Below are 57,671 nucleotides of genomic sequence, written 5' to 3'. Positions count from 1 at the left end.
AATCGAAAATTTCGTTTCTTTTGGTTCAACTACATGAAAAACCGTTTCCTGATTAATAACACGAACTCTTCCATCCAACGTTTTTCTTTTATTCGGAATTGAAATCGTCTGTCCAATCTGCAAACCGTTAATCAAAATATCTTTATTCAGACTTTCTAAATCCTGAACCGAAACATTGTATTGTCTGGCAATACTGAACAAGGATTCCTTTGCGATAACAAGATGTGTTGTTTTTGAAGAATTTGAAATTTCAGTTTTCGAAAGATTTGAACTATTTTGCGGAATAACCAATTCCTGACCCACTTGAAGTCCGCCGGCGAGAATTTCTTTATTTGCTTCCTGAAGTGCTTCTTGAGAAACATGATATTTTTTTGATAAACCGTAAAAAGTTTCCTTTTCACCAACAATGTGAGTAATTTGTTGATCTTGCTTTGGTTTTTCTGAAGAATGAACCGGAACCTTAATAATTTGATTGTCTTTGATTCCGTTTTGTGATTCGGGATTGAATTTGTAGATCTCTTCAACCGAAACCTTGTACTTTTGAGCTATAAAATAAGCGGTTTCTCCCTTTTGAATTTTGTGCTCGATAAATGAATCTTGTGCAGTTATTTTGTTAAAACACAAAATAAAGACAAGAAAAAACGTTAAAAATTCTCTCATAAATAGTAGGTTATAAAAATTAAGGCCTTACAAATGTAAGACCTTAATTTTAAAATATACTACTATTCCCACTCAATTGTTGCAGGTGGTTTTGAACTAATATCGTAAACTACACGATTCACGCCTTTTACTTTATTGATGATATCATTTGATACTTTCATCAAGAAATCGTAAGGTAAATGAACCCAGTCAGCAGTCATACCGTCTGTCGATTCTACAGCTCTAAGCGCTACTACTTTTTCGTAAGTACGCTCATCGCCCATAACCCCAACAGAGTTTACAGGAAGCAAAATTGCTCCAGCTTGCCAAACTTTATCGTATAATCCCCAAGATTTTAATCCTTCGATAAATACAGAATCTACATCTTGTAAAATTCTAACTTTCTCTGGAGTAATATCTCCCAAAATTCTGATTGATAATCCTGGTCCTGGGAAAGGGTGTCTTCCTAATAATTCAGGATCTATTCCTAATGTAGCTCCTACTCTTCGTACTTCATCTTTGAAAAGCATTCTAAGTGGTTCTACAATTTTTAATTTCATATAATCTGGTAATCCACCAACATTGTGGTGTGATTTAATAGTTGCAGATGGTCCTTTTACCGAAACAGATTCGATTACGTCTGGGTAAATAGTTCCTTGCGCCAACCATTTTACATCTTCTAACAAGTGTGATTCATCATCAAAAACCTCGATAAATACACGACCAATTGTTTTACGTTTTGTTTCTGGATCACTGATTCCGGCTAATTCGCCAAGAAAACGATCTCCAGCATCTACTCCTTTTACATTTAATCCCATTCCTTTGTATTGATCTAATACATTTTGGAATTCGTTTTTACGCAAAAGTCCGTTGTTAACGAAGATACAGTATAAGTTTTGTCCGATTGCTTTGTTTAATAAAACTGCTGCTACTGTAGAATCTACTCCTCCAGATAAACCAAGAACTACTTTATCGTTTCCTAATTTCTCTTTTAATTCTGCTACCATTTCGTCAACGAAAGCATTTGGAGTAAAGTTTTGAGGAACTTCAGCAATTTTTACTAAGAAGTTTTCCAACATCTGTTTTCCATCTGTTGAATGGTAAACTTCTGGATGGTATTGAATTGCATAAGTAGTTTCGCCTTCAATTTTGTAAGCTGCATATTCTACATCATGTGTGCTTGCAAGCTTTACAGCATTTGTTGGAAGCGCTTTGATACTATCGCTATGGCTCATCCAAACTTGGCTGTTTTCTGAAACTCCTTCAAAGAAAGTTTCGCCTTCTTTAATATAAGACAAGTTAGCTCTACCGTATTCTCTTGTGTTTGAAGCAGCAACTTCTCCACCACTAAAGTGTGCTAAATATTGTGCTCCGTAACAAACAGCAAGTAAAGGCATTTTACCTCTAATTTGCGATAAATCAGGATGCGGTGCATCTTCTCCTCTAACAGAGAAAGGGCTTCCTCCTAAAATTACGGCTTTATAACTTGATAAATCACTTGGAATGTGATTGTAAGGAAAAATTTCGCAGAATATATTTAATTCGCGAACTCTACGCGCAATAAGCTGTGTATATTGCGATCCGAAATCTAAAATAAGTACGTTGTGTTGCATGCGCAAAAGTATAGTTGTTTCTAATATGTTTATTTTCAACAAAATAAATAACACCCCTTCAAAAGCGGGACAAAAAGTGGGAAACTTTATTATCTTCTTTTATCTTAAATGTCGCAAAGGTAGTAAAAAAGAACTGAAGACTCATTAAAGTCAATTGTTTTAAAATATTTGAGAAATGCCCAAGAAATGTATTTACATGCTAATACAACATACATAAAAATATTACTTTAAAAAATCCATCTATTAAAAAAACACCTTTACATTTCTTATATATAATATATGAATTGAATCGATTTGTTTTAATTCAAAAAAAAGAAAAATATTATATGAAAAAGAAAACAAGCTTGTATATCGACTTCGCAAAGTTCGTTGTCGAGAAATACAATAAGGAAGACCAGGAAATACCTCAAGAAGAAACAGAAAAAGCAAAAAAAAACAATACCAAATTAGTTGACAACATTGATGATATTTTAAACCCTGATGATGACAATAGCACTTCAAACGAAAATGAACAAAACAATGATGAAAATATTGATGACGAAAATATTGATGATCTCTTAAAAGAGTATAAAAAACTAGAAAAAAATTATTGGAGATTAAAGAATGATAAAATTTATAAAAGACGATAAAACACTTTATGATATTGAAACTATCAAACAAATTTTAAAAGTTTCCAAATCTAAAATACAAAGAGAAATAAAAAAGCAAAAACCTGAAATTATTAGATATAAGAATTTGCATTTATATAACGAAACGACTGTATTCGAATTAATGGAAATCATTCTTACAGAAAAATTAAATAAACTAGAATGATTGATAATGATAAAATTAAAAAATGCCAGACTAATATTGAAATTGGAAACTTCAAACTAAAGTTTGAAAAAGATCCTAAAAAAAGGGAAAAATTGAGAATTAAAATACAAATTGAAGAATTAAAGATAAAGATGGAGAGACTAAATTAATCTCAATATCTATATAAAAAAGAAATCTTGTTAATAAGAACAAGATTTCTTTTTTATATTTAAGGGTATAATATCTATACTTTTCTTTTTTTAGAAACTATTTTGTGAAAAATTTCATTTCCTATTCGACAACCATTACCACAACCCCACAGCATATCAATATTTCCTAACACTTTAACATTTAACACATTATTAGGTTTAACGTTAAATTGAAGTATATAGTTGTATCCTCCTTGAGGATCTTCTTCGGTTAGAAAAAATTCTCCATTTTTTGGTTCATCGTTGTCCTCTCTAGCTATTCCTTCTCCACCACAACTACATAAATCATTTGGATTTAATCCCTCCCAAACAAAATTAAATGATTGTTTCTGTTTTGAATAGTTAGAAATTGTAAGTTTATACAAACCATCTTTACTTTTGTAAACTCCATTTAATTGAGAGAAACCTAAATTGAACACTAAAATCAATACCACAGTAATTATTTTCTTCATACTTTTTTAAATTATAATTCTACTATCTGTTTATTATGAAACTTTATATTATTTCCAATAATTAAAATGTGGAACTTCTTTTTTTAATCCATTTAATATTTGTGAATATTCACTTAGTGAAATATTTTTCACAATCCATGGCCCACCATAATTTGGACGGTCAGATTCAGCATTAGACATAGAATTAGGTTTCCAGTTTTTATCATCTAATCCATCTTTACGAGAGGGTTCAAACTTTATTGAATAAACTCCATACACAACATCATTTATATTATAATCAAAGTCAAAATTTTTCAAATCTAACACCCAATTATTGATTATTTTTCCATTTTGCATTTCCTCAAACTTACTAACATAATAACTGCTAACACCTTCGTCTTTTTCAGATAATTGACCAATATCTATACTCCATCCACTATTTTTTGCAGCATTTTCAAAGGTAAAATCGCTCATTGTAATATAAGACTTGCTCTTATCAATTTTCTTTTTAAGAATTTCTCTGTTTACCCAACCATTCTTTACCTCAACTTTTCTAATAATAGAATCGTGTTGGTCTTTTTCTATACAAGTTCCAGTATACAATTCATTTGTTCCTTTTTTTCTTATATCTTTTAATTTTCGAGGAATTCCATTCAGTAAGTTATTTTCCAAATTTAAATCTGAGCATTGACAATCATTTTTCACCAATACCTCAGTAGATATTTTCTCTTCTTCTTTGCTTTTTGATTCACTTTTGTCATTCTTACCTCCACAGGAGATTATTAAGCCTCCACTAATAATAATTAACATTAAATTGATTTTTTTCATTTTATTCTTTGATTAAGTTTTTCCTACTCTTAAGCTTTTCAGATACGCCCCGTTTAATATGGTTTCCAGACTCCATCAAGTCAATAATTTTTAGACTTTGCTGCAGTAAAAATATAAAAAAACAACTAACTAATCATACATGATTAGTTAAATCATAAATGATTAGAGGAATTTTACATGTAAATAATCCTTCATAATTGATTTACACGATAGACAAAGAGTATTTAATTAAATTTGGTAAGCATTTAAAACAGATGCGAGAAGGGAAAAATATGTCCCAAGAACAACTAGCAAATCTTTCAGAAGTTTCACTTCCACAAATCACTAGAATAGAAAGAGGTGCGATAAACCCAACCATTTGCACTATAAAGTCATTATCAGTAGGATTAGGTGTTGAAATGTCTTTTATGTTTGACTTTGAAAAGAAATAGTTAACGCCTGGAGCTCAGCTTTAAAGAGCCCCGTGTATTTGGATTCTTATTTAAACTGAATAATAAGTTTTATAAAAAGTAAAAACCTCGGTTTTAAATATCGAGGTTTTTACTTTTATAAAGACAAATTTTATAAATTTTACTTCTAAATCAATTTTAATTGTTTTGCTATATCTTGTGAGTATTTTGCCATTGGTCTTTTATGTATATCTGATTCATCAGCATAATTTCCGACAATAAGTCTATCTAATATTGATTTGTCAGGAAATAAAGTTTTGAAACTGTTTACTAAACTTTTTTTATAAACATCATTATATACTTTAGCTTTGTGCACAAGTTCTTCTGCGATATCTATTTGGGTATCATAAATACCTTGAATTCCGAACATTTTATTATATTCATTAATAAAATCAAAATTGCCATCCATACTTTCAAAATGTACTTTTAAATCCTCATTATTTAAAGATAACCAATAAGTTAAAATAGATTCTTCATCAATCCAAAATCTAAACTTATCTAGATCATTTATATTATCTGTATACAATTCAAAATCTATTTCATTGTCGTGTTTTGCACGATTGCAATTTCCACAAACTGGATAAAGATTGTAAAAAGAAGTACATAAGAAAGGATGCTTTGATTTAGAGTAAAAATGATCCAACTCTAATTTGGCCATAGTTTTAGGTTTTCTCTTTTTTTTCTTTTTGTCATAAAAAGAAAAATTTACAACAACATTAAGTTGAGCATTACAATATACACAAGTTTTAATACCTGAAGCTTTAAGATATGAATGAAATTCAGAATCTCGTAATTCTTCGTATTTCATTGCTTTTATAATTGCTTCATAGAATTTTACTTTTTTATCAGGAACATATTGATTAAGTATAACCCCACTATCAATAGAATTAAACTCTTTAATTAAAGTTTCTATTTTTAAAGGGGTAGCGGTAATTATTGTAGAATATTCACTTATAATTTTATTAATATATTCTCTATGCTTTTTATGTTTTATTTTTCCTAGCCTATCATGTAAGCTTTGTAACGATTCTTTAGGTTTAATAAAATTTTTACTTCTTGCTGAGAATAAACTGCTACTAAAATCTTGAACTTTTTTTTCTAATTTTTTATCAATTAAAATTTTTCTCATTTTTCGAATTTTTTAAGTTCGTTTTGCAATTCTTCCATTCTTGCTATTATTGAGTCTTTAGATTTAAATGTGAATTTTTTATCAAATAAATTTAAAAGACGATCTCTTATAACTTGTTCACCAACAACATTTATCACTTTAAGTGCAATATCTTCTGACCACTTTTGTTTTGGTTTTATATTATTTTCATCTTCTGAAACTTTATCATTAAATGTTAAATAATTTATCAGATCAAGTATTTTGCTTTTTGCAAACTCCCCCATGAATCCTTGGTTTAAGAAAAAGCTATCAGATAATAACTCATGAATATTAGCTCCAAATGTTTCTTCTCTCTCAATATTTGAAATTATAGTATTATTATTCTCATCTTTATCTAAGAATAACACATTATTTTTTGGAATGTCGGACAAAACAAAGGGGCTATGGGTAGTTAATATTAATTGAATCTTTTTATTAACAAATAAATCACTGAGATAGTCTATCATATTTTTGAAAAAAGTTCTTTGCCATTCTGGATGTAGAGCAACTTCTCCCTCATCAACAAAAATCACAATAGACTCTCCTTCAATACCATATGGTTTAGTCTCAGATTTATCGATCTCTTTTTTTGTCCAAAAAAATCTAGAATAAAGAGTCAATAAATGTTTCTGTCCTGAGCTAAATTCATTTAATGATTCACAAGTGAAAATTCTTGTATTGTCTAATAATTTATCCATTAATACAGTCATTTCCTTAATTATTTCTTTATTATCTGGAAAAGAAATAATTAGACTCCCCAGATATCTATAAATATTGGACTTTTTAGAGTCGCTGTCAGGTATAGGTACTTCAAAATCTATCCATTTGGAATTATTAATTACATTTTTAACTTTTTCTTTTAACTCTAAAATATCGCTTTGAATATCAAAATCTTCAAAATTTTCATTTTGTAATTCTTCATATAAGAAAGCGTAAAAATATCCTCGTGGAAATAAGATTTTTTTATTTAAAAGTATTTGAAATATGTTCACAAATAATAATCTAAAAAAAATAGCTTTTTGTTCTGTAATTGGAATTTTATAATATTTAATAACTGATTGTTCTTTAGCTCTTACAAAATATTGCTGATAATCATAATTATCAATTTGATAAGTTTCTTGGTAATTTAATTCAGTTTGAAGATTTTTTATTTCTTCATTAATGCCATCTTCTAATTCCTTACTATCAAAATATATTTTATTCAGAAGATAATTATTTTCAATTGTATCTATTTTAAATTCAATTTTTTCAGGTAAAAACTCAATATATTTACTCACCGATTCATAATTTAAAATGAAATCATATATTCTGTTTTTTTCCATACTGCTATAAGCGTCCAATTGATTAATCTTAGAATCTTTGTCAACTACGTAAGAAAATAGTTTTTCTGAATTTTCGTAATCACTATAAACTAACATTGTTGTTGATATATTTATCAAATTGTCTGTAACTGGAATACCCCTAAGATCGAATGTTGGATTATAGTATATGTATTTATTTCTGGCCATTTCATACCAACTTAATTCTACTTGATTGTCATCTAAAGGAGCATTATCATATTTTAGTATTTTATAACCTATATCTTCAAGAAAATCACTGTTTTTTATCTCAATCTCATTTTGTACAAAAATCCAATCATCTAATATTATTAAACCATTACTTTTTATATAGGTCGATAATCTTCCATTAGTTGCATGTGCAAGATTATAGTTTATAAATTCTGTTAAATTTGTTTTACCAGATCCATTTTTACCAACAATCGCTGTAACATTAGAAACATTTTCTTTAAAAAAATTTTTAAAAGATTTAGGTAAAATTGAGATTATTAGCTCATTATTTTCAAATCTAAATTCTTGATCAACGCTGTGATTGAAATTAAAACCTGTATTTATTATATTTTTATATTCCTTTATCCAAACAAATTTTAATTCCATTGAAATATTCTTTATAATTAGTGTCGATAAATTTAATTTTTTTTACTTTATCAACTTTACGAGAAAACATAAAGATTCTATTTTTTAGTAGAGATATCTCTATTAAAATTATAAACAATTTCAATTAAACATTTATTTAACTTTTTTTGTAAGCCAAGTATTTATAAATAGTATGTTATATATATCATATCACTATATTGTTGCTCGCTTTTGACTCAATAAATGAGTAATTTATAAAATTCGAAAACAAAACATTCTTTTAATATATAATAATTGAACTTAAAAATTATTATATGAAGATTATCACACCTCAACAAGTTATTGATTGTATTTCCGAAACTGGAAATAAAACAAAACAGAAAAATGGATATAAAATTTACGCCGCACTTGTTTTAATGTCAAAAAGACAAAATAAACACGGTTACTTCCCAGTACCATCCATTTATTTACAAAAGATAAATAGACGATACAAGAGATACATAGAAGCTCTACAAGAAGCATATATCATAAAAGCTTTTACTCGAACAGAACAACATCCCAAACTTATATTTGAATCGACAGAAAAAAAATATTACAATGTTTCAAAAGGTATATGTATGAAGTATAAATTTCTGATTGATATTACAAAAGGAATTATTATAGATATAGATTTCAATAATAACCGAAAATTTAGATGGTATTCAATAATTAAATCCTCAATGAATCAGTTAGGTTATGTTGGCAAAATATCAAGAGACACTTTTGGAAGAAGAGTTCATCATCCCATTATTTCAATCTACAAGAAGGATTTAAAAAATAAAGGATTAGCAAAAATTGATGCTAAATGTTCTCAACCGAAACTTCTTTTAAATATTATGAAAGAACAAAAAGTTATAGATAAAAATTATGAAGAAGCATGCGAAATAGATTTTTACACTTATTTAATTCAAAAATTAAGCCTAAACAATCGAGAACAAGCTAAGAAGTTATTTACTTACTTCCTGAATTCAAATGGTTATATTCCCGATTATAGAATCAATAATTTATTTCCAATTACTGCAAATTTCATTAGAAGTCTTAAAACCAAAAATTATAAAGATGCCTCTTCTTATCTACAAAGAATCGAAGCTAAAATTTGGATTGATGATTTATTGGAAAACATTCCAACCGATTTTGCTATTCCTATCCACGATTGCTTGATTGTTAGAGATAAAGAAGTTTATAAAATTCTTGAGTATTGTAAAAACAGGTATCCAAATATAGACTTTGAGGAATCATTTCTTTAATTACCTAATCTATCTAATGACACGAAATTAAGAAATTTATCATTTGGATTATTTTACAGCTATTCTTCTTCACGAACATAATCTATATAAGGCAACATCCATTCTTGTTCAATTTCGTTTGGAATATATTGTAAATGCATACTAATCAAAGCATAAATTGATAAAGTTTTAAATTCACTTTTAGTATTTATGCTTCGATTTAAGTTTTTTTGCCATTTATCTAAATGATTGAAATCATTTGGATTAGTTAATACTCTTTGTGTCCAAAATTTGTATACAAATTGATATAAAACAAATATATGAGCTCCTTTAGAAAGCCCTTTAATAACCTTTTCTAAATATGGCATTACTGCCAGATGCAATTTTAGAGCATCATTTGTAGATAAATTTAAAGAACAAATTATGTAACAAATAATTTGGATAGCCCTTTTGTTTTCAGATTCTATGTCATTTACCCAACGAATTAATTTCTGACAATCATGATAATTTTGCGGGAAATTTTCCAAAATATATAAAATGTGTTTTATTGCTTGTTTATCTAGATATAAAAAATCAGTATCGCTTAAATGTTTTTTTAAATTGGCAACTATGCTCTTCTCATTAGTTTTATTTTCGAACAAACGTGTTAATTCTTGCAGAAGAATTGGAATTAAATTATGTGTAAAAAAATATTCATCTTTTCCATCTAATGGAGGCAATTTATCAAACAAGGCAACAAACATTTTTCTTTGTTGATTATTAATAATCTCATCTGCCATCTCAATATTAATGGTATTCTCATACTCATCAAGTTCTTGTTCAACTTCAATAGTTTCTTGATACTTATTTTGTAAAATTTTGTAGACAATAATACTTCTTAACGTACTTTTAAAAGTTAAAAGATTTATTTTTTTATTTAACTCAAAAGAAAAATTAGCCCATTTCATTGCGTTTTCTTTATCATTAAGATATTCAAACGCTTGAACAAGTAAATAGCAATTCATATACTTTCTTTCATCATAATACCATTCATTAAGAAGTTTAGAATCATAATTACTATTAAAAATTCCTCTTGTGGGAACTAGATATTCTCCCCCATCTTCTGTTTTTGTGGGTGGTTTTCCAAAATACAATGATTGATAAATGTAGTTTAGTGCACTGCCTATTTGAAGAACAATTACATTGTGATCATCTATGTTGCTAAAATTATCAATCTCTTCATATGAACTTAATAATATTTCAAAAGATTCGGCGAATTTATAAATTGCAGTTTTAGAATCTTTTAAAAGCCAAAACGAAATAGCGTATTCGCATATTATTTTTGATTTTGAAAGTTTTGTTGCTTTAAGCTTATCGTGAAGAAAATCAACTGCTTTTTTTGTATAAAAATGAGCTATATTCTTATCTTTTTCACCAAATATTCTTGCGATAGTAAGCAGACTATCAACTCTTGCTAATGTATAGATTTCGACATCTAAAACATCTAATAAATTTATTAATGCTTCTTCTTTTTTTTCTTTATAAAATTGTTGTCTTCCAAATTCATCTTTTATTATAAACTGTGCGGAGGGTTTTATGAAAGAATCTTTAATCGAATTAAAATATAATTCTGCTTCAAGTAAATTATTTAATTTTTCAGAAAGAATAAAAATTTTGGATTTTACCGAGTAAGCTCCTAGAAGCTCTAAATTATTTTGAATAGATTTATCTACAATAAAATCTAAAGTTTCTAAAATCTCATACCAATCTTTTTTGCTTTCAATAATATTATCAAAAAGCCTTCTTGAAAAAACATGTATTATCTCTTCTTCAAAAAAATCTTCAGATTTTTCAATTTTTGCAAAACTTTCAAACCACTTCTCAATTTCAAATTTTTCGCTTATTTTATCTAATGTTAACCATAAATTATTAAATACTGTTTTATCTTGCTCTTTATAATTAATTTGGTTATTATCATTTAATAAGATAAAATAATCCAATGAGCGAATAACATTATCTTCTGTATAACTCTTAAACAAAATGAGGTTCGCTAAATTCTTAATTTCTATTGGTTGAACATCTTCTAGCTGAATTATTTTTTCTAAATCTTCTCTAATAAAAAATTTATTCTTTTTATCAAACTTTTCATGTTTTTTAAATTCTAAATCAACCAAAATATGTAACTGTAAAACCCTTATGGCTAATTTTAGGGTAGCACTCATTTTTTTAGGCAAATCTGTACTTATCCATAATTTTGAAAATAATGTTTCAATATAAGTCTCTGGATGATTAAAATAAAACTGCAAACCCATTGCCATCACCATTCCAGCATCATCAAAAGATTCTCCTTCTATAAAATGACTTATTGCAGATTGAGCATCATACTGTGAAATATTTTTTTTAGATAATATATTATGAGCTAAACCATTATTTATCTCTTTTTTTGTTTCTAGCAATAAATTATTGCTTCCCAGTCTTTTTATCAAGGGAGAAACCGAATATGTTTGATCACTATTTTTCTGCAACCATGTTCCTGATAGGTTACTAATCTTTTCAAAAGGGTAATTTATTGCGGGGTTAACATTGCAAACAATTTCAATTTTTTCATTTGATATTGTTCCATTAATGATGTTCAATCGATATAAAATTTCTCTAGATTTATCATCTTGTGTCGTATCAAGTAATTTTTGATATATTTCATCATCAAATTCATTAAATGCCTTTCCAGAAATAAACAAGGCAAATTCATCTTCAGAGAGACTCCATTTTACACTTTCTAAATATTTACAAATAATCTGAACATATATCGGGTTTCCTTGAGAAATTACTTCTATAATAGTAGAATAACTAACTTTTGATTTATCATTAGTATAAGTAGATATAATCTCTTCAATTTCTTCTTTATTTAGCAAAGGAACCTGTAACTGTACTAAATTATCATTTACCTGTTCAGTAATTTTGAGATGAATTTTATAATTAGAAGTTGAAAGTATTTTTATACCGTTAGAATTACAATACTTAAAGAGTTGTATAAAAAGTTGATTTGTATTATTATCTGAACCTAATTGAGGAATATCATCAAAGATTATTAGAGGATTCGTTATTTTACTGAAATCATACGAAATAATTTTCTCAGTGATGATTAGTAGTGTTTTTTTGAATTCTTCTTTAGACAAATTTTTAAAGCTAAAACTCAAATAATTATTCCTTAAATGATTACTTAATAATAAAGAGATATGTGATTTCCCTGTATCATAACCTCCATAAATATTTAACCATGTTTTATTCTCCCATTTCTTTAAAATATCATTAATTGTATTCTTTCGATAACTTATATTCTTAGATAAAATAGTTAAAGATCCGTTATAAGAATTTGGATCCTCAATAACTATATCGCTATATCTATTATTATTAAAAAGGGAAGAAATATCTTTGAAATCTATCTTTGAATCCGTTTGTAAAACTAGGACATTAGAATTATTCAAATGACTGATGTCAATAGCCTCCATTTTCTTTTTGCCACCAAATATTTTATCAAAGATACCCACCAATTATCTTTTTTTGATCTTTACTTTTGAATTGTTTTTTATATCAGAGATATCAAAATCTGAAGTATCTTTTTTTGATGTGTCAATATCTACTGTAGAATTAAATACTTTTTTAATTGAGAATTTACTTTGTATAGTGTCACCAAATATTAAAACTATTAAAGATAGTAATTGACCTAAAAAAACAGTTATTGGTTCAATATCAAAATTAGATTTATTAATCCAAAAAATTGATAGAATAAAAATTAATAGATTTATTACTATTGCAATGTTTTTAATATTTGTACTCATACTAATAATTTACATAAAGATTTGAAACAAATATAAACAAAAGCAATAAAGAACAGTTCACTTATTTTGTTTGTGATAGATTTGAGATATTGCTATATAATTTTCTTAATAAATCAGTGAATAACTTTAATGTTTTTAAAAAAAGAAAACTTCCATTTTCTGTAGCTTAGACAAAAACTAAAGAAAAACTTGTAATTAATTTATTACAGTCACAAAAAACATATTTACTAAGCAAATGACTATTTCAGATTTAATAAAGGAAGTAATTGATTCTTCCAAAGAACGTGTAAAAACACCAATTAGTGGAGCATATTTATTATCATTCATATTATGGAATTGGAGACCAATCACATTACTTCTCTTTGAAAATACTACAATAACACAAAAAATTATAGTAATCAATTCTGAATATTGCGATGTAATGGCTTTAATCGGCCCTTTTCTTCTTGGTATTTTCTTTACAGTCGGTATTCCTTATATTATGACAGTTATTGATTTTTTATTAGCACCTGCAAAAAAGAAAAGATTGCGAACAATTTATCAAGCTAAAAATAACGAGCTGAGTGAACAAATAGAACTCGTTGTAAAAGAATTGGAGCTGCAAGACAAAAGAACTAGAAGCAAAACAACTGATGATTTTGAAAAAGAAATTAGTGCATTACAAAATAGATTAGATACTATTAATAACTCTAATAAATCCATAGTGGACGACTATGAAAATAAAATTCAAGATTTAACTAAAATCTTACAAAAAACTATTTCTGAAAGGGAAAACGAAAAAGAAATTAATGATTTTAGAATTTTAATGATTAATAGCGAATTTCATCCAACAGATTTCCAGTTTGTAAAAAATACTGAATTAACTAAAAACGATGTTTATGGCAATTCCTTAATTACTCCTAAAGTTCAAACCTTTCTTACACAAAAAGAATTCATCGAACCTTTTAATAATGGTTTTAGGATTACACAGAAAGGCATCAGTTTTATGAAATTTGTAAAACAGACATTAAACAATAATGAAAACAAAACCTCAAATTAAAGTTTTCTAATGCCAATACTTTGCGTGCAATTGTGAAATTAGCCAATAGGCAAAAAAATAATCATAAAATATGGGATGGTATACAGAGTTAAAAATAGGTGGATACAATTGGAGCTGGAGAAAGAATTTGCCAATTGAGGTACCATTACTCTTTTTTGGACATCATAAAATTATCGGCGAGAATATAATCGATTTGTCATCAGATTCGAATGATTTTGTTGGCTTTGAAGCAACAGTAGGTCAAGTTATATCAAATTTAGATAAACTTGGATTGACCTTGGATTTCTTTATTTCAACGTACAGTTCTTACAGAGAAGGCCTTATTCATTGGGGAGTTTCAACTCTAAATGCTCGTAAATTTTTTTATGAATTGGAAATAGATAAAACTCCGGAAACAAAAAAAGGAATAAAGGAATTAAACAATCAAATAAAAAGGATTAAAGAAAGTAATGGCAAGAATGATATTTTATGTTCAATAGAAGTACTTAAGAGCAAGATTAAACTTGAGTCACATTTATATGATGATAGATCTTTAATTCCAAGTCTAGACACCGTTGATATGAAATACCTTAATGATCTCAACATAATAGAAGCAACATCTTTTGGAATTTTCTTGAATTATGCTCATGAAAATTTACCTGAAATTGCCTGGCTTTATGAAGTACGTTTAATACTTGAAACCTTAAACAAAAGGACAAAAGTAAAATTAGACATGAAAGAATGGGTAATGGAAGGATTAAATATGGATGTAATCAAAGATTCAATTGATTCACTTGCATTAAAAGCAAAAACATATACAAAGACATTCGATGCAATACTTGGAGGAAATGAAACTTATAATAAAGAATATGAAAGAATTCAATTAACAGAAAAATGGAAAAAACTAAATTCTCTTAAAAAGGAAGATATTTCTAAAGGAACTAAATTGGAAGATTTCATAGCTTCTTTATTTCATAAAAAATTTGGTTTTGATGTTTTAGCTAAAAAATTATTAACCGAAACTCAAGAACTGGACATAATACTTAAAAATGTATCGAAAAACGATTTTGTTAAAAGTTTAAATAGTCCATTTGTGTTAATTGAGTGTAAAAACTGGTCTTCACCAGTGGGAGTGGCTGAAGCAAGAGTTTTTGAAAGCAAATATCGTGAATCAGGAAGTAAAGTCAATTTAGGAATTTTTGTAGCTATAAATGGAGTAACCAAACCTTTTAAGACTCATATTAATAACTTAATTAGGGAAGGCATTAATTTAATTGTAGTAAATAATAAGGACATTGAACAATATCTCTATAGTGAAGATTTAGATATTGGTATTTGGTTAGAAAATCTGATTTCAAAACAATTTGTATTAAAATAAGATAATAATATACCCAGGTTACCACTTTAAGTTTTAAATATAACCAAGATTTTTAATAAAGATAATGATTACAATATCATTATCTTTTATTTTTTTATATATCTATCTCATTATTTCTTAAATTCACGTAATGGAACCTAAACTTTTTAGGAAATGGAGAAGAATAAAATTTACGACCGTGATTTCAAATTAAATGCAGTCCAATTAGCACTTAAAACAAATCTTTTTAAAGTAGCAAAAGAACTTGGTGTACCAACTACAAATATCTATAGATGGCAAGCCGAATTTCAAAAATATGGTGAAGCAGATAGCTTTTGTGAAGGTCATTTTAGAAACCCCGAGCAAAAAAGGCTTGCAGTACTTAAAATGACACTCACAAAAAAGCTACAAAAATTAGAACGTCAAGTTGAAATTTTTAAGAACGCAAGAAAATATATCCTTCAAGGAAAACCAATGATTTTTCATTTTATTGAAGAAAATTTACACAGATATCCAATTTGCCGAATGTGTAAAGTTTTAGACATAAGAGAGACAACTTATTATAAATGGAGGGATAAAATAGTTTCTTCAAGACAACTTCAAACAAGTTTAATAGACAAAGAAATAACTTCCATATTTTATGAAAATAAAGAAAGATATGGTAATTATAAGATTTCCGCAGAATTGCAAAGTCGTGGTCTTAAATTACAACCTTGTACAGTTACTGGGTATATGAAAAAATTAGGTCTTACCAGTAAGCTTTGTAGTAGACGTAAAGTAAAATCTGATGCACCATTTATTAAAAAACATAACCCTTGCATTTTTCCTAATGTTCTAAACAGACAATTCAAAGCTGATGAACCTTCGCACATTTGGGTATCGGGTATAACAAACTTAGAAACAGAGGAAGGTCTTCTATCTCTAACAATTATTATGGATTTATTTGACAGAAAAATTATTGGATGGAATTTGAGTACAGGTGCGACAATAATGGAAACTTCAATGCCAGCTTGGGAAATGGCTGTTCTAAATCGTAAACCTAAAAAAGGATTAATATTTCATTCTGATAGGTCGCCTCAATACGCTAATAAGATGTTTACTCGTAAATTGAACTCATATAAACATATTAAACGAAGTATGAGCAGGAAAGAGAATCATTTAGATAACGCTGTGCCTAAAAGCTTTTTTATCGCCCTTAAATCTATACTAGCTCCTTTAAATGAACTTCCTAGTAAAAAAGAAATGGAAGAAAAAATACCTGAATATCTTGAACAAACATTAAAGGTTTTTAAGTACAAATTATTATAAACTTCATGTTATGAAAAATTATGATCGTGCTTTCAAAATCAAAGCAGTCAAATTAAGCTATAAAAGAGGTAAGGGACAAATTGCAAGTATTGAAAGGGAGTTAGGAATAACTGCAAGTTGCTTGTATCGATGGCGACAAGACTATGAAAAATTTGGAACAGGAAGTTTTTGCGGAGCGGGGTATTTAAAATTAACGCCTGAGCAAAGTATAATTTTTAATCTCAAAAAGAAAGTTAAAGACTCAGAACTTACACTTGAGATTTTAAAAAGTGGAAGTAGATATGTTGCTCAAGGAAAAATACCAACAAAAAATTTCATTGAAAACAACAAACATAAATTTTCTATTGTAAAAATGTGCAACTCATTAGAAGTTTCTAGAACTACATATTATAATCGGAAAAGACAAGAAATTCCAAATACTGAATTGCGAATAAATTTATTAAAAGAAAAAATTACAGCTATATTTTATGAATTTAAGCAAACGTATGGAGGCCCAAAAATTGCTAAAGAACTTGAAAAGAGAGGATATATATTATGTAGTTCACAAGTAAATATTTATATGAAAGCATTAGGACTACGCAGAAAAACCAAAAGAAAATACAAAGCAACGACAGATTCATTTCATAATCATTATGTGTCTCCAAATGTTTTAAATAGAGAATTTAAGGTTAGTGAGCCTTCTCAAGTTTGGGTTTCGGACATTACGTATTTACAGACAAAGAGAGGCTTTCTATATCTTACCATTATTATGGATTTATTTGATAGGAAAATAATAGGATGGAGTTTAAGTGATACAATGGGTACAAAAACGACAACTTTACCAGCTTGGGAAATGGCAGTTAGCAATAGGAAAATTGATAAAGAATTAATTTTCCATTCCGATAGAGGTTCTCAATATGCTAATAAAGTTTTTACAAAAACTTTAGATTCTTGTAAGTGCGTCAGACGCAGTATGAGCCGAAGGCAAAACCACAATGATAATGCCGTTTCTGAAAGCTTTTTCAGCATATTTAAAAGAGAATTCATTAACAGGGATAAACTTATATCGAGAAAACAGTTGAGAATCGAAGTTTATGAATACATTGAAAATTGGTATAACAAGAAAAGAAGACATTCAGCTATAGATTATATGACGATCGAAGAATTTGATAGATTACATTCCGTATAATATTGATGTTATCTTAGAAATCATTCCATATCACTTAGAGTGATTGTTTGATTATACATATATATTAATATAATATTAAAACAATATATCATGAAAACACTTTCAAATCACATTCAAGGAAGTTTTAAGCCATAATCTTTTGAGTTAGAATTATGACGAATACAACAACATTAAAAAATGAAATGAATTTGATTTTTAAAAGTTTAAAACTGGCAAGTTTTTGACACCTTGCTATTGTAGTTTTATAGTTTTATTTTTACAATATTTAATTTTCATAATTGGCAGGCAAATGGGATTTCCTAAAAAAGTTAAAGATCAGATATTAGTTTTGTGTGCACGTCATTGCTGTGTTTGTCATACAAATGCAGGTTTGAATATGGAAATACATCATATTAAACCTGAAGCTCAAGGCGGAGAAAATACATTAGAAAATGCAATAGCTCTATGTTTTAATTGTCATTCATTTGCAGGTCATAATTACAATAATTCACATCCAAAAGGTATAAAATACTCACCGGAAGAACTTTTATTACATAAGGCAAATTGGATAAAGAAAGTCAAAGAAAATAAGATAATTTCTAAAGATACTTTGGTAGAATTGTCAATCAATAATAAAGATTACAAGGGAGCTCTTAAGCCCATATTTATAAAGGAAATAACCACGCATATTGAAAGAGACTCTTGGAAAAAAATTTATGAAATACTTGGAAAAGACCCTATGGAACATGTTAATCAAATGAAATCAAATGATTACAATGATCCTTATTATAAAAATATTGTAAATAGAATTGAAAATTTTGATCAATATTTAGACTTTATAAATGGTGATTTTCCTAAAAAGGATTTTGCAAAAGTATCTGATGTGACTGAAAATACAAATTGCCAGCCAGTAAACTATTTATTGCCTAGTATGCTAGGTTATAAATATACTGAAGAAAGAAACTTAAGTAACTGTATTTTAGATTTGAAGTTTACGAATCATGGTCCTCAAGTTTTAGAAGATTACAAATTGTATATAACTTTTAGCGATGTAATTGAAGTTGATTCAGTTAATAAACGAAAATCTTGGGATGATCTTTATAAATATCAATATAATGTTTCGTTTATAGAAGACAATAAAGCAGAATTCATTCCTAAACAAAATGTTTTAGTACAAAATGATTCGATAACTATTGATTCCATTTGTTTTAGAACTAATCATAAAACTAAAAGTATAGTTGTGAAATGGGAATTATTTGCTAGAAATTTTCATGATGAAGGAATAATGCAAATTAAAATTTCTCCAAGTTTTGAAAAATTAGAACATACAAGATATGAAAAGAATGCAGATGAAAAGAAAGTTAAAATTAGAGTTCTCCCAAAAATAGAAACCTACTGATCGATTATTAAAACGAAAAAACACCTAATGAATTAGATGGTTCAAAAACTATAGTTGGATTATACAAGACTCCGTTTATTATTGTTAATTAGTTATGAAAATTATGATGGTAACCTGGGTATATTATTATCTAAAATAATTTTTAAATAACATTTATCTTTACCTTTTAAAAATTAAAATTGAAACTAATACTAATAAAGTGTATCATTTTAATTTTTGTGATCTGTTAGTTTTTTTATTTTTTGAATAGTCCCACTGCTTCTATCAGTTAATTTCATTATTTTTCTAATTGAATATCCCTGTCTTAACAACTTTACAACTTCTTTATTTTCAGCTAAAATAGTCTCAGAATCTTTTTTAAATCCATCTTTTCTACCAACTTTACCACCATTTTTTCTGTAACTATCATATCCAGATTTTATTCTCTGTCTAATCTGCGTTTTTTCCATTTCACTTACAGAAGTCAAAATTTGAATTAAGAATTGTGACATTGGGTTTATTTCACATTTTTCGTTGAGAGTTTCAATATTATGATTCTTAATGTAAAGAGAAATACAATTATCATTTAACAATTGAATTGTTTTCAAAACCTCAATCGTATTTCTCCCTAATCTACTTAGTTCCCAACAAAGAACTTTATCAATCTTATTAGTTTTGACAAAGTTTACCATCTTCATCAGTTCTGGTCGTTCTTCATTTATTTTTCCTCCAGAAACTTTTTCTTCAAAAATATTAGAAACATGATATTTCATATTTTTGGAAAACTCTATTAACTCTTCTGTTTGTCTTTTGTAATCTTGACTATTTGTTGAAACTCTTGAATATATAACAACTTTCATTTTGTATCGTTTTAATATTTTATATTATAAAGATACAAAAATATATCATACTACATTATTTAAAATAGATTAAAATGATACGTTTTAAACTTGGTACATTTTTCATCAAATAAATATCTTTTAATACATTTGTTTTTATGATAGAAAAATTCAAAGAGTGGGTGGAAATTGGATTTATAGGTTTTGATCTCTCCGACCTAGATGATACATACTCCTTGCATGTTAATAAAACAGCCTATAAGGCTGTTATGCAGTCTTCGGTAATCAATTTGTATAAAAATTTATCCGATGATTATTATAGCTTACTAAAAAGAAAGACTCGTTCAAATATTTATAGAGAAATCTTTCCAAAAAAATATTCTGGCTTTACATATACAAATTTTGGATATAAGGAACATAAAAACAATGAGTTCTACGAAGGATATTTAATAACCGTAACTATATTTGGTTCAAAAAGAGACGAGCAAAAATTTATTGATTTTAATGAATTTGTCGATGATTCAATTTTAAAAGTAAAGACTCTAATAGAGCAAGATGAAAATTTCGATAATTTTACTTTTAAAATTGCATTTTTAAATGATAATCGTTGGGAAGCAACCATACATATCTATCTATTCAATCTTAATAAAATTAAGAAATTAAAAACTTATTAAAGCCCGAAATTCTCATAATCATGTAATCTTTTAAAATTAAAATATCCTAAAAAAAATCTTTATCTCCTAAACTTGTAATTAATTGCAGTATTTACCAAATCAGATTTTTTAAAATCAAATCCTGTCTGTATATATTTTTGCGTTGTTGCTAAATTTGTATGCCCTAATGCAATTCTAATATCATTAAGATTAATATCTTTCATTTCTAATAAAAGATTTGTAAATGTAAAACGAGAAACATGCGTTGTTATATCTGTAATAGATAATTCATATCGTTTTGCCATTCTTTTTAACTTTGCATTATAAGAAGTGAATCTACTTTTATAAGTATCAAACTGCAATTTATTCATTGGTTGATTATTATTATAATCTTTAAAACAGTCTGATTTTACAAAGTCCTTAAACAGTAACTCTTTTGGATCTAATTTTTCAATATGTCGATTAATAACTCGTTTACATTTCAAGTTAATTTGTTTTTCAACTTTAATCAACTCATCAATTATAGTTTTGGATTCCATATCACTAGACTTTATTTTAAAACCGGAATAAATCTCATATTTTTCATCTACCCTATTATAGTCCCTTTTTATTTTTGTTTCTAAAACAAACCTTGCCTTTCTATAAGAAATTATTTCTGGCTTAAGAATTTTTGAATTTGATTCTATATCTTTAAGATGACTTAATAAGCCAAATATCTCCATTAATACATATATAATCTTGTCACCATAATTTACCTTAATCGGAATATTAGTTTTAGTTTGAAAATATTCTATATATTCTTTCTGAATGTTTTCATTTTTCATCAACATCATATCTGCACATCTTAATCCATTACTGAATAAAGAAAACAAAAACATTCTACTTTCAATAAAATACAAATCTCCTTTTTTTATTCGCAATAATTTTTGTACGTCCTCATATGACAAAATCTTTTTTGGCTTAGGGTTAACTTTTACTCGATATTCATTAAAAGGATTCTTACCAATATAAATATTATTACTAATCGCATTATTAAAAACTGTAGAATAGTTATTAAAATAAAATCTTATGGTAGAAGACTGTAAAGATTCACTTGTGAAATAATTATTCATTTCTGTAATAAAATCGTTGTCTATTTCATCAAAATCAATATCAGCAAGTTCATACTTATAGAATAAAAATTTCTTAAACATATTTGAACTGCTTTCATAGGTATTTTGAGTCGAATAATTATTTTTTAGATTTTTTCTTGTTTGCATATAACTCAAAAACTGGTAATGATGGATGCTTTTTTCTGCCTTTTTTAAAAAAGGATTTTCTAGTAGTTTTTTCCTAATCTTACTATTAATTTCATCAAAATTGATTTTTTTATTTGGCTCAAACTGGTTGAAACTTTTATTAAAGTAATCTTCAAATTGTCTTCTAGGCAAACTATAATTTAAACTAATTTTCTTCTTTTTTACAAATTCCCCTTTTCTTTCTATATAAGTTACGAAAAGATAACCTTTCTCATCTCCCTTGTTTTTTTCTGAAAATACAATGCTTGCCTTCATATAATATTCGTTTTAGATAATTAACAAATATATGGAGTGGGAAATAAGTGGGAAAATAAACTACTAAAATATTTCAAAAAAGAAGTGACTTTAAAATATAACTGCTTGATTTTAAATACAATAAAAACATAAAGAATATACGTTGTGTTGCATGCGCAAAAGTACTTTTTATATTCGAAATTCAAAAATCGGAGCACTGAAAAAAAAAATTTTTTTTCAGCGCAGATTCTAAGATACTAAGCTACTAAGATTCTGAGCTATTTTTTTTTAAATTCAAAAAGAAAAAACTTAGCGCCTTAGAAGCTTAGCAACTTAGTATCTTTACCAAAAAATCCAAATCCCAAATTATTTCGTATGTAACGAAAAACCCAATTTAAATTTAACTATGAAATCAAAACTTATTGCCTTGACAGTTTGTCTGTCACTTTTTTTAACTTCTTGTGATGCTGTTGATGATTTATTGACTTTCACTATTTCGAACAATACTTCGATTACAATCAAAAGTACTTCACCTATTAATTTGCCTTCGGAAATAATCACGCCGGAAGTAACGACAAATTCATCTGCAGAATTTCAAAACAACAAAACAAAAGCAAGTCTGGTAAAAGATGTAAAATTGAGATCGTTGAAATTATCGATTTCTGATCCATCAGATAAAACGTTTACATTTTTGAAATCGGTTCATTTGTATATTTCAACTACAAATTCAGATGAAATTGAATTGGCCTATCAAGATAATATCATGTCAACCAGCAACACAATTGATTTGATTTGTACCGATCAAAAATTGGATCAATATATCAAAGCCGATAGCTACAAAATAAGAACTAAAGTTACTTTGAAAGAAACTCTAACAAAAGATGTAACTGTAAAAGCAGATATGAAGTTTAAGGTTACTGCGGATCCTTTCTAAGATGCTAAGACGCTAAGATACTAAGGTTCTAAGTTTTTCCCGCAAGCTTAAAACTCAAACAAAAAAGGAGATTCTTAAATAGAATCTCCTTTTTTGTTTATAATATAATCAGAATCAAATCTTAGCATCTTAGAACCTTAGCGTCTTAGTAACTCAGAAAAAATCATTCTTTTGTAACCACAATCGAAGCCTTAAATCCTGCCGCTAGATTGTCCCAATAATCATTGGTCACCAATTGTCCTTTATCATCAAAAACTTGGATTTCTGCTGTGTTTCCTCCGAGGCTTCCTATATTAAGGGCTTCAAAATCTAATTTGTTAAATCCATCAGCCAGATTAATTTTTACATCTTTAAAATTGGCGTCCAAAAATATCTGATCGCGAATGACTTGATCGTTATTTGAGACTTTTACCAAATCACCGTCGATTGCTCCAAAATCACGAAATTTGACAATAAAATATTGCGATTTTGTTTTAAAATCTCCCAAAGAAATATTCTTTTTCACTAATGTCCCTCTTCCTTCGCGAAGTCCAGCATCTTTTAAAGCTTTATCTAAATCTTTTTCCATTTTGGCTACATAACGATCTCCAGGATTAGCAAACTGGCTTTCGGTTGACATCGTAAATTTGCTTTTTTCTTCTCCAATCTGAAATTTTGATTTTGTCGTTAATTGTGTATTATCATAAACATTTGGCGTTTTGATACTTGGAATTTCAGAAGTTGAAGCAGCCGGATCATCTAAACTTGGCAAATCAGGAGCCGGTATTTTTTTGGGCTTCGCATTAAACTTTGGTGCAGGAATACTCTTGAATTTAGTGCTAAATTCATTTTGAGCTGAAAGCGTTGCAGCGGTAAAAAATAATATGAAAAATAAAATATGCTTCATTGAAAACGTTTTATCGACTCGGCCTGTTAATTTTTGCAAAATATTTTAGTGTAGAGCAAAAATACTATAATTTGTTTACGCACTTCCACTTTAAGTATTTTATAACAATATTTTGGCCTAATTTTTAGAATCAAAAAACCTGCCATAGTTTAATTGCTCGTATTAAATTTTAACATTATCCTTAAAAATATTCGCACAATCATTTTGCGAAATTTTTGCTATAAAATGCTCTTTTGCTTTGAGAATAAGCAACTTATTCCTAAATTCAAGCTTTAAATTTTTGTTCATCAAAAAATCAAGAAAATGGATTATATCGACTATTATAAAACATTGGAAATCACAAAAACAGCTACAGAAGCCGAAATCAAAAAAGCGTACAGAAAATTAGCTCGAAAATATCATCCCGATTTGAATCCGAATGATAAAGAAGCGGAGAAAAAATTCAAAGAAATCAATGAAGCAAATGAAGTTTTGAGCAATCCGGAAAATCGAAAAAAATATGATAAATACGGAAAAGACTGGAAACATGCCGATGAATTTGAAAAAGCTGGCTACGACCCAAATCAGCAACAACAGCAATATTCAAGACAGCAAAGCGGACAAGATTTTTCTGGTTTTGGAGGTGATTTTTCTGGAAGCGATTTCTCCGAATTTTTCAATTCGATGTATGGATCTGGAAGAAGTTCTCGAAGTCAATCCAAATACAGAGGCCAAGATTTCAATGCTGAATTACAGCTCGACTTAGCATCGGCATACACGACACACAAACAAAGCTTGACTGTAAATGGAAAGAATATCAGAATTACAATTCCGGCTGGAGTTGAAAATGGTCAGGTTATAAAAATTCCTGGGCATGGTGGCGCCGGAGTAAACGGCGGGCCAAATGGCGATTTGTATATTACTTTTCAAATCTCTAACAATTCTGATTTTAAAAGAGACGGAAATAACCTCTATTCTAATGTTGACTTAGACTTATACACAGCAATTTTAGGTGGCGAAATAAACATAAAGACCTTTGATGGAAAAGTAAAAATAAAAGTGCCGGCCGAAACTCAAACAGGCACAAAAGTAAAATTAAAAGGAAAAGGCTTTCCGATCTACAAAAAGGAAAATCAATTTGGTGATTTATATCTGACATACAACCTTAAAATCCCAACCAAATTATCTGAAAAAGAAAAAGAATTATTTGCAGAATTAGCTAAACTTAGAAATCATGGCCAGTAAAAATTTGATTCAAATAAAACAATTTTGTCTGTATCACGAAATTGAAAATACCTTTATAAAAGAGCTTAACAATTATGGTTTGGTGAAAATTATTTTTGAAGAAAATGATGAATACTTGGAACCAGAAGAATTGCCAACGATCGAGAAAATGATGCGCATGCATTACGATCTTAACATTAATATGGAAGGAATTGACGCGATTTATCACTTGTTGAACAAAATCGAAATTTTGCAACAACACTTGACAAATACACAAAACAAACTCCGAATTTATGAAGACCAGGAGTAAACTAGAACCGTAGCTTTAAAAAATTCATTTTGACTCCAAATCACACAATTTTTCACAAATTAATTTGCGTGAATTTGTGCAATTTGTGGTTAAAAACATTTTAGAAGCTAAAATCGCGCGCAAATTTAACTATATATTTGAATTGTTTTTTTTTATCTATAAAGAATCGGAATCATTTTAAAATATCACAAAAAAGAAAGATTTCTTTCGGGATTTCAACCTAAAACGGTTCTTTTTGACGCGCTTATTTTATAAATTGCAACACATTAATTAACCTGAATTTGTTTTAAAAACCATCAAAAAACAATTCAAAAAAACTCATACAATGAAAAGAGAAAACATCTTAACAGGATCGCCGTGGGAAGACAAAATGGGATACTGCCGCGCTGTAAGAATTGGCAACATTATTGAAGTTTCGGGAACTGTAGCAATCGTTGACGGCGAAAAAGTAAAAGCCGATGACGCTTACGCACAAACGTACAACATTATTGAGCGCGTTGAAAAAGTTCTTGAAGATTTGAATGTGGGAATCAAAGATGTTATCAGAACACGAATTTTCACAACTGATGTTTCTACTTTTGAAGAAGTTGCTAGAGCACACTCAGCTTTCTTTAAAGATGTAAAACCTACAACTGGATTTTATGAAATCAGCAAATTAGTTGCACCTGAATATTTAGTTGAAATAGAATTTACAGCTGTAGTGCAGTAATATTTTTTTTGCCACGAATTTCACTAATTTACACTAATTATTTTTTACCTCTCCCAATAGCAATGGGGTAAAAAGATTAAAAATGATTTTTTCTATTTTAATTCGTGAAAATTCGTGAAATTCGTGGCTGAACTATTTTAGCATCATTAATGACTTCCCAAAACACTAAACAATTACTGCTTTCTCTTCCTAAATGGATTCTTATCTGTGCTTTAATTGGTATTTTATCTGGATCTGCATCTGCATTTTTTCTTGTTTCTTTAGAATGGGTTACTCAATTTAGAATTGCACATGACTGGATTATTTGGCTTTTGCCAATTGGCGGATTATTAGTTGGCTTGAGTTATTATTACTGGGGAGAATCTGTTGCAAAAGGAAATAATTTATTGCTGGAAGAATACGAAAATCCTCAAAAAGTGATTCCGTTTAAAATGGCTCCTTTAGTGCTTTTAGGAACTTTGCTCACTCACTTGTTCGGAGGTTCAGCCGGACGTGAAGGAACTGCAGTTCAAATGGGAGGCGCAATCGCTGATCAATTCACCAAAATTTTCAAACTCGATAATTCCGAACGCAAAATTTTAATTATTCTTGGAATCAGTGCTGGTTTTGCATCTGTTTTTGGAACACCTTTGGCCGGCGCCATCTTTGCTTTGGAAGTTTTATACTTTAGTAAAATCAACTTCAAAAGCATTTTACTTTCTTTTTTAGTCGCTTACGTTGCCTATTTCACAGTTGAATTTTGGGAAATAAAACATACTCATTATAGTATTCCAACAATTCCAGAACTTAGCTTAAACAATATTATTTTCACTCTAATTGTTGGAATTTTATCAGGCTTAGCGGCTTTATTATTTGCTCGAAGCACCCATTTTTGGAGTTCTCTTTTCTCAAAAAACATTAAATATCCTCCACTTCGTCCGGTTATCGGCGGTGTAATTTTGGCAATTGCCATTGCGGGTTTTGGATTTACAAAATTTTCTGGACTTGGCGTTCCTGTGATTGTAGATTCATTTTCAAATCCGAATGAATGGTATGATTTTCTGCTAAAAATTTTCTTCACTGGATTTACTCTCGGAGCTGGTTTTAAAGGCGGTGAGGTAACGCCTTTATTTTTTGTTGGAGCAACTTTAGGAAGCGCTCTGTCAACTATAATTCCAATGCCAATTGCGCTTTTAGCCGGAATTGGATTTGTGGCTGTTTTTTCGGGCGCAACTCATACTCCAATTGCTTGCACAATAATGGGAATGGAATTATTCGGAATTGCTCCCGGAATATTTATCGCTATCGGATGCACAATTGCTTATTTTTCTTCAGGCTCTGTCGGAATTTATAAATCGCAGATTGTCAAAGGTGCGAAGTATAAATTGTATCAACGATTTAAGAAAGAAGAATTAGAACATCTTTAATTAAAATTCCAAAATTCATAATTCATAACTCCTAACTTAAAAGTGTGTTAATCTATAAAATGATTGCAACATTACATTAAAAAAATGTAAATTCGCACACTATGAAAATACAAGATATCCAAGCGATACAATTGTTGCTTGCTGCCCCAAAGAAAATTGCAATAATTCCGCATAGAGGCCCAGATGGAGATGCCATGGGATCGACCTTGGCTTTATACCACTTTTTAATAAAAAACAATCATCAGGCAACCGTAATTGCGCCAAATGATTTTCCTGAATTTCTGGCTTGGCTTCCAGGTTCTGAAACTGTAAAAGTTTTTGAAAAAGACACCGAAAACTGCACCAAGATTTTAGAAGAAGCTGAGTTAATTTTCACACTTGATTTTAATGCGTTTCATCGTACAGGCGAAATGGAACATACTTTAGCAAAACTAACCGTTCCGTTTGTCATGATCGATCATCATCAAAAACCTGATGATTATGCGACTTATATGTACTCTGATACTGAATTTGGATCAACTTGTGAAATGGTTTACAACTTTATTTCTTTCTTAAATAAAAAAGAAGACATTGATAAAACCATTGCAACTTGCATTTATACCGGAATTTTGACTGATTCTGGTTCATTCCGTTTCCCAGGAACAACAGGAAATACACACCGAATTATTGCCGAATTAATTGATCTTGGAGTTGAAAACACTCAAATTCCTGTTTTATTATTTGACAATAGTTCGTACAGCCGTTTGCAATTATTAGGGCGTGCGTTACAAAATATGAAAGTTTTTGAAGAGCATAAAACATCATACACTTCGCTTACTCAAGACGAATTAGATTCATTTGATTATGTAAAAGGCGATACTGAAGGAATAGTAAATTATGGACTAAGTATAAAAGGTATTGTTTTTACTGCTATTTTTATCGAAAATAAAGACGAGAAGATTATAAAAATATCTTTCCGTTCGCAAGGAGGTTTTGATGTAAACCAATTTGCCAGAGATCATTTTAACGGTGGAGGCCACAGCAATGCTGCCGGAGGAAAATCGGAATTATCAATGGAAGAAACTTTAGCTAAATTTGAAGATTTAGTGTCTAAACTTACAATATAACCGAATATGAAATATTTAAAAATCAGTATTTACACACTCCTTTTTACTGTTTTGCTTTCGAGCTGTAAACAGCATGAAGAAGCCAGAAGGCCACTTTCAAGAGTGTCGGGAACCTTTATGAAAAAATCAGCTGACCGAAATAAAAAGTTAGTTGCCAATGAAGAAGAAGTCATCAAAAAAATCATAAAAAGCAATCCGAAAGTAAAATATTACGCGACAAGAAAAGGCTATTGGTTTTCTTATGACGAAAGAAATCTAAATGAAACTCAAACGCCTAAAAAAGGAGATATTGCTTATTTTAATTTAGAAATAAAAGATATCAAAGGCAATATAATTTACTCAGAAGCTGATCTTGGGCCACAGACTTATTATGTGGACAAACAAGACATCATGATGGGATTGCGCGACGGTATCAAATACATGCACAAAAATGAAACCGTTACGTTTTTGTTTCCTTCACATATTGCATACGGATATCATGGCGACAATAAAAAAATTGGGCCAAATGAATCGTTAATGTGTACCGTAACGCTTCGTAATTTTGTTCCTGACCCTACCGCACCAAAAGTTGCCGTTCCTGCAGGACAGACAGCTCCAATGGATGCTTCGGCTGGACAAACGCCAAAACCTACAACACCAAAAACAGTTGCTGCAAAACCAGTCGCTCCAACTAAAAAAGATACAGTAAACCCATAAAAAAACATTTTAGAAATGAAAAAAAGCATTTTATTATTACTACTAGCCGTTACTTCTCTTTATTCATGCAAAGATGAACACAGTAATTTGCCTGATGGTTTATACGCCGATATTGAAACAAACAAAGGGCACATTATAGTTGAGTTGGACTATAAAAAAGCTCCAGTTACTGTAGCAAATTTTGTTACCCTAGCAGAAGGAAAAAACGAATTTGTGACTAAAGATTACAAAAAAGGAAAACCTTTTTACGACGGATTAAAATTCCATAGAGTTATTGAAAATTTCATGATTCAATCTGGAGATCCTGAAGGAACAGGTTCTGGAGATACTGGATATAAATTCAAAGACGAGATTACAGATTTGAAGTTTGACAAACCTGGTGTTTTGGCAATGGCAAACAACGGCCCTGGAACAAACAGCAGTCAATTTTTTATTACACATGTTGAAACGCCTTGGTTGGAAGGAAGACACACTATTTTTGGTCATGTAGTTGAAAAAGGACAAGAAGTAGTCAATCAAATAAAACAAGACGATACAATCGTTGCAATTACTATCATCAGAAATGGTGAAGCAGCAAAGAAATTTGACGCCGTAAAAGTATTTCATGACTATTTTTCAGAAATTCAAAAAGAAAAAAGCAAATATGCCGGTGTTCAAAAAGAAAAAGTAGCTTACTATGCTTCTATCAAACCAAAAGCTACTAAAACAAATTCAGGATTAGAATTTGTTATTACAGAAAAAGGATCTGGCAAAAAACCAGCAATTGGATCTCAAATTTACATTCACTATGCAGGTTTCCTTGAAGATGGAACATTATTTGATTCTAGTATTGCTGATGTAAACAAAACATTTGGAAAATACGACACTGCAAGAGCAGAACAAAACGGTTACCAACCAATCCCATTTCAAGCTGGTAAAAAAGACGGTTTGATTCCTGGATTTATTGAAGGAATCGAGCAACTTTCTTTTGGGGACAAAGCGGTTCTGTTTATACCATCTCATTTAGCCTATGGAGCAACTGGAGCTGGAGGAGTAATTCCGCCAAATGCTAATATCATTTTCGAAATTCAATTATTAGAAAAACCACAATAATAAATTATACATCGACTTAAATTCGAAACAAAATGAAATTTAAATTTCTATTATTATTTTGCTTGGCTTTAGTAAACTTACAAGCTCAAACAACAAAAAAACCAGCAGCAAAGCCAAAAGCACCTCAATCAAAAGTCGCTCCAGCAAAACCTGCTGCAACAGCAAAACCAGTTGTTCCTGAAGACCCTAACAATGGTATTTTTGCTACAATTTCGACTTCAAAAGGCGATATTGTTGTTTCTTTAGAATACGTAAAAGCTCCAGTTACTGTAGCTAACTTTATTTCATTGGCAGAAGGAAACAATCCGAATGTAAAAGTAGAAAGACTAAAAGGAAAACCATTTTATGATGGCTTGAAATTCCATAGAGTAATTAATGATTTCATGATTCAAGGTGGAGATCCTGACGGAAACGGAACTGGCGGTCCTGGATATTCATTTAAAGATGAATTTACCGAAGAATTAAAATTTGACAAAGGCGGAATTCTTGCCATGGCAAATTCTGGTCCAGCCACTAACGGAAGCCAATTTTTTATTACGCATAAAGACACTCCTTGGTTAAACGGAAAACATACTATTTTTGGCCACGTAGTTTCAGGAATGGACAATGTAAATAAAATTGTTCAGGACGATATCATGACAAAAATTACGATTACGCGCAAAGGAGATGCTGCTAAAAAATTTGACGCTGTAAAAGTTCTTGCAGATGACGTAAAAAAAGAAGAAGCTAAAAAGCAAGAAGCACAAAAGGTAGTTGCTCAAAAAGCAGCTTATATTGCAGCAACTAAAGCAAAAGCAACTACAACTGCATCTGGCTTAAAATATGTAATTACACAAAAAGGAACTGGTGTAAAAGGTCCTGAGGGATCAACTATTTATTTTCACTATGCCGGTTATTTTGAAAATGGGAATCTTTTTGACAGCAGCATGGCAAATGTTGAAAAAGCATACGGAAAATACAACCCAGCGAGAGATGCTCAAGGCGGTTACAAAGCTTTTCCTTTCACAGTTGGTAAAAAAGACGGAATGATTCCTGGATTTATCGAGGCATTAGATATGATGACAGACGGAGAAAAAGCAATTTTCTTCCTTCCTTCTAATTTAGCTTATGGAGAAAAAGGAGCTGGAGGCGTAATTCCGCCAAACTCAACTTTGATCTTTGAAATTGAAACTTATAAAAATCAGCCGGTTAAATAATTAACACGAAAGTTTTATAAAACAGAAACCATCAAAGCGTTTGTTTTGATGGTTTTTTCTTTTAAATCAAATTCTGATTTTCTGCAAAATACGCAATTTACAAATCCAAAACACTCTTAAAATAATATTAAACCAAACGTTTAGCCATAATTCCTGTCAAATCACAAACAAAATAGCTTACCTTTGCCGGCCTTAATTTTTAAAACAGGAATATCAAATGTCACAGAACAATGTATTAAAAGGAGTTTTTTTAGTTGCTTTAGGAGCTACAACTTACGGAATGTTAGCCACTTTTGTAAAAATGGCCTATTCTGAAGGATATACAACAGCCGAAGTAACAACTTCACAATTTGTTTTGGGAATAATCGGAATTTTGATCATCAATGCATTTCAGAAAATCAAAAATAAAGGAACTGCAGTAAAAGCTTCCTCAAAAAACATTTTCAGTTTGATGCTTGCCGGAACTTCATTAGGAATGACTAGTTTGTTTTATTATCTGGCTGTAAAATACATTCCGGTTTCAATCGGGATTGTTTTATTAATGCAAACCGTATGGATGGGCGTTTTATTGGAAATGATTCTAGAAAAAAAACTGCCTTCAAAACAAAAAGTAATAGCCGTTTTTATTGTCCTTATCGGAACAGCTTTGGCTACAAATCTTATTCATGCAGATTTTAAACTAGACTGGAGAGGAATTGTTTGGGGACTTTTGGCCGCTGCATCTTTTACTACTACTATGTTTACCGCAAATCGTGTTGCTACTGAAATTTCTTCAGCGCAACGAAGTCTGTATATGCTTTTGGGTGGAGCTGTAATTGTCTTTTCTTTTGCATTTGCAACACAAGTAGGAGCGTTTAATTTGGCTATTTTCATGAAATGGGGAATTGTATTATCATTGTTTGGCACCATCATTCCTCCTATGCTTATGAATGCCGGTTTTCCATTGACCGGAATTGGATTAGGAAGCATTGTTTCTGCTCTCGAACTTCCAGTATCAGTGACAATGGCTTTTATTCTCTTAAATGAAAAAGTAATCTTTTTGCAATGGCTCGGAATTGCTTTAATCATTCTTGCCATAATTATTATGAATGTAAATTTCAAGGCAAAAAAGTAAACAATTTTACATAGCTTTAAAAAAAAGCCTCTTGTAATGCAATAATTGTTAATTTTTTTATAAATTCGTGATATACAACAAGATATCATGAAACAACCTTGGCATTTATATTTAATGGCTTCTTTATATATACTTGCTGGTATCAATCATTTCAGGAAACCGGGAATGTACGTCAAAATCATTCCTCCTTTTTTTAAAAACCCCAAATTAATAAATAATTTAAGTGGATCTGCCGAAATCCTACTAGGCATACTCCTATTGCTTTCTTTTACAAAAAATTTTGCTGCTTGGGGAATTATTGCACTGCTAATTGCCGTATTTCCAGCAAATTTATACATGTACCAAAATAAAAAAGCGAGTTTTAATTTACCCAAATGGATTTTATTTGTACGTTTGCTCTTACAAATTGTTTTGATTTTATGGGCATACCAATATACCCTTTAACGATCGAATCTATTAATTTAAAATTATTTAATTATGAAAAAATTATTTGCAGAGTTTTTTGGAACTTTTTGGTTAGTTTTTGGAGGTTGCGGAAGCGCCATTTTTGCAGCTGGAATTCCTGATTTAGGAATTGGATTTGCGGGAGTTGCTTTAGCTTTTGGTTTAACGGTTTTAACAATGGCATATGCTGTTGGACATATTTCTGGCGGACATTTTAATCCCGCAGTTTCATTTGGGTTATGGGCTGGCGGAAGATTTTCAGCCAAAGATCTTGTTCCTTACATAATTGCCCAATGCGTTGGAGCAATTGCAGCGGCCGGAACTTTATACACAATTGCTTCTGGAAAAGCGGGTTTTGTAATTGATAATACAAAAGCGGGGGCATTTGCATCAAACGGTTTTGGAGCTTTTTCTCCTGATGGCTATTCTTTGCAAGCTTGTTTTATCGCAGAATTTGTATTGACATTATTTTTTCTTTTAATTATTCTGGGCGCAACTGATAAGTTTGCAAACGGAAGATTTGCCGGAATCGCAATTGGTTTAGGCTTAACTTTAATTCATTTAATTAGTATTCCAATTACAAATACTTCTGTAAATCCTGCTAGATCTCTATCTCAAGCTATTTTTGTTGGAGGCGAACCATTATCTCAAGTATGGTTATTCTGGGTAGCGCCAATTCTAGGAGCGGTCGTAGCCGGATTTATCTATAAAAACTTACTGCAAAATCAAGCAGAAGCATAATTTTAATTCAACCAAAAACATTTACGAATCTTAAAAATTTAAAAGTTACCTAATATCCTATAAAGAGAAAAAAGTTCTTAATGAGCTTTTTTCTCTTTTTTTGTTTTCTCAAAAGCAGTCCAAAAAAGCACTAATAACAACAAAAAGCACATAAAAACTCATATTTCATAAAATTTAAATTGTTATTTCATCAATTTCATTACATTTGAAGAAATACATTATTGAATTATGAATGCTATAATTGATTATTTCAGTACAATTCCCTCTTCACATCGAAGCTTAATTTTGATTGGTGGCATCACTATTTTTTGGCTGATCGAAAATGCCTTTCCGCTTTTTCAGATGCGTTATAAAAAATGGCATCATGCGGGAATCAACATTTTTTTTACGCTTACAACCATAATTGTCAACTTTGTATTAGCCTTCATTCTAATCAAAACTGCTTCTTGGACAACTGAAAATCATTTTGGGATTCTAGAATGGCTTCCTGAAATTCCCATTTGGCTCTATACGATAATAGGCTTGCTTTTACTGGATTTAATTGGTGCTTATTTGGCTCATTTTGTTCAACATAAAGTAAAATTTTTATGGCGTTTTCATTTGATCCACCATACAGACACTTGGATTGACACAACTTCGGCAAACAGGCACCATCCGGGAGAAAGCGTTATTCGATTTATTTTTACAACTTTAGGCGTTTTGATTGTTGGAAGCCCAATGTGGATGGTTTTTCTATATCAATCATTGTCCGTAATAGGTTCTCAGTTTAATCATGCTAATATTTCGCTTCCGGATAAGTTGGATGTTTTTTTGAGTTATTTTATTGTTTCACCAAATATGCATAAAGTACATCATCATTATGTACTTCCATACACCGATAGCAATTATGGAAATATTTTTTCAATTTGGGATCGTCTTTTTGGAACGTTTACCACTTTGCCAAAAGACCAATTAATTTATGGAGTAGATACCCATATGAATCCCGAAGAACACAACAAATTGGGAAATTTATTGCAAATTCCTTTTCAAAAATCAAGATCAATAAAAAACAGTTAAAATCAGCAAAAAAAAATAGTTCGGCGAACCAAGTAATTATTTTTTTTATTAATATTGATATATAAAATGAAAATCAATCTATTATTAATCATTAACCTCTATTTTGAATTAATTTTCACGAGATGAAAAAGAGTAGCCGCAAAGAATTGAATTGGGAACAAACAGAAAGACTTGTTTCGTTAGCTTTAGAAGAAAAAAATCCATTTGAAATTATAAAAAAAGAATTTGGATTAGCAGAAAAGGAAGTTCTGGAAATCATGAAGAAGAAAATGCCTCTTGAAAAATTTGAGATGTGGAAAAAGAAGGCAATTGCAAATAAGCCAAAACCAAAACCAGTCAAAATTGATGACTTCGATGAAGACTTGGACGGAAAATATTATATAAAGAACAAACTAGACTAATACAAAACTCCTGAAATTCAGGAGTTTTTTTTTATTTTTATATAAAATGTAACAATTTGATAATTTAGAAGTCAAATACACATAACTAAACGCGAACAAATGAGAAAAATAATTTACACCCTTGCTCTTGCTGTAACATTTTGGAGCTGTAAAACGGGAAGCACATCTGGAGATGCAAAAAGCAAAACTGTCGATGTAAACATTAACCTTGTAGATGTTAAAGACGACAAAGTCTTGGTAACTGTAACACCTCCGGCAATTAAAACGGACGAAGTTATTTACAGCATCCCAAAAACAGTTCCTGGAACTTATTCAACAGATAATTACGGTAAATATTCTGATGGTTTCAAAGCTTTTGATGCCAAAGGAAATGAGCTGACTGTAAAAAGAATTGATGATAATTCTTGGTCAATTTCGAATGCAAAAACACTTAAAAAAATCACTTATTTAGTTGGAGATACTTTCGATACTGAAAAAGGAACCGGATTTGGAAATGACGATGTATTTTCACCAGCAGGAACAAACATTAACGCGGGTGTTAACTTTATGGTCAATACGCATGGTTTTGTAGGTTATTTTCAAGACAAGCTAGATGTTCCTTACAAAGTTACTATCACGCATCCTGAGACACTTTGGGGCGCAACTTCAATGACTGATACAGACGACAGCAAAACAAGCGACGTTTTTACAACGCCTCGTTATGCAGTTTTGGTTGAAAATCCAATTATGTATTCTAAACCAGATTACACGACTTTCAATGTGAACGGAATGGATATTTTGATTGCAGTTTATTCTCCTACTGGAAAATTTACTGCTGAAAGCATTACGCCTGAAATGAAAACAATGATGACGGCGCAGAAAAACTTTTTAGGGAAAATCAATTCTACTAAAAAATATACTGTTTTATTGTACTTGTCAAGCCTTGCAAAAGATGATGCACATGGTTTTGGAGCTTTAGAGCATCCAACAGCTACAACGGTTGTTTTGCCAGAATCTATGCCAAAAGAAAAACTGGTAGAATCAATGAAAGATGTGGTTTCTCATGAGTTTTTCCATATTGTAACACCATTGACAATTCACTCAAAAGAAATTCAATATTTTGATTATAATGCCCCAAAAATGTCTGAACATTTATGGATGTATGAAGGGGTAACAGAATATTTTGCAAACCTTTTCCAAATCAATCAAGGTTTGATCAATGAAGCAGAATTTTACACTAGAATTGCTGATAAAATCGAGCAAGCAAAAGGCTTAAACGATACAATGTCATTTACTGTAATGAGCAAAAATGTATTGGAACAGCCTTATAAAGACCAATATTTGAACGTATATCAAAAAGGTGCGTTGATTGGTATGTGCATCGATATTATTATCAGAGAAAAAAGCAATGGAGAAAGAGGAATTCTTGATTTAATGCACAAATTATCAAACGAATATGGTATTGAAAAGCCATTTAATGATGATGAGCTTTTTGCTAAAATCACGCAATTGACTTATCCTGAAGTTGGTGAATTCTTAAACAAATATGTAGCAGGAACAACTCCAATTCCTTACGATTTTTACTTAGCAAAAGTTGGTGTAACAAAAGCAATTGAGAAAAAAGCAAGCCCGATATTCTTAAAAGGGCAAACTCCTTATATTTCTGTTGACAAACAAACAAAAGAAATCGCTGTCCGTTCTGATATTCAACCAAATGAGTTTTTCAAAAACCTTAATTTAAAAGGTGGCGATATTTTGGTTTCTATAAACGACAAACCTTATTCTCTTGCTAATATTTATGATTTAATTGGAGAAAGTGAAAACTGGAAAGAAAACGATCCAATTACTGTAAAAATCAAACGTGCAGGAAAAGAAGAAACTATCAAAGGAACTGTAAAATTACCTTATGAAGAATCTGAAACTTTTAAAGCTACTGATGCATCAAAAGAGAAACTTAAAAATGCATGGTTGAAAGGATAAGCTTTTCAGCATAAAAAGCATAAAAAAAACCGACAAGTGATTGTCGGTTTTTTTTATTGTCTTAAAAGAACTTTGTCAAAGTTTAAAACTTTGACAAAGTTTTCGATATACTATTTCTTCACAGGAAATTTCCAATCAAATTCGTCTTTATCATTTATGATTGCTCCTATTTCGAATTTTACAACTTCGTCAAATTCTGTTTGAAGAATAAACCAATTGTCTTCGTTGAAGTAATTTTCAAAAGTGTCAAAAGTCTCTTGATTGAATTTTGTGATTCCTTTTGTTGCCAAATCTTTCTTTACATCGGCAATTTTTCTTCCGATTAATTTGAAACCAAAAACTTCTAGATCATTGCTTGAAGCTACTGCATAACCAAATTTAAAATCTTCTTCTTGATAAAAAGTCAATCTGATTTTATGTGCATTGTACACAAAAATCACATTTTCATCTTCATCTTTATAGTTTTTATCAGGTTTTCCTAAAACAGCCGTTACGTCGTTCTGCTTCATTCCGAAAAGCAATTTGTCAATTCCTGATTTTAGATTTATTTTCATAGTTTGTTTTCTTTATTTGAAATGCAAATTTCGTGAAGTTTTTATAAATTATACACATATTTCTTTTTATTAAAAAAATTAATGTTGAATGCGCCCAACTTTTTTGGCAATTGTTATATAATCATCCGATTCAACAAAATCTACAGCATCTAAAATTATTTTTCTCAAAGAATCTTTTTTATCATCAGCTATTTTTGCTCCAAATTTTGCATTTTTTATTTCTAAAAGTAAGTCTTTTTCTAGCTTAGATCGAATCTCTACTTCTTTATCATTTAAAATTAGACTTCCCGGAATTAGCATATGATCTACTTTTCTTTTATATTCCAAAATAACTTTCTGAACAAATTTGACTTCAAAGAAAATAGATTCTCCTTTTCTTATCTTTAAAGAGATCGTTCCTCCATCCATGTAAAGCCCAATGTCCTCGATAATTAAATCGTTTATGATCATATACTAAAACTTAAAGAAACTAATATTTACTCTTATTTGGTTTACTACTCATATAAAACGTTATTTTTCCACCATTCATCACATCAGAATGCTTCAAGAAAGGTTTTGAAAGCTCTTTTCCATTTAAAAGAACTTTCGAAACAAATACATTTTTATCGGATTGGTTTACGGTTTCAACTTCAAAGCTTTTTCCGTTTTCTAAATTGAAAATAGCATTTTTTACCAGCGGACTTCCCAATGCATATTCGTCAGAACCAGGCGCAACTGGATAAAACCCTAAACTGCTAAAAATATACCAAGCGCTCATTTGCCCAAAATCATCATTTCCGCCCAAACCATCGGCTCCGTTACGATACATTTTTTTCAAAATCATTCGGATTTTATCTTGTGATTTCCATGGAGAATCTGTCCAATTGTATAAATAAACTACATGATGCGAAGGTTCATTTCCGTGCACATAATTTCCGATAATTCCGTCTCTGGTAATATCTTCTGTATTTTCGAAATATTTATCTGGAAGATGCATGTTGAATAAAGAATCCAAACGAACTTTAAATTTTTCATTCCCACCCATCAGATTAATCATTGAAGCTGGATCTTGCGGCACATACAAACTGTAATTCCATGAATTTCCTTCAATAAAACCTTGCCCATGCGTATCTAACGGATCAAATTCTTTTTTGAAAGTTCCGTCATTCAATTTTGGACGCATGAATCCTGTTTTTTCATCATACACATTTTTAAAATTCTGAGACCTCGCGATGAATTCATTATAAATGTCAGTCTTTCCTAATTTCTTCGCTGCTTGCGCAATTGCCCAATCATCGTATGCGTATTCTAAAGTCTTTGAAACTGAAGAACCATTTTTATCTTCAGGAACATAACCCATTTTCATATAATATTCCAATCCATCGTAATAAGGAACTTTTGCAGTATTGACACATGCTTGAAGCGCCTTTTCAGCATCAAAATTCACATTTCCTTTTACAATTGCATCGGCAACTACTGAAACCGAATGATACCCAATCATGCACCAATTTTCATTGGCATAATGCGACCAAATTGGAAGCATTTTATGTACACTTTGATCCGAATGTGCTAACATTGAACTCACCATATCAGCGTTGCGAGTTGGCTGTATAATATTAAAGAAAGGATGCAAAGCGCGATACGTGTCCCATAACGAATAACTAGTATAATTTTTAAATTTATCAGCTTTATGAACATTCATGTCCAGTCCTTTATAATTCCCATCAAGATCCATATATTCTGTTGGACCTAAAAAGGCATGATACATTGCAGTATAAAAGTTTACATAATCTTCTTTTTGAATGGCTTCAATCTGGATTTTATTCAATTCATTGTTCCAAACTTCCTGACTTTGTTTTTTTACTTTTTCGAAATCCCAACCCGGAACTTCTTTTTTCATATTTTCTAATGCTCCAGCCGAACTTACTGGTGATAAAGCCATTTTTATTTTGATTTTTTCTCCTTCTTCGGTACTAAAATCAAAGAACAATTTTAAGTTTTGTCCTGCCATTTCTGGAAAATTTTTCGTTTGATCAAATCTTCCCCAGAAGCCTCTGTAAACACTTTTTTCTTGAGCGGCTTGCCCATAACTTTTAATTGGTTTATTGAAAGACATGGCAAAATAAACTGTTCTTGTGCGCGCCCAACCATTTGTCTGACGATAACCTGTTATCAAAGTATCATTTTCTACACGAACAAATGTCCAAACGTTTTTCTTATCATAATTGTAAATTCCTGAAGTCAAATCCAAAATAATATGCGCTTCATCTGATTTTGGAAATGTATATTGATGCATTCCAACTCTTGTTGTTGCAGTCAATTCGGCTTTAATTTTATGATCTTCTAAGAAAACACTGTAATATGCTGGTTCTGCTTTTTCTGTAGTATGAGAAAATGCAGATCGATAACCCGATAAAGGTTTTGAAGCAACTCCAGGATTCAATTGCAGTTTTCCTGTTGTAGGCATAATCAAAAAATCACCTAAATCTGAATGTCCTGTTCCACTGAAATGGGTATGACTGAAACCTACAATTGTTTTGTCTTCATATTGATAGCCTGCGCAATATTTATAGACTTCGCCATTGTATTTTCCATTCAAGCCGTAAGCAATTGTATCAGTTTCTGGACTCAGCTGAACACTTCCAAAAGGAACTGTTGCACCTGGATAGGTATGCCCCATTCTTGCTGTTCCAATCATTGGATCTACATACTGAATTAAATTTCGTTTTTCAGCTGTTTTTTTCTGCGCATTTGAAGTGATTCCAAGTATCAAAAATGAGAATCCAAAAAGAAGATTTTTGCAATTTATTCTATTCATTGGGTATTTTTTAAATCATTATATTTTATCCAAAAAAATCAAGAAGCTTCTAAAACGATTTACCTGATTTTTGGTTCAGAAAAATACAACAAAAAATGCTTTTAAAAAATATAAATTTTACCGCAATGTGAACCGGACTGAAGTCCGGCCCTACAATATGAATCGAGCCTAACGGCTCTTTACAATGATTCTGTTCATTTTTTTGATTCTATGAAAAAATGCGATCGATTGAAAAAATATATACAATCAAAAAAAGTTCCGAAGGAACGGTTTATATTGTAGGGCCGGACTTCAGTCCGGTTTAAAAATAGTTTGAGCCTTTGGCCACTTTTATATTATAGTTTGTTTTTAAGGTTTTCTTTTACCTCATCAAACCATTCGTTTTTAAGGATGCTTAAAACTATTGAATCACGTCGAAGATTGCTATCTCGTGTTGGCATATTGCTTCTTAAAACGCCTTCGACTTTACAGCCAATGCTTTTCATTGCGGCAATACTGCGTTCATTATTATTGTCGGCGCGAAATTCTACTCTTTCTAATCCTAAAGTTTCGAAAGCAAATTGCAGAAGCAAAAATTTGCAGTGTTTGTTTAATCCGGTGCCTCTAAAAGCAGATCCGTACCATGTGTAGCCTAATTGCAGTGTTTGAAATTCAAGATTTATGTCATAAAAACGCGTAGAACCTGCATATTTCTGAGATTTTTTGTCGAAAACAATAAACGGAAATTCTTTTTTGGCTTCCCTTGCTTTTATTGCCAATTGAATATAATTAACCAAATTTTCTTTTCCTTCAGCACCAACTAAAGAGTATTTCCAAGTTTCTGGTTCGTTGATGGAAATTTCTAACAGATTTTCAACGTCTGATTCTTGAAGCGGACGCAATAAAACGAAATCATCTTCTAAAATAATAGTATCTATAAAATTGAAATTTGATGTTGTATTCATAATTCATTTTTCGTTATTAAATTATTTTCGTCTATAAATATAAAGTCCCTACGGGACAAATAAAAATCGCAAATCATTTTTTCTACCGATATATAATCTCTACGAGATATTTATTATAATTTGTATACTCCCGTTAGGAGTAAAAGATTGGTAAAAACAAATACCACTACATAATCTCTACGAGATATTTATTATAATTTGTGTACTCCGTTAGGAGTAAAATATTGGTAAAAAACAAATCCAAAAATAAAAAAAGTCCCATAGGGACTTAACTTTTATACTATAATTTACAAAAATCTGAAAAAATCACTCGCTCATTTCATCGTAACGCTCCGGAACTTGTGGATCGTATAACGGGCATTTGAATTCTTCCATTATCGAAACCAATTGATTCATGGTTTTGCCTTCGGTTCCATAGCAATCAATTTTAACGCTTTGTGGTGTTGTAATTACTTGAAAAGCGCCTCTTCCAGCATTATTTTTCCAGCTGTTTTCATCGACTCTTTCCCATTTTGAAAACACTGCATTGATTCTGTTCACGATTACATCAATTTGAAGAACAGCCAGACCATCTACTTCTTCTTTTTCTACAAGAGCTTCATAAACTTCCTGATTATTAAGGTAGATTTCATCTAGATATTTCCAAAAAAGTAATTCGTACATAGTGAAATATTTTCAAACCATATAAGTAATGTAAGTACATATTAAAAATACTAAACCGAACTTATATCACTTATATGGTTAATTTTTTTTAATAATTGAATGTTCCGTATTCGCTCGTAATAGTAAGCTTTTTATCATCTGAAGCCTCTACTCTACCAACGATTTGCGCATCAACATTGAATGATTTTGAAATCTCAATAATGTCTTGTGCAATGTTTTCTGGAACGTAAAGCTCCATTCTGTGTCCACAGTTGAAAACTTGATACATTTCTTTCCAATCTGTTTTTGATTGTTCTTGGATTAACTTGAACAATGGAGGAACTGGAAATAAATTATCTTTTATAACGTGTAAATCTTTTACGAAATGCAAAATTTTAGTTTGTGCACCACCACTGCAGTGTACCATTCCGTGAATATCTTTTGGAGTATATTTATCTAAAATTTTCTTGATGATTGGTGCGTAAGTTCTTGTTGGCGAAAGCACTAATTGTCCCGCGTTGATTGGGCTGTTTTCTACTTCATCAGTCAAATTAACTTGTCCTGAATAAATCAATTCTTCTGGAACAGCCGCATCGTAGCTTTCTGGGTATTTTTTAGCCAAATATTTTCCGAATACATCATGACGAGCAGAAGTAAGTCCGTTGCTTCCCATTCCGCCGTTATATCCTTTTTCGTAAGTTGCCTGACCAAATGAAGCCAAACCAACAATTACGTCGCCAGCTTGAATATTCGCATTATCAACAACGTCGCTGCGTTTCATTCTTGCCGTTACTGTAGAATCGACAATAATGGTGCGAACAACATCTCCAACATCTGCAGTTTCACCGCCTGTTGAATGGATGGTTACGCCAAAAGATTTTAATTCGTTGATTAATTCTTCTGTTCCGTTGATGATTGCAGAAATTACCTCAGCCGGAATTAAATTTTTATTTCTTCCAATAGTTGATGAAAGCAAAATATTATCTGTTGCTCCAACACATAATAAATCATCAATATTCATAATCAATGCATCTTGAGCGATTCCTTTCCAAACTGAAAGATCTCCGGTTTCTTTCCAATACAGATAGGCTAATGACGATTTTGTACCAGCTCCATCAGCATGCATAATTAAGCAATGTTCTGAATCTTGGGTAAGATAATCTGGAACAATTTTGCAAAATGCCTGTGGAAATAAACCTTTATCAATATTTTTTATTGCGTTGTGTACGTCTTCTTTTGATGCCGAAACACCTCTTTGTGCGTACCTTTTGCTAGAATCTGAACTCATGAAACTTAGTTTGTGTTGATGTGGTGCAAAGATAATTAGATTTTTTAATTCTTGGGTTTATACCAATTTAAAATTAGATTTTATTCGAACTTAATCTTCTATAATGAAATTATGTTTTTCATAAAAAAATCGACAGTGAGCAAACTGCCGATTTTTTGACATCAAAATTATTCGAAGATTATGATATTTTTATTTCCAGTCAGGCATCGACGCATTTTGGAACAAAGTTGTCCTTGTACTGTCGTCGGTTGTACTGACGGTTTGTATATTTTTAGCTGAAAGCCCATCATTAGAGGTATTTACAAAAATAACTTTTGCTTCATTTGGTGAAAATTTCACATCGAGGTCGTTAAAACCGTTTTCTTTACCTGATGACAATTCTGCAGATGTATTTGTTGCAACGGTGTAAATAAATATTCTGGAATCCAAACGTCTGTAATCTGCATTTTCAAATCCAGAAACATCTCTGGTATAAACGACTCTTTTATTATCAATCGAAATATCAATGCCGCTTGCTCCTCCAGTTACTCCAGAAAGCACCGTATATAAAACAGTTCCGCTCATATCTATTGCATAAATTTCAACACTGTAGCCTGAAACATCATTTACTTTTAGGATAATTTGGCTTCCATCGCGGCTCCATTCGCATTCTGAAATAAATTTGCCATTTGGAGTTTTAAACAACTGAATCAAACCAGATCCATCGGCATTTATGCGATACAGTTTATCAAAATTTGGATAAATCAACTGACTTCCGTTTGTACTCCACGAATAACTCACATTGTCCATATTGAAACCAGCTATCGGCACAAAATTTGTAATTTTTCGAACATCTGTGCCATCCGGATTCATACTGAAAATTTGATTCAATGATCCATCAGTGCTGATATAAGCAATTCGGTTAATGCTTAAATTTTTTCTCGGTCTAAAACTATTCACTTCTGCTGAAGATAATTGAAGTTCATTTCCGGCATCATCAGCAGTAAAAATTACATTGTTGTTTTTTATCTTTTTCACATACATATATCTCGGATTCGGGAAAGCCAATGTCCTAAACGAATTTGTGACGCTGTTTATAGGCTTGTTGATTCCGTCATCAACACTTACTTGCCAGTAATATTTAGTACTGAAACTTAAATCTTTAATATTTAAAGTTGTTGTTTTAAGATCTGAATACGTTTTTACTTCATCTGTAGTTCCGTTTTTCACCGTAACTGTATAAGTCAACGGATCTCCTTCTGGGTCTTTGGCTGTCCAAGTCAAATCAAGGCTTAAAGCTTGTCCGGTAGAATTGTCTGCAGGCGCTGTAAGTACTGGAATTTCTGGTGGCTTATTTGTTGCAGTTGATATTTCTAACTCAAAAATAACTTCAATTTCGATGTCTTTTTCAATTGTACCCGGTACAAATCTGGCAATAAAACCGTCTTTTTGAGCTTGAAAAGCATATTTTCCCACAGGCACTTTGTCTATTTTAAAATATCCATCTTTATCCGTATAAACTGTGCTTGTTGTTGGGCTAGAAGATACACGAGCATTTTCGATTCCAGCATAGGTACGGACATCAACAACTCTTCCTTTAATTGAACCAGTTCCTGTGTTATCAAACTGCTCTTCACTGCACGAAATTAAAAGAAAAAAGCACGCCAAAATTTTTAATCTTATTTTCATTTGAGACTGAATTTTATTAAACTTATATTGAACTTAATTCTTTAATCATATCTTATTAAAGATTAAAAAGTTGCTTATTTTTTCTTATAATTTGTTTTTTTAGGAAAGTAATATGTCATTCCAAGACCTATGCGGTAAAAATAATCATCCCTGACGCCAGCGACCATATGATCAACATTATCGCTGAATGCCGCATTGAACTCGCCATACATTTTGATTCCGACGTGGGGCGAGACAAGATATTCGACTCCTGCTCCAAATTGCACTTTGCTATGGAAATTTTCCCGATGATGATCAAATTCAAATCCAGTTCCTGCAAAAACAAAAGGAGAAAAAACGTCGCGTGGCAATATGATGCATTCCAGATTTAGATCTAAAGACAAATAGCCATAATCCATATAATTCCGATTTGCCACCTGAAAAGCATTTGACGACGCACTTAAGTTAAATGTGGGGGAGAAAAAAAATTTCATCGCTCCTCTTACCATTGGCATGGGTTTGGGATTTGGATAATCTCCCTGCATAATTGCCGTTCCTCCTACCGCTTCTATACCAAATCTTGCTCTTCTGTTTTCACTTAAATTTCTGTTATACAATTGTGCTAAATCGGCTTCGTTTTTTTCTTTGTCATATTCAGCAACAAAATCATCTATTTGTTTTTGTGGGGCATTTACTTCCCAAAGTTTGTCTTTTATTCCGTCAACTATAAGTCCTTCCACCGCTTTTTCGATAGCTTCTGTAACAGCCATCTGGATTGGCTCATTTCGGGTAAAACCAGTTTCAACTTCCAAAAGCCTGTTTAAATTCACATATCTGAACAAACTTGCATCAATACTTTGTGATAAAATAGTTTTTGAAACATAAACCGTATTTAAGATTTTTCCGTTTGAAGTCGATACTAGTCTCAAATAAACGGTTACTCGGTCTTGTCTGTATTGTGTTGAACCCCCAGCTCCAAAATATCTCGCACCAAAACCTCCTGTAATTATATTTGTATCATAAGAAATAATTCCACCCTCCAACAAAACTCCGGCGAATAAAAGTGGCGTTAAAACAGCTTCATTAGGTTCTGTTTTTGATGCGTATTCCTGACGCGTAGAACGAATAATATTTCTTTCGTTTAAAAGATTTCCCAGATTTTCACGCTCAATAGGTATAAACCATTTTGAATCTTGTAAAGCTTTTATCAAAATAGAGGTTGCTCCTTGTGTTACAGCTGTACTGAAGGTACTTCCTAATTCTGTAGGCTTGTATTGTCCAGTCTGGTCTTTGAATTTATACACCCCTACAACAATCTGTTCTTTGGGTTTTGGCATTTCTACCAATTTGGCAGTGGCCGGAGTGTTTTCTCCATATACGGCTTTTTGCACCCCAACAGGCTGATTAAAATATGCTCCACATCCTGAGAATAGGCAAATTAATAAAAATAGAAAAAGGGGACTTTTATTCATAATCCTCAATTATTTACAATATACTTGAACCTTACTTTTACCTTGAACAATAATTTTTATTGTCCTGGAAGAATTACTTGTGTCTGCTCACCAGTTTCTGTATCTAAAACATCAACTACCAATCCTAAATTAGAATGGTAAATATCAACTGACAACGTTCCAAAAACATAAGTTCCTGGAGAAAGTGTGCCATTTCCTGTTCCAGTGCCCGTACCGGTACCTGTTCCAGTTCCGCTTCCTGTGCCGGTACTGCTTCCAAATTGATTTTCGAATAATGAATTTGAAAGCCTATTTAGCAACTGATTGTTCAAATTGCTTTTGAAACGCTCCAAATCTGTCTGCTGTTTATACTGTGAACCAGTATCTTCCTTATAATCATTCTGAGCTTGAGCCGAGCTTAAAAGCCAATTATAGTTGAAAGTGTCTCCTCCAAAATTTGGATTTGCCGCTTTATATTGAAGGTTTTGCGCAATTGATATTGTACCAAAACCGAGCAAGCAAACGAGTAATGCTATAGTTTTCATATAGATACTTTTTTAGTTTGAATATTAAACAGTAAACTCTTTATCGAAAAAAATATACTCAATTGAAAAGCTTAGTATTGAGTAATCATTTTGTTTTGCTTTTCTAGATCTTTAAAATACTTGAATAGCTTTTGAGAAGCTGAATCTGCCATGTATTTTAAAAAATCTTCATCAGGACGTGAAATAAATTCCTCTATAATATCACTATCTACTAATATTGTAATCTTGGTTGTGCGTCCAAATGTCAGTTCTTCTTGGACTGTTACGATTTTAGTAGTATGAATTTTCAGCTTCGAATATTGTGCATAAAACATATCATAAAAATCATTTCCTAATTTTGTTTTGGCATCGTTGGCGACTATTCCAACCATTTCGATGCCGTCAACAGGGAAAGATTTTCCCGCATCTGATTCAGTTTCTTCATTAAAAACAACTCGGTCTTTGCCAATTATGGCATTTTTTTCATCATAAATCAGCAACATTACAATTACTTCATCCTGTTTGGTATAATTGATTTGCGTTTTAGACAATTCTACCCTTTGAATAGGTTCAAGTGTTACTCTTCCGTCTTGTGCATTAGTTGATTTATTTGAATTTGATTTGTTTTTTTTGAATACGCTTAGTTTGTATGAAATATTCTTGAACTCTGATTTTAAATTTTCTGCAGTTCCGGTTATAAATAATAAATTCTCGATTTCCTTAACTTCAATTTTCGCTTTTACCTCTTTATTATACTCGGTCTGCGAAAATCCGTTTTCAGAAAAAAAAATAAAAAAAGCTGCAACAATTATGTTTAGATACTTTTTCATGATCCTAGCGATTGAATACGTAAATTGTACCAGAATTTCCAGATTGATTGATGATCATATCCTTGGATATTGAATTTGATCCTGTACTGAAAACCGTTAAATTATTGCCTTCTTGATTGACCTTCATCGATTCGACTCCTCGGGAGTACAATGAAACATCATTTATATAATTATTATTACCTGACTGTATATAGGATTGATTTATTTCGTCTGCTTTTTTGTAGACATTCATGTAGTTGTTGTTACCAGTTTGCTGCGCAGTTACATTAGCACTATTACTGATAATAGTTAAATTGGCCTGATTATAACTGCCAATTTGAGTGATTTTGACTATATTATGACTTATAATATATTGATTGGTATTCTGATTTTGATTGCGATTGTTTGATTCATTCATGGCTATAACATAATCATTTATATTCCCATCAATTGACTGTGAGAATATAATTCCTGTAAAAAGAAAATATAGGATTAGTACGGTTTTCATAACTTTTGAAATAATAAAAAAAAGGAAGAACTGATTATATCGAGTCCTTCCTTTTCTTGGTTTGTTTTAGTTAGATTGGATTACCAAGCTTCCGTTAAGTGCTCCAACTTGAGTAACAGTGCTGTCATGGCCCCATCCAAATTGTGCTGTAGCTGCGAAGTTTGCGATTCCGTACTGTTGAATACTAGAATCATTAAACCATCCTGCTTGAACTGTCAAAGCATTATTGAAAATTCCATATTGTTCAGTAGATGCATCGTTACCAAATCCAACTTGAATTGTTGCTTGATTGTTCAGCCAGCCTACTTGAGTAGAAGAAGCTGTATTGAAATCCCCAAGTTGGAAGATATCAGAAGAGTTGTCTTCTCCAAACTGAGTTACATAAGCTTGATTTCCAACCCAGAATCCTTGGAAAATATTTGAATCATTGTCATCTCCAATTTGAGTTACGACAGCAAGATTTCCTGCTCCTAATTGAAGAATTGTAGATTCGTTGTCTTCCCCATATTGCCCAACAAGAGCAACGTTTGCAATACCAATTTGGTCTACATCAGACATATTGTCTTCACCAACTTGAACTACTAATGCACCATTTAATAAACCAGCTTGGTCTACATCACTCACATTGTTTTGCGCAAAGGCAATACCTACCACTAGCATCGCGGAGATGCTCAAAATTACTTTTTTCATAATAAATATATTTAATTGGTTATTAATACAAATTATTATGCAGGTTGTAATTTGGGGAGCAAAAATTGGGGAGTCCTTTTTAATGAAATCTGAGATGAAAATTGGGGTTATTTTCTGATTTCTTTTTCAAAATTAGAAAACTTACAGAAAACCAAAACAGGTATAAATACTTATTTTACAACAACTTAACCCGTTTTTCGACAAACTGTAAAACTATCCCGATGAACTGCTATTTTTGTCTTTTTTATTAGTACGAAAAAGCTTAGTTATAGCAATTTGTTTACATATAAAGACTTGTGCCGCGTTAATGAAATGTTAAAAAAATAATCATTTTAACATTTGGCAAAAAAAAACCTGTCTTAAAAAGACAGGTTTTTTATCTAAATATTTTGAGAATGTTATTTCGTAAACAGCAACTCTCTGTATTTAGTCAGAGTCCAACTTTCATCATCTACTAGTAATTCCAATTTATCACAGTGATTGCGAATATCTTCAAAATATGGTTTTACTTTATTGCAATAAGCCTCTGCCATTTTTTGTGCATCAGTCAATTGATTGGCTTTCTTTCTTTCATTAGTCATTGCCAATACTTTTGAATTAATTCCTTCAATATGTCCTGAAATTTCTTTAATCAAAACAATTTGTTCTTTGGCTAATGCTTCAAAATCTTTTGCAAAAATTTCTTTCAATCCTTTTACATTTTCAATTAAAGTGTTTTGATAGCGAATCGCCGTCGGGATTACATGGTTTCTAGCAATATCGCCTAAAACTCTTCCTTCGATTTGGATTTTCTTAGTATATTCTTCTAATTCAATCTCGTAGCGCGCCTCGGCCTCCACGTGATTAAAGATTCCTAATTCTTCAAATAAAGTCAAAGCTTGTTTTGAAACTTTTGCTTTAATTGCTTCCGGAGTTGTTTTGAAATTGCTCAAACCTCTTTTTGCTGCTTCTTTTTCCCAAGCTTCACTATAACCGTCACCTTCAAAAAGAATCTTTTTAGATTGTTTGATATATTCTCTTAAGACATTAAAGATGGCATCATCTTTTTTCATGTCTTTATTTTCAATCAAGTTCTCCACTTCATTTTTAAAGTCAATCAATTGTTTTGCAACAATCGCATTCAAAGTTGTCATTGCATTTGAACAGTTTGAATTTGAACCTACAGCTCTAAACTCAAATTTGTTTCCTGTAAAGGCAAAAGGCGAAGTTCTGTTTCTATCTGTATTATCTAATAATACGTCTGGAATTTTTCCAACTACGTTTAATTTAAGATCTGTTTTTTCTTCTGGAGAAAGTTTTCCTGTTGTTACACTTTCTAATTCAGATAAAACCTTAGTTAATTGTGCTCCAATGAAAACCGACATGATTGCTGGTGGCGCTTCGTTTGCTCCTAACCTGTGATCGTTACTTGCCGTTGCGATAGACGCTCTCAATAAAGTTTCGTTATCGTTTACTGCTTTAATTGTATTAATAAAGAATGTCAAAAACTGTAAATTGCTCATTGGTGTTTTACTCGGACTCAATAAATTAACTCCAGTATCTGTAGCCAATGACCAGTTATTGTGTTTTCCAGAACCGTTTACACCTTTAAATGGTTTTTCGTGGAATAACACCTTAAAGTCATGACGTTCTGCAACTCTTTGCATTACATCCATTAATAAAGAGTTGTGGTCGACTGCAAGATTTGTTTCTTCAAAAATTGGAGCCAATTCAAATTGATTTGGCGCAACTTCATTATGACGCGTTTTTACCGGAATTCCCAACAACATACATTCCTGCTCTAAATCTCTCATGTAAGTAAGAGCGCGTGTTGGGATTGATCCAAAATAATGATCGTCTAATTGTTGCCCTTTTGCTGATGTATGTCCTAATAATGTTCTTCCAGTCATCATCAAATCTGGACGAGAATTTGCTAAAGCTTTATCAATCAAAAAATACTCTTGCTCCCAACCTAATGTTGCAGTTACCTTTTTTACGTTTTTATCAAAGTAGCGGCAAACTTCTGTCGCAGCTTCATCAATTGCAGACAATGCTCTTAATAAAGGAATTTTATTATCTAAAGCCTCACCAGTATAAGCGATAAAAACTGTTGGAATACATAAAGTTGTACCATATATAAAGGCTGGAGAAGTTGGATCCCAAGCAGTATAACCTCTAGCTTCAAATGTATTACGGATTCCTCCGTTCGGGAAACTAGATGCATCTGGTTCTTGCTGTACTAATTGCGCACCGCCAAATTTCTCAACAGATTCACTTCCATCATAAGAAGTTTCAAAAAAAGCATCGTGTTTTTCTGCAGTTGTTCCTGTAAGAGGCTGAAACCAGTGTGTATAATGCGTCACACCTTTGGATAAAGCCCACTCCTTCATTCCCATAGCGATATAATCTGCCAATTTTCTTTCTATTTTAGTTCCATGCTGAATGGCATCTCTTACTCCTTTCAATGCATCTGAAGTCAAGTATTGCTTCATTGCTTTTTCGTTAAACACATTTGATCCGAAAAGATTTGATTTTCGACCAATTTCTTCAAAATGCACCGGCTTTCTGTTTGAAGCTTGTTGTAAAGCTTGGAAACGTAATGTTGACATGGTATATAAAGTTTTAATTCGTACTAATTTTCATAAAAAAAATGAAGAACAAATATAAACAATAAAAGTGCCTGTTCAGAATATAAATTTGAGTTTTTTGAGCTGTGAATTCTCAACAGATCGGTCTTTTTTCAGAGAATAAGCAAAGTCATTTGAAGAAATATAACAATTAACAGCAATATTCTCTATTAAATAAACATTTTTTCATAATTCCTTAACTCAAAAATTCAAAAATAGTCCTTAATTATTACGAATTTATTTTTTATACGCATCTAAAATTGCTTTTTTAAAAATATACCCCTGCGAAAATTACGCTTCTCTAAAAAATTATACTCTACAAAACAAAATAGCCCCCTAATTTTTAGGAGTAAAAAAATAAATCTATATTTGACCCAGCGAAAAAACAAAAAAAATTAATTTATATTATTATGGCTAAAATTAAGTTAGAGTACATTTGGTTAGATGGATACGAACCAACTCAAAATCTTAGAAGTAAAACTAAAGTTGAAGAACACGAAAATTTCAAAGGAACATTAGAAGAACTTGGAAATTGGTCATTTGATGGTTCGTCAACTAAACAAGCTGAAGGTGGTTCTTCTGACTGTCTTTTAGTTCCTGTTGCAATTTATCCAGATCCAACTCGTATCAACGGATGGTTAGTAATGTCTGAAGTTATGTACGCTGACGGAACACCACACCCTTCTAACGGTAGAGCCACAATTGATGATGAAGATGATGATTTCTGGTTTGGTTTCGAACAAGAGTATTTCATCATGGATACTAAAACTCAACTTCCACTTGGTTTCCCAGTTGGAGGATACCCTGCTCCACAAGGGATGTACTACTGTTCAGTAGGTGGAAAAAACACTCACGGTAGAAAATTAGTTGAAGAGCATGCTGATTTATGTATCGCTGCTGGAATCAACTTTGAAGGAATCAACCAAGAGGTTGCTTGCGGACAATGGGAGTTCCAATTATTCGCTAAAGGAGCTAAAAAAGCTGGAGATGAAATCTGGGTTGCTCGTTACTTATTAGATCGTTTGACTGAGAAATATGGTTACTATATTGAATATCACCCAAAACCTCTAGGAGATACAGACTGGAATGGTTCTGGAATGCACGCTAACTTCTCTAACTCTGTTCTTAGAACTTGTGGTTCTCAAGAAACTTATGAGAAAATCTGTGAAGCTTTCCGTCCTGTTACTAAAGAGCATATCGCTGTTTACGGTGCTTACAACGAGCAACGTTTAACTGGTAAACACGAAACTGCTTCTATCAACGATTTCTCTTATGGAGTTTCAGACAGAGGATGTTCTATCAGAATTCCTTTGATGACTGTTCAAAAAGGTTGGAAAGGTTGGTTGGAAGACAGAAGACCAGCTTCAAACGGAGACCCTTACAAAATTGCTGCTAGAATTATCAAAACTGTTAAATCAGCGCTATAATTCAAAGCTTAAATTATATTCTAAAAAGTGCCAACGTCATTGTTGGCACTTTTTTTATCTATTATTCTCAGTTTTTACATTTCACATCTAACAATTTCACTGAATTTATCAATGCCATTCTTAATAAATTATTTTTAATTTGAACTTCAAAACTTATCTTTGTAGATCATTTAAAAAAATTGTTATGATAGTCTGGTCTCTCTTTTTACTTGCTGTAGTTTTTATTCTTGCTTTAGACCTTGGTGTCTTCAACAAAACCCCTCATATTATCAGTACCAAAGAAGCCAGCAAATGGACCTTGATTTGGGTAACACTTTCTTTTTTGTTTTCAGGAGTAATCTATTGGCTTTACACAACTAATTATATAGAAAATCCAGACAAACTGTTGCCTATGGCAGCATCAATGAAATTCATTACAGGTTATTTAATCGAACTTTCATTAAGCGTTGATAATATTTTTGTGATTGCAATTATTTTTGCCTCATTCAAAATCCCTCAAAAATACCAGCATCGTGTTTTATTCTGGGGAATCCTGGGCGCAATAGTTTTCCGTGGATTGATGATTTTCTTTGGCGTAATGCTGATCAACAAATTCACTTGGACAACGTATTTGTTTGGTGCATTCTTGATTTTTACCGCGATCAAAATGCTGTTTTCTGGCGAAGATGAAGACTTTCACCCGAAAGATTCTTTTGTTTACAAGACATTAGGAAAAATTATGCCAATTACCTCAGAAATGGATGGCGAGAAATTTTTTATTTCAACCAAAACTGCAAAGAAAGCGGCAACTCCATTATTTGTAGCTTTAATTGTAATTGAAGTAATGGACGTTTTATTTGCTGTTGACAGCGTTCCTGCAATTCTAGCCATTACTAAAGATCCGTTTTTAGTATTCAGTTCTAATATTTTCGCTATACTAGGATTGCGTTCTATGTATTTCTTCTTGGCAAATATGCTGGCAAAATTCAGTTATTTAGAATACAGCTTAGTCGCAATTTTAGCTTTCGTAGGATTAAAAATGTTGCTACACGATTGGATTCAAGTTCCAGAATGGGCTTCTTTAGGATTTATCGCCTTGTCACTTCTAGTTGGAGTTTTAGTTTCTCTTAAATTTGGAAAGGAAAAACTATTGACAGATTCTGATATTACTGAGAAATAATCTTTATAAAACATATAATCATAAAAAAAAGGAAATCTTGCGATTTCCTTTTTTTATTTAAACTTCTAATTAAAATTAAAAATTAATATCTTTAACTTGATTTTCATTTAGTTTTAAAGTTTTCATTACATCTAAATAATTTGTTTTATCAACTTTATTAACAAAATCAGCAGGCACAACAACAATTCTAAAAATTTGATTTAATCTGTATGCATCAAGTTCAGGATCATTAAGATTATTTCCATCTAAATAAATGTTTACGTAATTATAAGTAAATACATATTTAAAAGAAAAATCTCTAGTTCCATCATCAAAAAAATAAGTTTCCGGCAAAGCCTGCCACACTGGTCTACCTCCATTATCCAATCCATCATAACGATAAACCAAGACAACATCCGAGTCATATAGCGCAACAGGGAAATTAAATCTTACGCTAAACTGATTATTAGTAGTGAAATTATAAAAATTTGGTGCTTTATTTTCATAGACAGCTCCGATCAACCCTGGTTCTCCCGGAGGCCCTTCAGGCCCTTCACAGCTTGAAAATGCAATTAATCCAATAACAGCAAATAAGGTAAGTATCTTTTTCATAATATATTTTTTAAGGATTATACTATAAAGGTATTCCAAAAACCAAACCAAAAAAAAGAAAAACATGATTTTTCCTCTATTTTTTTAAACCTCACCGACATTTAACAAATCGCTTTACTCGTAAAACACACATAATTAAAGGATAAGCAAAAAATAATTTTCAAAAAAAAGCATCCGCTTTTAACGGATGCTTTAAATAAGATTTATAAATTAATTAATTAATTACTGGCAGAAATGATTTTTTTAGTACTACTGCCTTTACTAGTCGTAATTTGTAGAATGTAAACTTGAGATTTGCCAACGTAGAAATCAATATTAAAGTTGTATTCTTTTCCTAAATAAGAATTTGTATCTGTTTCTGAAGCTAACAATTTTCCTGACATATCAAACAATTCAATTTTAACATCGCTCGCATAATCAAAGTTATAACGAATGGTAATATTATCTTTGAAAGGAACAGGATAAGCATCAAAACTAGGTTTTTTACTTTCTTTAGCAGTGCTTTCTACAACAGCTGTTTCTGTAGTAGTAGGTGCCTGAGCAACTATTGACTCTTGAGTAGCTGTACAAGCAAGTGGTTGAATGTTGTATCCTATTGCGATTCTACATTCATCAAATGCATTGTTTATCAAATCTACCAAGCTTGCTATATCAGAAAGAGAAAGTCCATAAGTGTTTCCACCTCCTAATGCTTGATTAGCCAAGTTAAACAAATCACCAACTGTTTTATCTCCAGCCAGTTTGCTAACCACATTGTTCGGAATAGTGTAATATTTGTATTCATTACTTACTGTTCCGTCAGGATTACAAGAACGTGCTTTTGGAGTTTTAGATCCGCAACCACCTTCAGGTTGAGCAACTGCCAATGTACCTGCCTGCAATTTGAATTTACTCAACTCACTATCAACACCTAAATTAAGTCCCAAAGTAATGGTTTGAGCCAATAAAGTATTATCAAGTTTTCCTTTTTTAAGGTATGATGCAGGCAATGCACCAATATGAGGATTTCCATTTGCTAGCACTTTACTTGCTCCTCCTCCTGGTAAAACTGCTATCACACCATTAATATCGGCTTGATTATTAGATACTAAAACAGATTTTCCAACTAAACCTATTGTCATTGTTCCTCCTGGATAACTACTTAATGCTTTTGCAATAAGAGCTTTGGTTGTGTAAGATTGTCCTCCTACACAGGCCATACCTCCAACATTTCCGTAAGCTCCTTGAGTATAAGTACAAATTGGAGTCGTACATGGAGTGATCAAAAATGTTGATACTTTTTTAATCGTTTCACAATTGTTTGAAACAACATATTCTATAACTAATGCCGTTCCAATCTGAGGTTTCACAAACTGAGATAAATCTGTAGCCTGAACATTTCCTGCACATCCTCCTGAGAATTTAAATCCAGCAATCCATGCTACAAATGCGGCATCTGCATCTTCACCACAAACAACTGTTTTATTTGGCGGACTTAAAACATTAAGCAAATTAACTTTAGTAATGGTGAAATCTCGGCTAATTGTGGTTTCATAACATTTGTCGGTGACTTTATAGGTAACTGTCGTTGTTCCTCCATCGCACAATTTTGGCGCAACCGGACTACCCTGGATAACACCTTTGGCATCACAACCGCCGCTTACTTTAAAGCCTGCTTTGAAAATTTCAAAAGCAGCATCTAATGCGGCCTGATCAGCATAGGCACAAGCAGAAGCGTTTACTGCTGCGGGAGCCTCTGGCGTTACGGCTGCAGGAGCGGTAATCGTGAAGTCTCTACTGATTGTAGTAGTGTAACATTTATCAGTGATCATGTAACTTACGCTGGTAGTTCCGCCCTGACATAAGTTTGGTGCTACCGGATTACCTACAAATGCACCTTTTGCATTACAACCGCCACTTACACTAAATCCTTGTTTGAAGATTTCAAAGGCAGCATTTACTGCAGCCTGATCGGCATAAGCACAAGCCGAAGCACTAAACGGATTCGGTGACACAGGAACAACAGCTGCAGGAGCAGTAATGGTGAAGTCTCGGCTGATGGTAGCAGTGTAGCATTTGTCGGTCACTTTATAGGTCACTGTCACTGTTCCGCCGTCGCATAGTTTCGGAGCCATCGGACTGCCTTGGATCTCTCCTTTCGCATCGCATCCTCCGCTCACTTTAAAGCCTGCTTTGAAGGTTTCGAAAGCGGCATCCAATGCGGCCTGGTCTGCATAAGCGCAGGCTGAGGCATTCACTGCTGTCGGAGCTTCCGGAGTCACGGCTGAAGGGGCAGTGATGGTGAAGTCTCGGCTGATGGTAGCAGTATAGCACTTGTCGGTCACTTTATAAGTGACTGTCACTGTTCCGCCGTCGCATAGTTTTGGTGCAACTGGATTTCCTTGGATCTCTCCTTTCGCATCGCATCCTCCGCTCACTTTAAAGCCTGCTTTGAAGGTTTCGAAA

At 31.3% G+C, this 57,671-nt stretch carries 54 protein-coding genes (1 of these 54 running past the window's edge); 28 read left to right on the top strand and 26 right to left on the bottom strand.

Features of this window, described 5'->3' with window-relative positions; genetic code table 11:
• Together EYY60_RS14605 and guaA are read right to left on the bottom strand one after the other, a co-directional pair.
• Nucleotides 1–660: the beginning of a muramidase family protein gene (locus EYY60_RS14605; RefSeq protein WP_132990061.1), read on the bottom strand. The gene continues 1,257 nt to the left of window position 1, outside the view; the window shows 660 of its 1,917 coding nt (coding positions 1–660); the start codon lies at nucleotides 658–660; its stop codon lies off the left edge, out of view.
• Between the two features lie 62 nt (nucleotides 661–722).
• Complete coding sequence (guaA, locus tag EYY60_RS14600; protein WP_026729125.1) at nucleotides 723–2,252, bottom strand: glutamine-hydrolyzing GMP synthase; 1,530 nt, start codon at nucleotides 2,250–2,252, stop codon at nucleotides 723–725.
• Between the two features lie 326 nt (nucleotides 2,253–2,578).
• Here guaA and EYY60_RS14595 point away from each other — a divergent pair, with 326 nt between their 5' ends.
• Genes EYY60_RS14595 through EYY60_RS22300 form a run of 3 tightly spaced genes read left to right on the top strand, consistent with a single transcriptional unit; the run spans nucleotide 2,579 to nucleotide 3,214 of the window.
• Nucleotides 2,579–2,881, top strand: coding sequence for a hypothetical protein (locus tag EYY60_RS14595; protein WP_132990060.1), 303 nt, complete (start codon nucleotides 2,579–2,581; stop codon nucleotides 2,879–2,881).
• Complete coding sequence (locus EYY60_RS14590) at nucleotides 2,856–3,065, top strand: hypothetical protein (protein WP_132990059.1); 210 nt, start codon at nucleotides 2,856–2,858, stop codon at nucleotides 3,063–3,065. The genes EYY60_RS14595 and EYY60_RS14590 overlap by 26 nt, the downstream gene beginning before the upstream one ends.
• Nucleotides 3,062–3,214, top strand: coding sequence for a hypothetical protein (locus EYY60_RS22300; protein WP_162847889.1), 153 nt, complete (start codon nucleotides 3,062–3,064; stop codon nucleotides 3,212–3,214). Before EYY60_RS14590 ends, EYY60_RS22300 begins: the two co-directional genes overlap by 4 nt.
• Nucleotides 3,215–3,288: 74 nt before the next feature.
• On the opposite strand, the gene EYY60_RS14585 is transcribed toward EYY60_RS22300, so the two are convergent.
• Both EYY60_RS14585 and EYY60_RS14580 read right to left on the bottom strand, forming a co-directional pair.
• Nucleotides 3,289–3,705 carry a hypothetical protein gene (locus EYY60_RS14585; RefSeq protein ID WP_132990058.1) on the bottom strand — a complete coding sequence of 139 codons (417 nt, stop codon included), beginning with the start codon at nucleotides 3,703–3,705 and terminating at the stop codon, nucleotides 3,289–3,291.
• Nucleotides 3,706–3,753: 48 nt separating this feature from the next.
• Nucleotides 3,754–4,512: a hypothetical protein gene (locus EYY60_RS14580; RefSeq protein WP_132990057.1), complete on the bottom strand. Its 759-nt coding sequence runs from the start codon at nucleotides 4,510–4,512 to the stop codon at nucleotides 3,754–3,756.
• 197 nt (nucleotides 4,513–4,709) lie between these two features.
• On the opposite strand from EYY60_RS14580, the gene EYY60_RS14575 reads away from it, so the two are divergent.
• Entirely contained in the window at nucleotides 4,710–4,943 is a 234-nt protein-coding gene (locus tag EYY60_RS14575) for a helix-turn-helix domain-containing protein (protein WP_132990056.1), read from the top strand.
• A 145-nt stretch (nucleotides 4,944–5,088) separates the two neighbouring features.
• Here the strand turns inward: EYY60_RS14575 and EYY60_RS14570 are convergent, their stop codons facing one another.
• Both EYY60_RS14570 and EYY60_RS14565 read right to left on the bottom strand, forming a co-directional pair.
• On the bottom strand, nucleotides 5,089–6,090 hold the full coding sequence (locus EYY60_RS14570; protein WP_132990055.1) for a hypothetical protein: 1,002 nt from the start codon (nucleotides 6,088–6,090) through the stop codon (nucleotides 5,089–5,091).
• The gene (locus EYY60_RS14565; protein ID WP_132990054.1) at nucleotides 6,087–8,042 is read right to left on the bottom strand and encodes an AAA family ATPase; all 1,956 of its coding nucleotides are present in this window, start codon (nucleotides 8,040–8,042) and stop codon (nucleotides 6,087–6,089) included. The genes EYY60_RS14570 and EYY60_RS14565 overlap by 4 nt, the downstream gene beginning before the upstream one ends.
• 293 nt (nucleotides 8,043–8,335) lie before the next feature.
• On the opposite strand from EYY60_RS14565, the gene EYY60_RS14560 reads away from it, so the two are divergent.
• The gene (locus EYY60_RS14560; protein WP_132990053.1) at nucleotides 8,336–9,307 is read left to right on the top strand and encodes a hypothetical protein; all 972 of its coding nucleotides are present in this window, start codon (nucleotides 8,336–8,338) and stop codon (nucleotides 9,305–9,307) included.
• A gap of 59 nt (nucleotides 9,308–9,366) precedes the next feature.
• On the opposite strand, the gene EYY60_RS14555 is transcribed toward EYY60_RS14560, so the two are convergent.
• Together EYY60_RS14555 and EYY60_RS14550 are read right to left on the bottom strand one after the other, a co-directional pair.
• Entirely contained in the window at nucleotides 9,367–12,813 is a 3,447-nt protein-coding gene (locus EYY60_RS14555; protein ID WP_132990052.1) for a hypothetical protein, read from the bottom strand.
• 3 nt (nucleotides 12,814–12,816) lie between these two features.
• Complete coding sequence (locus EYY60_RS14550; protein ID WP_132990051.1) at nucleotides 12,817–13,104, bottom strand: hypothetical protein; 288 nt, start codon at nucleotides 13,102–13,104, stop codon at nucleotides 12,817–12,819.
• 235 nt (nucleotides 13,105–13,339) lie between these two features.
• Here EYY60_RS14550 and EYY60_RS14545 point away from each other — a divergent pair, with 235 nt between their 5' ends.
• The 5 genes from EYY60_RS14545 to EYY60_RS14525 all read left to right on the top strand — a co-directional run bounded on the left by EYY60_RS14545 (nucleotide 13,340) and on the right by EYY60_RS14525 (nucleotide 19,333).
• Nucleotides 13,340–14,143 (top strand): intermediate filament family protein, encoded by an 804-nt coding sequence (locus EYY60_RS14545; protein ID WP_132990050.1) that lies wholly within the window; start codon nucleotides 13,340–13,342, stop codon nucleotides 14,141–14,143.
• Between the two features lie 70 nt (nucleotides 14,144–14,213).
• Nucleotides 14,214–15,500: a HEPN/Toprim-associated domain-containing protein gene (locus EYY60_RS14540; protein ID WP_132990049.1), complete on the top strand. Its 1,287-nt coding sequence runs from the start codon at nucleotides 14,214–14,216 to the stop codon at nucleotides 15,498–15,500.
• Nucleotides 15,501–15,653: 153 nt separating this feature from the next.
• A complete protein-coding gene (locus EYY60_RS14535; RefSeq protein WP_132990048.1) occupies nucleotides 15,654–16,787 on the top strand; it encodes an IS3 family transposase in 1,134 nt (377 codons plus the stop codon).
• Nucleotides 16,788–16,797: 10 nt separating this feature from the next.
• On the top strand, nucleotides 16,798–17,955 hold the full coding sequence (locus EYY60_RS14530) for an IS3 family transposase (protein WP_132990047.1): 1,158 nt from the start codon (nucleotides 16,798–16,800) through the stop codon (nucleotides 17,953–17,955).
• 289 nt (nucleotides 17,956–18,244) lie between these two features.
• The gene (locus EYY60_RS14525; RefSeq protein ID WP_132990046.1) at nucleotides 18,245–19,333 is read left to right on the top strand and encodes an HNH endonuclease; all 1,089 of its coding nucleotides are present in this window, start codon (nucleotides 18,245–18,247) and stop codon (nucleotides 19,331–19,333) included.
• Nucleotides 19,334–19,542: 209 nt separating this feature from the next.
• Here the strand turns inward: EYY60_RS14525 and EYY60_RS14520 are convergent, their stop codons facing one another.
• A complete protein-coding gene (locus EYY60_RS14520; protein WP_132990045.1) occupies nucleotides 19,543–20,172 on the bottom strand; it encodes a recombinase family protein in 630 nt (209 codons plus the stop codon).
• 137 nt (nucleotides 20,173–20,309) lie between these two features.
• On the opposite strand from EYY60_RS14520, the gene EYY60_RS14515 reads away from it, so the two are divergent.
• The gene (locus EYY60_RS14515) at nucleotides 20,310–20,825 is read left to right on the top strand and encodes a hypothetical protein (protein WP_132990044.1); all 516 of its coding nucleotides are present in this window, start codon (nucleotides 20,310–20,312) and stop codon (nucleotides 20,823–20,825) included.
• Nucleotides 20,826–20,884: 59 nt separating this feature from the next.
• Here EYY60_RS14515 and EYY60_RS14510 read toward each other — a convergent pair whose 3' ends face one another.
• Nucleotides 20,885–22,357, bottom strand: a complete 1,473-nt coding sequence (locus tag EYY60_RS14510) for a phage integrase SAM-like domain-containing protein (protein WP_132990043.1) — start codon at nucleotides 22,355–22,357, stop codon at nucleotides 20,885–20,887.
• Nucleotides 22,358–22,742: 385 nt separating this feature from the next.
• Here EYY60_RS14510 and EYY60_RS14505 point away from each other — a divergent pair, with 385 nt between their 5' ends.
• Nucleotides 22,743–23,270, top strand: a complete 528-nt coding sequence (locus EYY60_RS14505; protein WP_132990042.1) for a hypothetical protein — start codon at nucleotides 22,743–22,745, stop codon at nucleotides 23,268–23,270.
• A gap of 163 nt (nucleotides 23,271–23,433) precedes the next feature.
• Here EYY60_RS14505 and EYY60_RS14500 read toward each other — a convergent pair whose 3' ends face one another.
• Nucleotides 23,434–24,156 carry a hypothetical protein gene (locus EYY60_RS14500; protein WP_132990041.1) on the bottom strand — a complete coding sequence of 241 codons (723 nt, stop codon included), beginning with the start codon at nucleotides 24,154–24,156 and terminating at the stop codon, nucleotides 23,434–23,436.
• A gap of 303 nt (nucleotides 24,157–24,459) precedes the next feature.
• Between EYY60_RS14500 and EYY60_RS14495 the strand changes: the two genes are divergently transcribed.
• The 14 genes from EYY60_RS14495 (at nucleotide 24,460) to EYY60_RS14430 (ending at nucleotide 37,589) form a co-directional block, all read left to right on the top strand.
• The gene (locus tag EYY60_RS14495; RefSeq protein ID WP_132990040.1) at nucleotides 24,460–25,380 is read left to right on the top strand and encodes a DnaJ C-terminal domain-containing protein; all 921 of its coding nucleotides are present in this window, start codon (nucleotides 24,460–24,462) and stop codon (nucleotides 25,378–25,380) included.
• Nucleotides 25,370–25,669, top strand: a complete 300-nt coding sequence (locus tag EYY60_RS14490; protein ID WP_132990039.1) for a chaperone modulator CbpM — start codon at nucleotides 25,370–25,372, stop codon at nucleotides 25,667–25,669. The genes EYY60_RS14495 and EYY60_RS14490 overlap by 11 nt, the downstream gene beginning before the upstream one ends.
• Before the next feature lie 325 nt (nucleotides 25,670–25,994).
• Complete coding sequence (locus tag EYY60_RS14485) at nucleotides 25,995–26,378, top strand: RidA family protein (protein WP_026729120.1); 384 nt, start codon at nucleotides 25,995–25,997, stop codon at nucleotides 26,376–26,378.
• Nucleotides 26,379–26,527: 149 nt separating this feature from the next.
• A complete protein-coding gene (locus EYY60_RS14480; RefSeq protein ID WP_132990038.1) occupies nucleotides 26,528–27,784 on the top strand; it encodes a voltage-gated chloride channel family protein in 1,257 nt (418 codons plus the stop codon).
• Between the two features lie 101 nt (nucleotides 27,785–27,885).
• The gene (locus EYY60_RS14475; protein ID WP_132990037.1) at nucleotides 27,886–28,890 is read left to right on the top strand and encodes a DHH family phosphoesterase; all 1,005 of its coding nucleotides are present in this window, start codon (nucleotides 27,886–27,888) and stop codon (nucleotides 28,888–28,890) included.
• 6 nt (nucleotides 28,891–28,896) lie between these two features.
• Nucleotides 28,897–29,586, top strand: coding sequence for a gliding motility-associated peptidyl-prolyl isomerase GldI (gene gldI, locus EYY60_RS14470; protein ID WP_132990036.1), 690 nt, complete (start codon nucleotides 28,897–28,899; stop codon nucleotides 29,584–29,586).
• A 15-nt stretch (nucleotides 29,587–29,601) separates the two neighbouring features.
• A complete protein-coding gene (locus tag EYY60_RS14465; RefSeq protein WP_132990035.1) occupies nucleotides 29,602–30,678 on the top strand; it encodes a peptidylprolyl isomerase in 1,077 nt (358 codons plus the stop codon).
• 32 nt (nucleotides 30,679–30,710) lie between these two features.
• Nucleotides 30,711–31,874, top strand: a complete 1,164-nt coding sequence (locus EYY60_RS14460; RefSeq protein WP_132990034.1) for a peptidylprolyl isomerase — start codon at nucleotides 30,711–30,713, stop codon at nucleotides 31,872–31,874.
• Between the two features lie 217 nt (nucleotides 31,875–32,091).
• Entirely contained in the window at nucleotides 32,092–32,988 is an 897-nt protein-coding gene (locus tag EYY60_RS14455) for an EamA family transporter (RefSeq protein ID WP_132990033.1), read from the top strand.
• Nucleotides 32,989–33,075: 87 nt separating this feature from the next.
• The gene (locus EYY60_RS14450; protein ID WP_132990032.1) at nucleotides 33,076–33,432 is read left to right on the top strand and encodes a DoxX family protein; all 357 of its coding nucleotides are present in this window, start codon (nucleotides 33,076–33,078) and stop codon (nucleotides 33,430–33,432) included.
• A gap of 33 nt (nucleotides 33,433–33,465) precedes the next feature.
• Nucleotides 33,466–34,173: an aquaporin Z gene (gene aqpZ, locus EYY60_RS14445; RefSeq protein ID WP_132990031.1), complete on the top strand. Its 708-nt coding sequence runs from the start codon at nucleotides 33,466–33,468 to the stop codon at nucleotides 34,171–34,173.
• Nucleotides 34,174–34,401: 228 nt separating this feature from the next.
• Nucleotides 34,402–35,229 carry a sterol desaturase family protein gene (locus tag EYY60_RS14440; RefSeq protein WP_132990030.1) on the top strand — a complete coding sequence of 276 codons (828 nt, stop codon included), beginning with the start codon at nucleotides 34,402–34,404 and terminating at the stop codon, nucleotides 35,227–35,229.
• Between the two features lie 122 nt (nucleotides 35,230–35,351).
• Nucleotides 35,352–35,630, top strand: coding sequence for a DUF2805 domain-containing protein (locus tag EYY60_RS14435; RefSeq protein ID WP_115886476.1), 279 nt, complete (start codon nucleotides 35,352–35,354; stop codon nucleotides 35,628–35,630).
• Nucleotides 35,631–35,729: 99 nt separating this feature from the next.
• Nucleotides 35,730–37,589: a M61 family metallopeptidase gene (locus tag EYY60_RS14430; RefSeq protein WP_132990029.1), complete on the top strand. Its 1,860-nt coding sequence runs from the start codon at nucleotides 35,730–35,732 to the stop codon at nucleotides 37,587–37,589.
• A 110-nt stretch (nucleotides 37,590–37,699) separates the two neighbouring features.
• Here EYY60_RS14430 and EYY60_RS14425 read toward each other — a convergent pair whose 3' ends face one another.
• The 13 genes from EYY60_RS14425 to EYY60_RS14365 form a co-directional block, all read right to left on the bottom strand.
• Nucleotides 37,700–38,143, bottom strand: coding sequence for a hypothetical protein (locus EYY60_RS14425; RefSeq protein WP_132990028.1), 444 nt, complete (start codon nucleotides 38,141–38,143; stop codon nucleotides 37,700–37,702).
• Nucleotides 38,144–38,221: 78 nt separating this feature from the next.
• Nucleotides 38,222–38,551: a hypothetical protein gene (locus tag EYY60_RS14420; protein ID WP_132990027.1), complete on the bottom strand. Its 330-nt coding sequence runs from the start codon at nucleotides 38,549–38,551 to the stop codon at nucleotides 38,222–38,224.
• A gap of 61 nt (nucleotides 38,552–38,612) precedes the next feature.
• Entirely contained in the window at nucleotides 38,613–40,940 is a 2,328-nt protein-coding gene (locus EYY60_RS14415; protein WP_132990026.1) for a GH92 family glycosyl hydrolase, read from the bottom strand.
• Between the two features lie 335 nt (nucleotides 40,941–41,275).
• Nucleotides 41,276–41,884, bottom strand: coding sequence for a GNAT family N-acetyltransferase (locus EYY60_RS14410; protein WP_132990025.1), 609 nt, complete (start codon nucleotides 41,882–41,884; stop codon nucleotides 41,276–41,278).
• Nucleotides 41,885–42,190: 306 nt separating this feature from the next.
• The gene (locus tag EYY60_RS14405; protein WP_132990024.1) at nucleotides 42,191–42,547 is read right to left on the bottom strand and encodes a hypothetical protein; all 357 of its coding nucleotides are present in this window, start codon (nucleotides 42,545–42,547) and stop codon (nucleotides 42,191–42,193) included.
• An 88-nt stretch (nucleotides 42,548–42,635) separates the two neighbouring features.
• Entirely contained in the window at nucleotides 42,636–43,814 is a 1,179-nt protein-coding gene (locus tag EYY60_RS14400) for an AIR synthase related protein (RefSeq protein ID WP_132990023.1), read from the bottom strand.
• Nucleotides 43,815–44,003: 189 nt separating this feature from the next.
• Nucleotides 44,004–45,482, bottom strand: coding sequence for a carboxypeptidase-like regulatory domain-containing protein (locus EYY60_RS14395; RefSeq protein WP_132990022.1), 1,479 nt, complete (start codon nucleotides 45,480–45,482; stop codon nucleotides 44,004–44,006).
• A 74-nt stretch (nucleotides 45,483–45,556) separates the two neighbouring features.
• On the bottom strand, nucleotides 45,557–46,933 hold the full coding sequence (locus tag EYY60_RS14390) for a CsgG/HfaB family protein (RefSeq protein ID WP_132990021.1): 1,377 nt from the start codon (nucleotides 46,931–46,933) through the stop codon (nucleotides 45,557–45,559).
• 56 nt (nucleotides 46,934–46,989) lie between these two features.
• Nucleotides 46,990–47,457 (bottom strand): curli assembly protein CsgF, encoded by a 468-nt coding sequence (locus EYY60_RS14385; protein ID WP_132990020.1) that lies wholly within the window; start codon nucleotides 47,455–47,457, stop codon nucleotides 46,990–46,992.
• A 71-nt stretch (nucleotides 47,458–47,528) separates the two neighbouring features.
• A complete protein-coding gene (locus EYY60_RS22295) occupies nucleotides 47,529–48,266 on the bottom strand; it encodes a CsgE family curli-type amyloid fiber assembly protein (RefSeq protein ID WP_162847888.1) in 738 nt (245 codons plus the stop codon).
• 4 nt (nucleotides 48,267–48,270) lie between these two features.
• Entirely contained in the window at nucleotides 48,271–48,753 is a 483-nt protein-coding gene (locus tag EYY60_RS14375) for a hypothetical protein (protein WP_132990019.1), read from the bottom strand.
• 66 nt (nucleotides 48,754–48,819) lie between these two features.
• Complete coding sequence (locus EYY60_RS14370) at nucleotides 48,820–49,443, bottom strand: hypothetical protein (RefSeq protein ID WP_132990018.1); 624 nt, start codon at nucleotides 49,441–49,443, stop codon at nucleotides 48,820–48,822.
• Nucleotides 49,444–49,841: 398 nt separating this feature from the next.
• Nucleotides 49,842–52,031 carry a glutamine synthetase III family protein gene (locus EYY60_RS14365; RefSeq protein ID WP_132990017.1) on the bottom strand — a complete coding sequence of 730 codons (2,190 nt, stop codon included), beginning with the start codon at nucleotides 52,029–52,031 and terminating at the stop codon, nucleotides 49,842–49,844.
• Between the two features lie 428 nt (nucleotides 52,032–52,459).
• On the opposite strand from EYY60_RS14365, the gene EYY60_RS14360 reads away from it, so the two are divergent.
• Both EYY60_RS14360 and EYY60_RS14355 read left to right on the top strand, forming a co-directional pair.
• Nucleotides 52,460–53,476, top strand: coding sequence for a glutamine synthetase beta-grasp domain-containing protein (locus EYY60_RS14360; protein ID WP_132990016.1), 1,017 nt, complete (start codon nucleotides 52,460–52,462; stop codon nucleotides 53,474–53,476).
• 184 nt (nucleotides 53,477–53,660) lie between these two features.
• Nucleotides 53,661–54,635, top strand: coding sequence for a TerC family protein (locus tag EYY60_RS14355; RefSeq protein ID WP_132990015.1), 975 nt, complete (start codon nucleotides 53,661–53,663; stop codon nucleotides 54,633–54,635).
• A gap of 75 nt (nucleotides 54,636–54,710) precedes the next feature.
• Here the strand turns inward: EYY60_RS14355 and EYY60_RS14350 are convergent, their stop codons facing one another.
• Nucleotides 54,711–55,226: a hypothetical protein gene (locus tag EYY60_RS14350; protein ID WP_132990014.1), complete on the bottom strand. Its 516-nt coding sequence runs from the start codon at nucleotides 55,224–55,226 to the stop codon at nucleotides 54,711–54,713.
• Nucleotides 55,227–55,444: 218 nt separating this feature from the next.
• Nucleotides 55,445–57,671 (bottom strand): T9SS type A sorting domain-containing protein (locus tag EYY60_RS14345; RefSeq protein ID WP_132990013.1); only part of this gene is annotated, 2,227 nt, incomplete at its 5' end.

Origin of the sequence: Flavobacterium zhairuonense, assembly GCF_004352915.1 — a bacterium.
GTDB classification, from domain to species: Bacteria; Bacteroidota; Bacteroidia; order Flavobacteriales; family Flavobacteriaceae; genus Flavobacterium; species Flavobacterium zhairuonense.
This window is presented reverse-complemented; position numbering and strand designations above follow the sequence as displayed.

Bases quoted from the DNA above. Each gene is read 5' to 3' on its own strand.
- EYY60_RS14370 (WP_132990018.1), bottom strand. From the start codon at position 49,443: ATGAAAAAAGTAATTTTGAGCATCTCCGCGATGCTAGTGGTAGGTATT.
- EYY60_RS14395 (WP_132990022.1), bottom strand. From the start codon at position 45,482: ATGAAAATAAGATTAAAAATTTTGGCGTGCTTTTTTCTTTTAATTTCG.
- EYY60_RS14420 (WP_132990027.1), bottom strand. From the start codon at position 38,551: ATGGATGGAGGAACGATCTCTTTAAAGATAAGAAAAGGAGAATCTATT.
- EYY60_RS14500 (WP_132990041.1), bottom strand. From the start codon at position 24,156: ATGAAGCATATTTTATTTTTCATATTATTTTTTACCGCTGCAACGCTT.
- EYY60_RS14490 (WP_132990039.1), top strand. From the start codon at position 25,370: ATGGCCAGTAAAAATTTGATTCAAATAAAACAATTTTGTCTGTATCAC.
- EYY60_RS14530 (WP_132990047.1), top strand. From the start codon at position 16,798: ATGAAAAATTATGATCGTGCTTTCAAAATCAAAGCAGTCAAATTAAGC.
- EYY60_RS14425 (WP_132990028.1), bottom strand. From the start codon at position 38,143: ATGAAAATAAATCTAAAATCAGGAATTGACAAATTGCTTTTCGGAATG.
- EYY60_RS14405 (WP_132990024.1), bottom strand. From the start codon at position 42,547: ATGTACGAATTACTTTTTTGGAAATATCTAGATGAAATCTACCTTAAT.
- EYY60_RS14385 (WP_132990020.1), bottom strand. From the start codon at position 47,457: ATGAAAACTATAGCATTACTCGTTTGCTTGCTCGGTTTTGGTACAATA.
- EYY60_RS14360 (WP_132990016.1), top strand. From the start codon at position 52,460: ATGGCTAAAATTAAGTTAGAGTACATTTGGTTAGATGGATACGAACCA.
- EYY60_RS14520 (WP_132990045.1), bottom strand. From the start codon at position 20,172: ATGAAAGTTGTTATATATTCAAGAGTTTCAACAAATAGTCAAGATTAC.
- EYY60_RS14550 (WP_132990051.1), bottom strand. From the start codon at position 13,104: ATGAGTACAAATATTAAAAACATTGCAATAGTAATAAATCTATTAATT.
- EYY60_RS14565 (WP_132990054.1), bottom strand. From the start codon at position 8,042: ATGGAATTAAAATTTGTTTGGATAAAGGAATATAAAAATATAATAAAT.
- aqpZ (WP_132990031.1), top strand. From the start codon at position 33,466: ATGAAAAAATTATTTGCAGAGTTTTTTGGAACTTTTTGGTTAGTTTTT.
- EYY60_RS14355 (WP_132990015.1), top strand. From the start codon at position 53,661: ATGATAGTCTGGTCTCTCTTTTTACTTGCTGTAGTTTTTATTCTTGCT.
- EYY60_RS14560 (WP_132990053.1), top strand. From the start codon at position 8,336: ATGAAGATTATCACACCTCAACAAGTTATTGATTGTATTTCCGAAACT.
- EYY60_RS14595 (WP_132990060.1), top strand. From the start codon at position 2,579: ATGAAAAAGAAAACAAGCTTGTATATCGACTTCGCAAAGTTCGTTGTC.
- gldI (WP_132990036.1), top strand. From the start codon at position 28,897: ATGAAATATTTAAAAATCAGTATTTACACACTCCTTTTTACTGTTTTG.
- EYY60_RS14495 (WP_132990040.1), top strand. From the start codon at position 24,460: ATGGATTATATCGACTATTATAAAACATTGGAAATCACAAAAACAGCT.
- EYY60_RS14505 (WP_132990042.1), top strand. From the start codon at position 22,743: ATGAAATCAAAACTTATTGCCTTGACAGTTTGTCTGTCACTTTTTTTA.
- EYY60_RS22295 (WP_162847888.1), bottom strand. From the start codon at position 48,266: ATGAAAAAGTATCTAAACATAATTGTTGCAGCTTTTTTTATTTTTTTT.
- EYY60_RS14510 (WP_132990043.1), bottom strand. From the start codon at position 22,357: ATGAAGGCAAGCATTGTATTTTCAGAAAAAAACAAGGGAGATGAGAAA.
- EYY60_RS14430 (WP_132990029.1), top strand. From the start codon at position 35,730: ATGAGAAAAATAATTTACACCCTTGCTCTTGCTGTAACATTTTGGAGC.
- EYY60_RS14350 (WP_132990014.1), bottom strand. From the start codon at position 55,226: ATGAAAAAGATACTTACCTTATTTGCTGTTATTGGATTAATTGCATTT.
- EYY60_RS14455 (WP_132990033.1), top strand. From the start codon at position 32,092: ATGTCACAGAACAATGTATTAAAAGGAGTTTTTTTAGTTGCTTTAGGA.
- EYY60_RS14515 (WP_132990044.1), top strand. From the start codon at position 20,310: ATGATAGAAAAATTCAAAGAGTGGGTGGAAATTGGATTTATAGGTTTT.
- EYY60_RS14535 (WP_132990048.1), top strand. From the start codon at position 15,654: ATGGAGAAGAATAAAATTTACGACCGTGATTTCAAATTAAATGCAGTC.
- EYY60_RS14365 (WP_132990017.1), bottom strand. From the start codon at position 52,031: ATGTCAACATTACGTTTCCAAGCTTTACAACAAGCTTCAAACAGAAAG.
- EYY60_RS14525 (WP_132990046.1), top strand. From the start codon at position 18,245: ATGGGATTTCCTAAAAAAGTTAAAGATCAGATATTAGTTTTGTGTGCA.
- EYY60_RS14415 (WP_132990026.1), bottom strand. From the start codon at position 40,940: ATGAATAGAATAAATTGCAAAAATCTTCTTTTTGGATTCTCATTTTTG.
- EYY60_RS22300 (WP_162847889.1), top strand. From the start codon at position 3,062: ATGATTGATAATGATAAAATTAAAAAATGCCAGACTAATATTGAAATT.
- EYY60_RS14410 (WP_132990025.1), bottom strand. From the start codon at position 41,884: ATGAATACAACATCAAATTTCAATTTTATAGATACTATTATTTTAGAA.
- EYY60_RS14450 (WP_132990032.1), top strand. From the start codon at position 33,076: ATGAAACAACCTTGGCATTTATATTTAATGGCTTCTTTATATATACTT.
- EYY60_RS14375 (WP_132990019.1), bottom strand. From the start codon at position 48,753: ATGAAAACCGTACTAATCCTATATTTTCTTTTTACAGGAATTATATTC.
- EYY60_RS14440 (WP_132990030.1), top strand. From the start codon at position 34,402: ATGAATGCTATAATTGATTATTTCAGTACAATTCCCTCTTCACATCGA.
- EYY60_RS14460 (WP_132990034.1), top strand. From the start codon at position 30,711: ATGAAATTTAAATTTCTATTATTATTTTGCTTGGCTTTAGTAAACTTA.
- EYY60_RS14390 (WP_132990021.1), bottom strand. From the start codon at position 46,933: ATGAATAAAAGTCCCCTTTTTCTATTTTTATTAATTTGCCTATTCTCA.
- EYY60_RS14545 (WP_132990050.1), top strand. From the start codon at position 13,340: ATGACTATTTCAGATTTAATAAAGGAAGTAATTGATTCTTCCAAAGAA.
- EYY60_RS14570 (WP_132990055.1), bottom strand. From the start codon at position 6,090: ATGAGAAAAATTTTAATTGATAAAAAATTAGAAAAAAAAGTTCAAGAT.
- EYY60_RS14475 (WP_132990037.1), top strand. From the start codon at position 27,886: ATGAAAATACAAGATATCCAAGCGATACAATTGTTGCTTGCTGCCCCA.
- EYY60_RS14540 (WP_132990049.1), top strand. From the start codon at position 14,214: ATGGGATGGTATACAGAGTTAAAAATAGGTGGATACAATTGGAGCTGG.
- EYY60_RS14590 (WP_132990059.1), top strand. From the start codon at position 2,856: ATGATAAAATTTATAAAAGACGATAAAACACTTTATGATATTGAAACT.
- guaA (WP_026729125.1), bottom strand. From the start codon at position 2,252: ATGCAACACAACGTACTTATTTTAGATTTCGGATCGCAATATACACAG.
- EYY60_RS14465 (WP_132990035.1), top strand. From the start codon at position 29,602: ATGAAAAAAAGCATTTTATTATTACTACTAGCCGTTACTTCTCTTTAT.
- EYY60_RS14400 (WP_132990023.1), bottom strand. From the start codon at position 43,814: ATGAGTTCAGATTCTAGCAAAAGGTACGCACAAAGAGGTGTTTCGGCA.
- EYY60_RS14580 (WP_132990057.1), bottom strand. From the start codon at position 4,512: ATGAAAAAAATCAATTTAATGTTAATTATTATTAGTGGAGGCTTAATA.
- EYY60_RS14480 (WP_132990038.1), top strand. From the start codon at position 26,528: ATGACTTCCCAAAACACTAAACAATTACTGCTTTCTCTTCCTAAATGG.
- EYY60_RS14435 (WP_115886476.1), top strand. From the start codon at position 35,352: ATGAAAAAGAGTAGCCGCAAAGAATTGAATTGGGAACAAACAGAAAGA.
- EYY60_RS14585 (WP_132990058.1), bottom strand. From the start codon at position 3,705: ATGAAGAAAATAATTACTGTGGTATTGATTTTAGTGTTCAATTTAGGT.
- EYY60_RS14485 (WP_026729120.1), top strand. From the start codon at position 25,995: ATGAAAAGAGAAAACATCTTAACAGGATCGCCGTGGGAAGACAAAATG.